At 32.6% G+C, this 57671-nt stretch carries 54 protein-coding genes (1 of these 54 cut by a window edge); 42 read left to right on the top strand and 12 right to left on the bottom strand.

Annotated features, from left to right (window positions below):
* The 6 genes from AC3Y25_RS10610 to purU all read left to right on the top strand — a co-directional run.
* A protein-coding gene (locus AC3Y25_RS10610) for a hypothetical protein (RefSeq protein WP_489902725.1) crosses the window boundary here: on the top strand, window positions 1-526 show its 3' portion. 335 nt of this gene lie to the left of the window's left edge; only the last 526 of its 861 coding nucleotides appear in the window; its start codon lies off the left edge, out of view; it ends in the stop codon at window positions 524-526.
* 178 nt (window positions 527-704) lie between these two features.
* Complete coding sequence (locus tag AC3Y25_RS10605) at window positions 705-1580, top strand: hypothetical protein (RefSeq protein WP_489902724.1); 876 nt, start codon at window positions 705-707, stop codon at window positions 1578-1580.
* Between the two features lie 135 nt (window positions 1581-1715).
* On the top strand, window positions 1716-2138 hold the full coding sequence (locus AC3Y25_RS10600) for a cytochrome c oxidase assembly factor Coa1 family protein (RefSeq protein ID WP_489902723.1): 423 nt from the start codon (window positions 1716-1718) through the stop codon (window positions 2136-2138).
* Window positions 2139-2168: 30 nt separating this feature from the next.
* Window positions 2169-2729, top strand: coding sequence for a hypothetical protein (locus AC3Y25_RS10595; protein WP_489902722.1), 561 nt, complete (start codon window positions 2169-2171; stop codon window positions 2727-2729).
* Window positions 2730-2848: 119 nt separating this feature from the next.
* Entirely contained in the window at window positions 2849-3568 is a 720-nt protein-coding gene (locus AC3Y25_RS10590) for a DUF4197 domain-containing protein (RefSeq protein ID WP_489902721.1), read from the top strand.
* An 84-nt stretch (window positions 3569-3652) separates the two neighbouring features.
* Window positions 3653-4507 carry a formyltetrahydrofolate deformylase gene (purU, locus tag AC3Y25_RS10585; protein ID WP_095929854.1) on the top strand — a complete coding sequence of 285 codons (855 nt, stop codon included), beginning with the start codon at window positions 3653-3655 and terminating at the stop codon, window positions 4505-4507.
* Between the two features lie 148 nt (window positions 4508-4655).
* On the opposite strand, the gene AC3Y25_RS10580 is transcribed toward purU, so the two are convergent.
* Window positions 4656-6149: a catalase gene (locus tag AC3Y25_RS10580; protein ID WP_250835314.1), complete on the bottom strand. Its 1494-nt coding sequence runs from the start codon at window positions 6147-6149 to the stop codon at window positions 4656-4658.
* Window positions 6150-7406: 1257 nt separating this feature from the next.
* Between AC3Y25_RS10580 and AC3Y25_RS10575 the strand changes: the two genes are divergently transcribed.
* Together AC3Y25_RS10575 and AC3Y25_RS10570 are read left to right on the top strand one after the other, a co-directional pair.
* Complete coding sequence (locus AC3Y25_RS10575) at window positions 7407-8417, top strand: aldo/keto reductase (RefSeq protein WP_489902720.1); 1011 nt, start codon at window positions 7407-7409, stop codon at window positions 8415-8417.
* An 84-nt stretch (window positions 8418-8501) separates the two neighbouring features.
* Window positions 8502-9422, top strand: coding sequence for a helix-turn-helix domain-containing protein (locus AC3Y25_RS10570; protein ID WP_489902719.1), 921 nt, complete (start codon window positions 8502-8504; stop codon window positions 9420-9422).
* On the opposite strand, the gene AC3Y25_RS10565 is transcribed toward AC3Y25_RS10570, so the two are convergent.
* The 3 genes from AC3Y25_RS10565 to AC3Y25_RS10555 all read right to left on the bottom strand — a co-directional run bounded on the left by AC3Y25_RS10565 (window position 9419) and on the right by AC3Y25_RS10555 (window position 13708).
* Window positions 9419-10219 carry an ABC transporter substrate-binding protein gene (locus AC3Y25_RS10565; protein WP_489902718.1) on the bottom strand — a complete coding sequence of 267 codons (801 nt, stop codon included), beginning with the start codon at window positions 10217-10219 and terminating at the stop codon, window positions 9419-9421. The two genes, AC3Y25_RS10570 and AC3Y25_RS10565, sit on opposite strands and share 4 nt — an antisense overlap.
* A 365-nt stretch (window positions 10220-10584) precedes the next feature.
* Window positions 10585-11412, bottom strand: coding sequence for an orotidine-5'-phosphate decarboxylase (gene pyrF, locus AC3Y25_RS10560; RefSeq protein ID WP_489902717.1), 828 nt, complete (start codon window positions 11410-11412; stop codon window positions 10585-10587).
* Between the two features lie 112 nt (window positions 11413-11524).
* Window positions 11525-13708: a DUF5723 family protein gene (locus tag AC3Y25_RS10555; RefSeq protein ID WP_489902716.1), complete on the bottom strand. Its 2184-nt coding sequence runs from the start codon at window positions 13706-13708 to the stop codon at window positions 11525-11527.
* 152 nt (window positions 13709-13860) lie between these two features.
* Here AC3Y25_RS10555 and AC3Y25_RS10550 point away from each other — a divergent pair, with 152 nt between their 5' ends.
* The 11 genes from AC3Y25_RS10550 (at window position 13861) to AC3Y25_RS10500 (ending at window position 20463) form a co-directional block, all read left to right on the top strand.
* Window positions 13861-14334, top strand: coding sequence for a Dps family protein (locus AC3Y25_RS10550; RefSeq protein WP_489902715.1), 474 nt, complete (start codon window positions 13861-13863; stop codon window positions 14332-14334).
* 109 nt (window positions 14335-14443) lie between these two features.
* Entirely contained in the window at window positions 14444-14629 is a 186-nt protein-coding gene (locus AC3Y25_RS10545) for a CsbD family protein (protein WP_250835307.1), read from the top strand.
* A gap of 159 nt (window positions 14630-14788) precedes the next feature.
* Entirely contained in the window at window positions 14789-15340 is a 552-nt protein-coding gene (locus AC3Y25_RS10540; RefSeq protein WP_379798091.1) for a helix-turn-helix domain-containing protein, read from the top strand.
* Between the two features lie 21 nt (window positions 15341-15361).
* On the top strand, window positions 15362-15811 hold the full coding sequence (locus AC3Y25_RS10535) for a response regulator (RefSeq protein WP_095929844.1): 450 nt from the start codon (window positions 15362-15364) through the stop codon (window positions 15809-15811).
* 13 nt (window positions 15812-15824) lie between these two features.
* Window positions 15825-17612 carry a sensor histidine kinase gene (locus tag AC3Y25_RS10530; RefSeq protein WP_489902714.1) on the top strand — a complete coding sequence of 596 codons (1788 nt, stop codon included), beginning with the start codon at window positions 15825-15827 and terminating at the stop codon, window positions 17610-17612.
* 249 nt (window positions 17613-17861) lie between these two features.
* A complete protein-coding gene (locus AC3Y25_RS10525) occupies window positions 17862-18431 on the top strand; it encodes a DUF4142 domain-containing protein (protein WP_489902713.1) in 570 nt (189 codons plus the stop codon).
* Between the two features lie 34 nt (window positions 18432-18465).
* The gene (locus AC3Y25_RS10520; protein ID WP_427872681.1) at window positions 18466-19113 is read left to right on the top strand and encodes a porin family protein; all 648 of its coding nucleotides are present in this window, start codon (window positions 18466-18468) and stop codon (window positions 19111-19113) included.
* Between the two features lie 39 nt (window positions 19114-19152).
* Entirely contained in the window at window positions 19153-19305 is a 153-nt protein-coding gene (locus AC3Y25_RS10515) for a lmo0937 family membrane protein (RefSeq protein WP_141248143.1), read from the top strand.
* Window positions 19306-19363: 58 nt separating this feature from the next.
* Window positions 19364-19648 (top strand): YtxH domain-containing protein, encoded by a 285-nt coding sequence (locus tag AC3Y25_RS10510; protein ID WP_198856936.1) that lies wholly within the window; start codon window positions 19364-19366, stop codon window positions 19646-19648.
* 48 nt (window positions 19649-19696) lie between these two features.
* Window positions 19697-20056, top strand: a complete 360-nt coding sequence (locus tag AC3Y25_RS10505) for a hypothetical protein (RefSeq protein ID WP_354590435.1) — start codon at window positions 19697-19699, stop codon at window positions 20054-20056.
* Between the two features lie 29 nt (window positions 20057-20085).
* A complete protein-coding gene (locus AC3Y25_RS10500; RefSeq protein WP_489902712.1) occupies window positions 20086-20463 on the top strand; it encodes a hypothetical protein in 378 nt (125 codons plus the stop codon).
* Between the two features lie 402 nt (window positions 20464-20865).
* Here AC3Y25_RS10500 and AC3Y25_RS10495 read toward each other — a convergent pair whose 3' ends face one another.
* Both AC3Y25_RS10495 and prfA read right to left on the bottom strand, forming a co-directional pair.
* Window positions 20866-22197, bottom strand: a complete 1332-nt coding sequence (locus tag AC3Y25_RS10495; RefSeq protein WP_489902711.1) for a DUF5723 family protein — start codon at window positions 22195-22197, stop codon at window positions 20866-20868.
* Window positions 22198-22894: 697 nt separating this feature from the next.
* Entirely contained in the window at window positions 22895-23971 is a 1077-nt protein-coding gene (prfA, locus tag AC3Y25_RS10490) for a peptide chain release factor 1 (RefSeq protein ID WP_250835301.1), read from the bottom strand.
* A gap of 475 nt (window positions 23972-24446) precedes the next feature.
* Here prfA and AC3Y25_RS10485 point away from each other — a divergent pair, with 475 nt between their 5' ends.
* From AC3Y25_RS10485 to AC3Y25_RS10460, 6 genes are all read left to right on the top strand, one after another.
* The gene (locus AC3Y25_RS10485; protein ID WP_489902710.1) at window positions 24447-26153 is read left to right on the top strand and encodes an AIPR family protein; all 1707 of its coding nucleotides are present in this window, start codon (window positions 24447-24449) and stop codon (window positions 26151-26153) included.
* Window positions 26154-26271: 118 nt separating this feature from the next.
* The gene (locus AC3Y25_RS10480; RefSeq protein WP_489902709.1) at window positions 26272-27285 is read left to right on the top strand and encodes a CBS domain-containing anti-phage protein; all 1014 of its coding nucleotides are present in this window, start codon (window positions 26272-26274) and stop codon (window positions 27283-27285) included.
* A 200-nt stretch (window positions 27286-27485) separates the two neighbouring features.
* Window positions 27486-27965, top strand: coding sequence for a hypothetical protein (locus tag AC3Y25_RS10475; protein ID WP_489902708.1), 480 nt, complete (start codon window positions 27486-27488; stop codon window positions 27963-27965).
* The gene (locus tag AC3Y25_RS10470; RefSeq protein ID WP_489902707.1) at window positions 27955-28458 is read left to right on the top strand and encodes a hypothetical protein; all 504 of its coding nucleotides are present in this window, start codon (window positions 27955-27957) and stop codon (window positions 28456-28458) included. The genes AC3Y25_RS10475 and AC3Y25_RS10470 overlap by 11 nt, the downstream gene beginning before the upstream one ends.
* An 87-nt stretch (window positions 28459-28545) precedes the next feature.
* On the top strand, window positions 28546-28998 hold the full coding sequence (locus AC3Y25_RS10465) for a hypothetical protein (RefSeq protein WP_489902706.1): 453 nt from the start codon (window positions 28546-28548) through the stop codon (window positions 28996-28998).
* Between the two features lie 201 nt (window positions 28999-29199).
* Complete coding sequence (locus AC3Y25_RS10460) at window positions 29200-29784, top strand: hypothetical protein (RefSeq protein WP_489902705.1); 585 nt, start codon at window positions 29200-29202, stop codon at window positions 29782-29784.
* A gap of 200 nt (window positions 29785-29984) precedes the next feature.
* Here the strand turns inward: AC3Y25_RS10460 and AC3Y25_RS10455 are convergent, their stop codons facing one another.
* Window positions 29985-30308, bottom strand: a complete 324-nt coding sequence (locus AC3Y25_RS10455; RefSeq protein WP_489902704.1) for a hypothetical protein — start codon at window positions 30306-30308, stop codon at window positions 29985-29987.
* 139 nt (window positions 30309-30447) lie between these two features.
* Between AC3Y25_RS10455 and AC3Y25_RS10450 the strand changes: the two genes are divergently transcribed.
* From AC3Y25_RS10450 to AC3Y25_RS10425, 6 genes are all read left to right on the top strand, one after another.
* Window positions 30448-30801 carry a hypothetical protein gene (locus AC3Y25_RS10450; protein ID WP_489902703.1) on the top strand — a complete coding sequence of 118 codons (354 nt, stop codon included), beginning with the start codon at window positions 30448-30450 and terminating at the stop codon, window positions 30799-30801.
* A gap of 317 nt (window positions 30802-31118) precedes the next feature.
* On the top strand, window positions 31119-31562 hold the full coding sequence (locus tag AC3Y25_RS10445; RefSeq protein ID WP_427872673.1) for a hypothetical protein: 444 nt from the start codon (window positions 31119-31121) through the stop codon (window positions 31560-31562).
* 81 nt (window positions 31563-31643) lie between these two features.
* Complete coding sequence (locus AC3Y25_RS10440) at window positions 31644-32039, top strand: hypothetical protein (RefSeq protein ID WP_489902702.1); 396 nt, start codon at window positions 31644-31646, stop codon at window positions 32037-32039.
* A 476-nt stretch (window positions 32040-32515) separates the two neighbouring features.
* Window positions 32516-33610 carry a serine hydrolase domain-containing protein gene (locus tag AC3Y25_RS10435; protein WP_489902701.1) on the top strand — a complete coding sequence of 365 codons (1095 nt, stop codon included), beginning with the start codon at window positions 32516-32518 and terminating at the stop codon, window positions 33608-33610.
* A gap of 52 nt (window positions 33611-33662) precedes the next feature.
* Window positions 33663-33902 carry a hypothetical protein gene (locus AC3Y25_RS10430; RefSeq protein ID WP_489902700.1) on the top strand — a complete coding sequence of 80 codons (240 nt, stop codon included), beginning with the start codon at window positions 33663-33665 and terminating at the stop codon, window positions 33900-33902.
* 20 nt (window positions 33903-33922) lie between these two features.
* Entirely contained in the window at window positions 33923-34195 is a 273-nt protein-coding gene (locus tag AC3Y25_RS10425) for a hypothetical protein (RefSeq protein WP_489902699.1), read from the top strand.
* A gap of 88 nt (window positions 34196-34283) precedes the next feature.
* On the opposite strand, the gene AC3Y25_RS10420 is transcribed toward AC3Y25_RS10425, so the two are convergent.
* Entirely contained in the window at window positions 34284-34655 is a 372-nt protein-coding gene (locus tag AC3Y25_RS10420; RefSeq protein ID WP_482500477.1) for a GreA/GreB family elongation factor, read from the bottom strand.
* Between the two features lie 514 nt (window positions 34656-35169).
* On the opposite strand from AC3Y25_RS10420, the gene AC3Y25_RS10415 reads away from it, so the two are divergent.
* The 7 genes from AC3Y25_RS10415 to AC3Y25_RS10385 all read left to right on the top strand — a co-directional run bounded on the left by AC3Y25_RS10415 (window position 35170) and on the right by AC3Y25_RS10385 (window position 42395).
* A complete protein-coding gene (locus AC3Y25_RS10415; protein WP_489902698.1) occupies window positions 35170-37077 on the top strand; it encodes a S9 family peptidase in 1908 nt (635 codons plus the stop codon).
* Between the two features lie 153 nt (window positions 37078-37230).
* Entirely contained in the window at window positions 37231-37725 is a 495-nt protein-coding gene (locus AC3Y25_RS10410; protein ID WP_489902697.1) for an SRPBCC family protein, read from the top strand.
* Window positions 37726-37757: 32 nt separating this feature from the next.
* Complete coding sequence (locus AC3Y25_RS10405) at window positions 37758-38186, top strand: hypothetical protein (RefSeq protein ID WP_489902696.1); 429 nt, start codon at window positions 37758-37760, stop codon at window positions 38184-38186.
* A gap of 7 nt (window positions 38187-38193) precedes the next feature.
* Window positions 38194-38607: a lysozyme inhibitor LprI family protein gene (locus AC3Y25_RS10400; RefSeq protein ID WP_489902695.1), complete on the top strand. Its 414-nt coding sequence runs from the start codon at window positions 38194-38196 to the stop codon at window positions 38605-38607.
* A 98-nt stretch (window positions 38608-38705) separates the two neighbouring features.
* Complete coding sequence (locus tag AC3Y25_RS10395) at window positions 38706-41015, top strand: type IA DNA topoisomerase (RefSeq protein WP_489902694.1); 2310 nt, start codon at window positions 38706-38708, stop codon at window positions 41013-41015.
* 384 nt (window positions 41016-41399) lie between these two features.
* Entirely contained in the window at window positions 41400-41876 is a 477-nt protein-coding gene (locus AC3Y25_RS10390; RefSeq protein WP_489902693.1) for a DUF6265 family protein, read from the top strand.
* 24 nt (window positions 41877-41900) lie between these two features.
* Window positions 41901-42395: a hypothetical protein gene (locus tag AC3Y25_RS10385; RefSeq protein ID WP_489902692.1), complete on the top strand. Its 495-nt coding sequence runs from the start codon at window positions 41901-41903 to the stop codon at window positions 42393-42395.
* A 72-nt stretch (window positions 42396-42467) separates the two neighbouring features.
* Here the strand turns inward: AC3Y25_RS10385 and AC3Y25_RS10380 are convergent, their stop codons facing one another.
* Entirely contained in the window at window positions 42468-43628 is a 1161-nt protein-coding gene (locus tag AC3Y25_RS10380; RefSeq protein ID WP_095929814.1) for an MFS transporter, read from the bottom strand.
* Window positions 43629-43845: 217 nt separating this feature from the next.
* On the opposite strand from AC3Y25_RS10380, the gene AC3Y25_RS10375 reads away from it, so the two are divergent.
* From AC3Y25_RS10375 to AC3Y25_RS10360, 4 genes are all read left to right on the top strand, one after another.
* Complete coding sequence (locus tag AC3Y25_RS10375) at window positions 43846-46164, top strand: TonB-dependent siderophore receptor (RefSeq protein WP_489902691.1); 2319 nt, start codon at window positions 43846-43848, stop codon at window positions 46162-46164.
* Window positions 46165-46307: 143 nt separating this feature from the next.
* Window positions 46308-47033 carry a DUF4198 domain-containing protein gene (locus AC3Y25_RS10370; protein ID WP_427872659.1) on the top strand — a complete coding sequence of 242 codons (726 nt, stop codon included), beginning with the start codon at window positions 46308-46310 and terminating at the stop codon, window positions 47031-47033.
* A 284-nt stretch (window positions 47034-47317) separates the two neighbouring features.
* Entirely contained in the window at window positions 47318-49546 is a 2229-nt protein-coding gene (locus tag AC3Y25_RS10365; protein WP_489902690.1) for a TonB-dependent siderophore receptor, read from the top strand.
* Window positions 49547-49686: 140 nt separating this feature from the next.
* On the top strand, window positions 49687-50997 hold the full coding sequence (locus tag AC3Y25_RS10360; RefSeq protein ID WP_489902689.1) for an APC family permease: 1311 nt from the start codon (window positions 49687-49689) through the stop codon (window positions 50995-50997).
* Window positions 50998-51053: 56 nt separating this feature from the next.
* Here the strand turns inward: AC3Y25_RS10360 and AC3Y25_RS10355 are convergent, their stop codons facing one another.
* The 3 genes from AC3Y25_RS10355 to AC3Y25_RS10345 form a co-directional block, all read right to left on the bottom strand.
* Window positions 51054-53405, bottom strand: coding sequence for a hypothetical protein (locus AC3Y25_RS10355; protein ID WP_489902688.1), 2352 nt, complete (start codon window positions 53403-53405; stop codon window positions 51054-51056).
* Window positions 53365-54390 (bottom strand): hypothetical protein, encoded by a 1026-nt coding sequence (locus AC3Y25_RS10350; protein ID WP_489902687.1) that lies wholly within the window; start codon window positions 54388-54390, stop codon window positions 53365-53367. The genes AC3Y25_RS10355 and AC3Y25_RS10350 overlap by 41 nt, the downstream gene beginning before the upstream one ends.
* A gap of 360 nt (window positions 54391-54750) precedes the next feature.
* Window positions 54751-57384: a valine--tRNA ligase gene (locus tag AC3Y25_RS10345; RefSeq protein ID WP_489902686.1), complete on the bottom strand. Its 2634-nt coding sequence runs from the start codon at window positions 57382-57384 to the stop codon at window positions 54751-54753.
* Window positions 57385-57671: the final 287 nt, after the last annotated feature.

Below are 57671 nucleotides of genomic sequence, written 5' to 3'. Positions count from 1 at the left end.
ATATTATGAATCCACTCCTATAGTATTATCAGATCCAGATAAATTTAAAGCTAATATAAAAATGATTTCGGAAAAAGTACGCAAAAATAGTCCTAATGCTTTAATATATATTTATCAGCCAATATCTCCTGTCTCTATAATTGATCCTAATTATAAAGAATATTATACTGCATTGCGAAAAAACACCATTTCTACAATGAAATCTATAAAAGGTTTGCACTTATTTAAAGTAGGTGATGCTTTTAATGATGCATATCTTAATGAAGAGAAAAAAAACAATTACTGTTGTTACTTCGATAATAAGGATCATCTATTTGACGATCTTCAAAAACAAAAATTAAATGATGGTAAATTTCTACAAGCTGTGTTACTATATTCAACCATCTTTGATAAAACACCTATTATTCCAGAGAAACTTGAATTAAAATTTAGTTTTGATATCCATGAACTTATACAATCTGCATTTGTTAAAGAAGACGTTACAAATCCTTACGCCTTAAATTGTATTGCATTTAATAATCGTTAAATTAAATAATTTCATTTAACGATTATTAATATTTTATCAGGCTGAGCTATTTATATTAAGTGATAGAACTAATTTTTATTGTCTTAAACTGACATTTTAAAAGCTTGCCAAGGCTGATTATTTGTGTAGCTAAAAGTAGATTTGCCGAAATTTTATAATCTATTTTCAATTAATTCCCATGAAAAAACACTTTTTACTTTTTGGTATTGCAGCAGTTCTATTTTCTGCTTGTAACAACAAATCAACTTCTACCGAAAATTTAACTGCAAGTACAGAAACTACAACACACCCTAAAGCTCCAAAAGCGGAAGGCTCTCCAAGAATATTATTCATCGGAAACAGCCATACCGAATTTTTTGTAAGCGCTCCTGTATTGTTTGGAGAAATTTGCAAAGCTAACAACCAGCCAATGAATGTTGATCAATTGGTTACTATGGGTGTTTCTATTGATAAAATTTATGACGATCATAAAACAGAGGCAGAACAAAATTTTGCAAAAACAGATAAAGATGGAAATTATTATGATTATGTAGTTATTCAGGAATCTACTCCCGTAGCTTTGGCTGAACTAGATAAATATCAGGCGAATGTAAAAATGATTGCAGATAAAATACGCAAAAACAGCCCTGATGCAGCATTTTACATCTATGAAGGAATGTCTCCACTACCTATTACCGATTCAGAATACAAAGATTATTTCGACGAAATTCGTAAAAATGCAATTGCTGTTGTGGAAACTACAAAAAACTCAGGTTTGCTAAGAGTTGGCGATGCAATTAACGATGCCTATCATGGCAAAAATGGTTATAAATATTTAGTAGCCAACAAAGATAACCTTCGTTATGGAGAAAACACATTACACCTTTTAAATGATGGAGGTTATTTGCAAGGAGCATTGCTTTTTGCAACAATATTCGATAAGAAACCGATAATGCCAAAAGAACTTACTTTATGCACTGGAACTGGAGATAATGACAATATGAAAAAACAAGATGTCAGCAAAGCAATTAGTAATCCAAAAGCTTTAGAAGAAATTGCTTTTAGTAACAGATAAGTTTTTAAATAATAGTAATTTAAAAAAATCACCTTGTAAAATTTATAAGGTGATTTTTTATTTAATATAAAACTCTGAAAATCAATTAAATTTATTCTTATTTTAGCTTTATCAATTTCACCTAAAACTAAATTTATGGAAGATTCAAACGAGTTAGCACAAAGACAGAGCTGGCTAAACAGAAACTGGAAATGGTTTATTCCCAGCGGATGTTTAACGCTTTTAGTATTAGCGGCTTTATTTATTGGGGGAATTTTCTATGAAGTAACTTCGGTTCTTAAAGATTCGGAAGCCTATAAAGAATCTATGATAGCGGTAGAGAATAATAAACTCGTAGTGGAAAAACTCGGTTCTCCTGTTGAAACAGACGGAATGGTTTCTGGAACCGTCACTTCTCATAATGAGGTTCGAACTTGCGATGTACAGGTTCCGTTGAAAGGCCCAAAAGGCAAAGGAACTTTATTTATCGTAGGCGAAAAAAGAGGTACGTGGAAATATTCTGAAATGTCGGTTTATATTAAAAATACAAATGAGAAAATAGATTTATTGAAGAAATAAAAATAGATTTGACTAATTAAAATTTATAAAATGAAATCTTTTTTTAGTCTATTAGGCTTGTTACTTTGTATCTCTTCTTTTGCACAATCTGCCGATAATTATAGAGTCTACATCGATCAAATCAAACAATTCTCAAAACCTTCGAGAATATTGAATAAGAATATTGATGCACATGGAGATGGGTATGTTGAATTTACAAATGCTAAAAACCAAATACTTCGTTTCCGATTGCATAATAATAAACTTCAACAAGGATCTTGCAGTATCGCTTTTGAAATATACTATTATGAAAACAATTTTCTAAAAAGAATTGAATCGTTTGACAAAAATGGAAATTTAATTGGGTGTCTTTTAAAACTGAACGGTGAAGCCATCATAGAATATACAATTGAAAAACCAGATTTGTATCTAAAAAAGAAAAAACTCATTGATGATGCCGAAGGAAACATTAGCATGAAAGATGACTCTAGCGAAAAAATTATTCGTGTTCGTTACTTTAATGGAAATAATTCACCAATAGAACAGCCTAAACCTACTTACATTTCCAGTAAAACCTATTGGGAGTTTAATATTCGAATGTCTTGGCCGTAATTTTGAGACCTTAATTTCGCTTATGTTAAGTTTGCAACAAAATGTTACTTTGCTTTAAATAAAATTGTGGCGTTGTTTTTGAATAAGTAGTATTTTTGAAACTTAAACAAAAACCCCAAATGAAAAAGATTTTACTATTAGCCGTTACGTTTTCGCTTACTTCTTGTGCACAAGTACAACAGACCATAAATCAACTGCCTCAAATCGCATCTCAGCTTCCAAGTTCAGGAACTGTTGATATTGCTTCAGGTTTAAAAGAAGCGCTAAATAAAGGAATTACGCAACAAGTGAGTAAATTAACCGCAGTAGATGGTTTTTATAAAAATGAAGCTGTAAAAATTTTAATGCCAGAAGAATTACAAAAAGTAGATGCAACCCTGCGTAAAGTAGGCTTAAGCTCTCTTGCAGATGAAGGAATCAAAATGCTGAACCGCGCTGCAGAAGATGCTGTAAAGGAAGCTACTCCAATTTTTGTTACAGCTGTAAAAAATATGAGTTTTACAGATGCTAAAAACATTCTTTTAGGAAGCGACAACGCAGCAACAAATTATTTACAAGGAAGCACAACAACTTCATTATATGCCAAATTTAATCCTGTAATTAAGAGCTCTTTCGAAAAAGTGGGTGCAGATGCTGTCTGGACAAAAATCATAAACAAATACAACACAATTCCATTAGTAAAAAAAGTAAATCCAGATTTGACTGATTACACAACCAATCAAGCTCTTACTGGCGTTTTTAAAATGATTGCTGTTGAAGAAAAAGAAATTAGAAACAATATTTCTGCCAGAACAACACCTTTATTACAAAAGGTTTTTGCTCTGCAAGATGGAAAATAGTTTTCATAAAGATACAAAGAGACAGAGTTACAAGGGTACAAAGCTAAATTTACAACTTTGTCACTAACCAAAAAAAAGACCAAAATGCAAAAAATTACCATACTCATTCATTGTAAAGATCAGAAGAATATTATTGCTTCAGTTACTACTTTCATTGCTAAGGTTGGAGGAAATATTACTTATATCGACCAGCATGTAGACGTAGAGCAAAATGTGTTTTTTATGCGTCTGGAATGTGAATTCGAAAATTCGACTATCACAGTTGAAAGTTTTAAAGAAGACTTTAATAAAACTCTTGCTGTCAAATTTGACATGTCTTGGGATTTGTACAATCAGGAGCAAAAACCTAAAATGGCTTTATTTGTTTCCAAATACGATCATTGCTTGTTTGACATTTTGGGTCGTTATAGCGCCGATGAATTAGGTGTCGAAATCCCTATGATTATTAGCAATCATAACGATTTACGTTCAATTGCAGAGCGTTTTGATATTCCTTTTCACTATGTTCCGTTTACAAAAGACAACAAAGAAGAAGGAGAAGCAAGACAAATAGAACTTTTGAAAAGATATCAGATCAATTTTATTGTTTTGGCCCGTTACATGCAGATCGTGACTCCAAAATTGATTTCGCTTTACGAAAATAAAATCATCAATATCCACCATTCGTTTTTACCTGCTTTTCCAGGTGCAAAACCGTATCATTCGGCTTTTAAACGTGGGGTAAAAATTATTGGCGCAACAAGCCATTACGTAACAGAAGAATTAGACGAAGGTCCGATCATTGAACAAGATATTGCAAGAGTTTCTCATATTCACTCTGTAGAAGATTTTATCATGAAAGGACGTGATTTGGAACGCATCGTTTTAGCAAGAGCAATTAAACTGCATGCTGAAAGAAAAACAATGGTTTACAGTAATAAGACGGTGGTTTTTTCTTAGATTCTAAGATGCTAAGCTACTAAAGTTCTAAGTTTATAATCTTTGTGTAAAATAACAAACCCGACAGGTTTTTACCTGTCGGGTTTTCTTTTATATTAAGCTCAAAAGTTGGCAACTTAGAGACTTAGCATCTTAGTAACTCAGAAACTTACCTAGCTTTAATCGCCAATCTAGGATCATCAAAAGCATTTACCTCATCCATTGTCATTCCTAAAGCGTTTGCTACACCCGCACCATAAGCTGGATCGGCTTGGTAACAATTTCTAATATGACGCACTTGAATAAATTTCTGCGCTCCTCCTACTTGACCTGCTGTATTTTTAAACAAAAGCTGTTTTTTCTCTTCTGTCAGCAAGTTGAATAAAAGTCCTGGCTGAGTAAAATAATCGTTATCGTCTTCTCTAAAATTATGTGCATAAGCATCACCATAAATTGCCAATGGCGGTTCTTTTACTTCTGGCTGGTCTTGCCATTCACCAAAACTATTTGGTTCGTAGTGTTTTCTTCCTCCGTAATTTCCATCAACACGCATTGCTCCGTCTCTGTGGAAACTATTATACGGACATCTAGAAGCGTTTACCGGAATCTGGTAATTGTTTACTCCTAAACGGTAACGGTGCGCATCGCCGTAAGAGAACAAACGTCCTTGAAGCATTTTATCTGGAGAAAAACCAATGCCTGGAACTACGTGAGCTGGATTAAATGCCGCCTGTTCTACTTCTGCAAAATAATTTTCTGGATTTTTATTCAATTCAAACTCTCCAACTGGAATTAATGGAAAATCTCCTTTTAACCAAACTTTAGTCAAATCGAATGGATGAAAACGATACGTTCTCGCCTGTTCTTCTGACATAATCTGAACAAACATTTTCCATTTCGGGAAATTACCTTCTTCAATTGCATTAAACAAATCCCTTTGATGGCTTTCTCTGTCTCCGCCCACCAATTTAGCAGCTTCTTCATCAGAAAGATTTTCGATTCCCTGTTGCGAAACCAAATGAAATTTTACCCAATGTCTCTCGTTTTGTGCATTGATGAAGCTAAAAGTATGGCTTCCAAAACCATGCATTTCTCTATACGATCTCGGAATTCCACGGTCACTCATTACAATCGTAACTTGGTGGAGAGCCTCTGGCAATAAAGTCCAAAAATCCCAATTGTTATCAGCACTTCTTAAATTGGTTTTTGGATCACGTTTTACAGCATGGTTCAAGTCAGGAAATTTCATTGGATCACGAAAAAAGAAAACTGGCGTATTATTTCCTACCAAATCCCAATTTCCTTCGTTGGTGTAAAATTTCATGGCAAAACCACGAATGTCTCTTTCGGCGTCAGCAGCGCCTCTTTCTCCTGCAACAGTTGAAAACCGCACAAACATTTCTGTCTTTTTACCAATTTCAGAAAACAAGTCTGCTTTTGAGTACTTAGTAATATCGTGCGTAACAGTAAAAGTTCCGTAAGCCCCAGATCCTTTGGCATGCATTCTTCTTTCGGGAATCACTTCTCGATCAAAATGAGCCATTTTTTCTAAGAACCAAAAATCTTGTAATAAAACGGGTCCGCGAGGGCCAGCTGTTTGAATGTTTTGATTGTCTGGAACGGGTGTTCCTGTTGCAGTTGTTAATTTTTTGTTTGATTCCATATTGCTGATTTTTAATGTTTTATCAAATATACAAACTTATCTTTACCATATTCATAAACAAAATTGATTGTTATTATATTTTAATAACCAAATGTTATTTAACAGTGCGGAAAGCTCAAAACAGTGGTTTGACAAATCTTAACGTATGGTCAACAAAGTAATAACAAAACCTTAACAGCATAAGATTGATATATGTCGGACATTTGTAATGTAATAAACTGGTTATTTATTATTTTGGTTTTGGTTAGTTAAATGATGCCGGCGTCTTCGAGATGCCGGCATTCTTTTTTTATACTATTTTGTTTCAGGTTTAAGGTTTCAAGTTGTTTACTTTGAACATAATTTTACCGCAAAGAGCGCAAAGTTTTTTTGCTTTAGAGTTTTTGTATAAAACGCAAAATTCGCAAAGCTTTGCCTTAAAAAAACTTTGCGAACTTTGCGCAATTCTTTGCGCTCTTTGCGGTAAAAAAACATTAACTTATCTATTTTGAATATAATTTTAACGCAAAGAACGCAAAGTTTTTTTTTTCTTAAGAGGTTTTGTATAAAACGCAAAGTTCGCAAAGCTTTCTATAAAAAAACTTTGCGAACTTTGCGCAATTCTTTGCGCTCTTTGCGGTAAAAAAAACATTAACTTATCTATTTTGAACATAATTTTAACGCAAAGAACGCAAAGGTTTTTACTCAAGAGGTTTTGTATAAAACGCAAAGTTCGCAAAGCTTTCTATAAAAAAACTTTGTGAACTTTGCGTAATTCTTTGCGCGCTTTGCGGTTAAACTCTCAACAATATGAACATTAACTTATATCCAACAAAGTAATAACAAGATCTTAACAGCATAAGATTGATATATGTCGGACATTTGTAATGTAATAAACTGGTTATTTATTATTTTGGTTTTGGTTAGTTAAATAATGCCGGCGTCTTCTAGATGTCGGCATTCTTTTTTTATAAAAGTTTAGTTTCAGGTTTCATGTTTTCTTTTGTTTCAGGTTGCTTTAATTTGAGCATATTTTAACGCAAAGAGCGCAAAGCTTTTTTACTCAAGAGGTTTAGTATAAAACGCAAAGTTCGCAAAGCTTTGTGTAAAAAACTTTGCGAACTTTGCGTAATTCTTTGTGTGCTTTGCGGTAAAAAACACAATCTTTTAAACATTGGCTCATTTTGGATACAACTACACGAGATTTAGATACTTTATAAAAGCAATACTGATGGATCTTTGCTAAATCAATTTTGATTTAAAATTAAAACAGTAATTATGAGTACTATCAAAAAAGTTAATTTAGGAAATCAGGGACTTGTTGTTCCCAATATTGGTTTAGGCTGTATGGGAATGAGCCAGATTGCAGGAAATGATATTTACGGTAAAGCAGACGAAACTGAATCTATACAAACAATACATCGCTCACTTGAATTAGGGGGTAATTTTTTAGATACGGCCGATTTATATGGTCCGTTGAAAAATGAAAGATTGATTTCAAAAGCTATAAAAGGTAATCGTGACGCTTACATCATTGCTACAAAATTTGGTTTTGAGATTAATGACAACGAAGAACTTACCTGGCAGTTTAATGGCAAAAAAGAATATGTAAAAAAAGCCGTAGAACGTTCTCTAAAAAATCTTGGAACAGATTATATCGATTTATATTATCTGCACCGTGTTGATCCTAATACTCCAATAGAGGAAACAATTCAGGCAATGTCTGATTTGGTAAAAGAAGGAAAGGTTGGCTATATTGGTCTTTCTGAAGTTTCTTCCGAAACTATTAGAAAAGCACACAGCATTCACCCTCTGACGGCAGTTCAAAGTGAATATTCTCTTTTTGAAAGAAGCATTGAAGAAGACGGAATTATAAAAACATTAGAAGAACTTCAAATTGGTGTAGTAGCTTATTCACCTCTAGGAAGAGGTTTTATTTCAGGAGAAATACAACATCCGCAAGACTTAGCCGAAAATGATTTTAGACGAACAATTCCTCGTTTTCAAGGAGAACAATTTTATAAAAACATTGAACTCTTAAATGAAATAAAGCTTATCGCCGACGAAAGAAAAATTACTGCTTCGCAATTGGCTTTGGCATGGATTGCATCTAAAGGTTTTTTAGCCATTCCGGGTACAAAACGAGTAAAATATGTAGAGCAAAATATTGAGGCTTCTCAGCTTATTCTGACTACTGAAGAATTGAACAGATTAGAAAACATTATTCCTTTAGGAACAATTACCGGAAATCGTTATGATGAATCTGGAATGAAATCTGTGAATCTATAAGAAATCAGAAAAAAAATCTACAGGAAAAGTTATCTTTATGAAAGTTATCTTTATGACAGCTTTTCCTGTATTAAACCTAAAGCCATGAAGAAAGAAGATCATATTCCGTATAACATTACCTCTATTTCAGAATTACATCAATTACTAAGAATTCCAAAACCAGATCATCCTTTGGTAAGTTTTGTAAATCTGAAAGATATAAGTTGTCATTTTGATAATAATCTAAAAAGTGTCATTTATAATTTCTACACGATTTCAATTAAAAGAGGATTTAAGGGAAAAATGAGATATGGCCAAAACTATTATGATTTTGATGAAGGTGTCATGACATTTATGGGGCCAGGACAAATTATTTCGACAGAAGTTCCAATGGATTCTTCTGTATATGGCTCGATGTTAGTCATTCATCCTGATTTTATTCAGAATTATGCTTTGTCAAAAAAAATAAAAGAGTACGGATATTTCTCTTATGCTGTTAATGAAGCTTTGCATCTTTCAGAAAAAGAAGAAACAATGATTACTGGAATTATGCAGAATATCGAACAAGAATATCTGTCTTCTATTGATGCTTTCAGCCAAGATGTAATGGTTTCGCATATTGAACTGCTTCTTAATTATTGCAATCGTTTTTATAACCGACAGTTTATTACCCGAAAAAATGCAAACAATACGCTTTTAACTAAGCTGGAAATTCTTCTTTCTGAATATTTTGAAAGTGACAAAGTTGAAAAATTAGGATTACCAACTGTCGCTTACATTTCGGAACAATTAAATGTTACGCCAAATTATCTCAGCGATATGCTGCGCTCGTTGACAGGACAAAGCACACAGCATCATATTCACAATAAAATTATTGAAAAAGCCAAAGAACTTCTTACCACAACTACCTTGAGTGTAAGTGAAACTGCTTATAAATTAGGTTTCGAATATCCTCAATCTTTTAATAAGCTTTTCAAAAGTAAAACTACAGTTTCACCTTTAGAGTTTAGAAATTCATTTAACTAATTTTTTAATCTTTCGTGTAGCAATTTAAAATAAGGGAAAGCTTTTAACAATCGGCTTCCGTGCCAAGAAAACATTTCGCCGTCAACGAAAATGGTTTTGGCGTGATGTGTAAATCTTCCTATTTCGAAAGCATCTTCTTCCTTAAAAGGGTACGGTTCTGACGAAAGAAAAACAATATCGGGATCGCCTTCTAAGCGCATTTTCTTTAATTCGATTTCAGGATAACGGCCTTTGTCTTCGTAGATGTTTTTAAAATGATTTAGTTTTAGCAACTCATTTATATAGGTATCTTTTCCTGCAACCATGTATGGATTTTTCCAAATAAAATAGGCCGCTTTTTTTTCTTTTATATCCTGAATATAATTTTTAAAATCGCTTAAAGCGAAAGCCAATTTGTCGTTCCATTTCTGCGCTTCGGTTCTGCAATTGAACAACTGCCCAAAATCTGAAATCATCTGGAAATTATCTTCTATAGAAACAATATTGGTAACCCAAACTGGACAAATTGTACTTAACTGCTCTACAATCTCCAGTGTGTTTTCTTCTTTATTGCAGATAATAATATCCGGCTCTAAAAGTTTTATTTTTTCGAAGTGAATTTTCTTGGTACCACCAACAATCTTTTTAGTCGATTTAAAATGAAACGGATGAACACAAAACTTCGTTATTCCGATGATTTTCTCTTCTAAACCTAAATCATACAATAATTCAGTTTGCGATGGAACTAGCGAGATGATACGCTTTGGAGCAATTTCAAAAGTATGAACTTTGCCAAGCTGGTCTTTTATTTGTTTCATGTTTGAGGTTTGTTGGAATGTGGAATTTAACGCAAAGCTCGCGAAGTTTTTTCGCAAAGTCGCAGAGGTTTATGCTTAAACGTTGAGTTTATGTTTTTTTTAAGTTCTCAAAGCTTAAAATAAATTTCCTCTTTGAGAACTTAAAAAAACTGTATATAATTTCTTTGTGTACTTTGCGAAAAACCTTAGCGCACTTTGCGTTAAAATTATATTCAAAGTTAACTTTAACAAAAAAGTAAAGCTTACACCCTACTTTGAGAACTTAAGAAACTTTTAAAACACTGTATATAATTTCTTTGTGCACTTTGCGAAAAAACTCAGCGAACTTTGCGTTAAAAAATTATGCTCAAAGTTAACTTGAAACTTTAAACCTGAAACTTTAAACCAATAATCTCAGCCATTTCCTGCTGTACTTTCAAAGCTTCTTCCCTAGCCTTTTCAGCAAAATCGGTTTCTTTTGAAGCGTAGATAATAGCTCTTGCAGAGTTTACCAAAAGACCAACCTTATCATTCATTCCATATTTGCATACTTCAGATAAGCTTCCGCCTTGAGCACCAATTCCTGGAACTAGTAGGAAACTATCAGGAACAATTTTTCTGATTTCCGTAAAATATTCTGCTTTTGTTGCACCCACAACATACATCAGGTTCTCGCTGTTTTTCCAAGTTTTAGAAGTTTCTAGAACTTGTTTGTATAATTCTTTTCCGTTAGTATTTAAAGTCTGAAAATCGAAAGCACCTTCATTAGACGTTAAAGCCAACATAATAGTATGTTTATTTTCGAATGCCAGAAAAGGCTCTACAGAATCTTTTCCCATATATGGGGCAACGGTTACACTATCAAAATTCAGATCTTCAAAAAAAGCTTTCGCATACATGCTAGAAGTGTTTCCGATGTCTCCACGTTTTGCATCTGCAATTGTAAAAATATCAGGATAATTTTCGTTGATATAATTGATCGTTTTCTGCAAAGACATCCATCCTTTTATTCCGTATGCTTCAAAAAAAGCGGTGTTTGGTTTGTATCCAACTGTCAGATCGTGCGTTGCATCGATTATCGCTTTATTAAATTCGAAAATAGGATCTTCGGTTTCTAATAAATGCTGCGGAATTTTAGCCAGATCAGGATCTAAACCAACGCATAAAAATGATTTTTTTTGAAGAATTTGTTCGTGTAGTTGTTGTGTTGTCATATTGTATTTTTAGTTCTTCTATTTCAAAGAATTAATTCTTTTTAAAAAGTATGCAAAAATAAAAAAAGCCACTCAATTAAGAATGGCTTTTTACTTTTATATTCAGAAGCGTTTACAAATTGCCTAAATAAACAATTTCAGTTCTTCTGTTTTCTGCTCTTCCTGCAGCAGTTTTATTTGATTTTACTGGTTTTGTCGAACCGTAACCTTTAGAAGTTAAATTCTCTGGATTTACACCTTTTTCGATTAAAAGATCCATTACTACTTTTGCTCTAGCTTCAGATAATTTTTGATTTGCTTTTGCATTTCCAACATTATCTGTATGTCCGTTAATAGTAAATTTTGCATTTGGATAATTTCTTAAGATTTCTTTTATCGCATCTAATCTTCCAGAAGTCTCTCCTTTTTTAGCATCGTTTAAAGTTGCTTTTCCAGTTGTAAAGAAAATAGATCTTGCTTCTACTTTTAGCTGAGCCAAAGTTTCTTTAGTCACTTTTGGACAACCTTTATTATCTGCTGGACCTGCAACTGTAGGACAAGCATCATCTTTATCCAAAACGCCATCCTTATCTGCGTCTAATTCTGGACAGCCTTTATTTTCTGCTGCACCTGCTTCGTTCGGACATGCATCATCTTTATCTAAAACTCCATCTCCATCAGTATCTGGCCATGGACATCCTTTATTTTCTACAGGACCAGCAATTGTAGGACATGCATCTACATTGTCCAATAAAGTATCTCCGTCACTATCTTTCCAAGGACAACCTTTATTTTCTTTTGGTCCTGCCACATCTATACAAGCATCATCTTTATCAAAAACACCATCTTTATCTGTATCTGGCCAAGGGCAACCACCATTTTCAGCAGGACCAGCAACTTTTCTACAAGCATCTTCTTTATCAATTACACCATCACCGTCTGTATCTTTAAATTGTTTTTCGTAAACCGGAATCTTCATTCCTAAGTGAAAATCAGCTCCTTTAGAGTTGCTAGAAGCTAAATTACTCAAAATAGAACCAGAACCAATAAAGAAAACTCCTGCGCGTAAACCAGCTCCAGCCTGCATACCGCTATATTCCATATATGTCATTGGCAAATAAAAACTAAACCATCTGCTTTCGTAACGAGGCGTTAATGTAACTCGGTCAGCAATTCCGTAACCATTCAATTTACTGCCAGAAACAAGATTAATATCTCCGTTAAGGTTCAAATAGAATTTATTGTACATATTCCAATCTGCATCTGCTCGAATCGCAGTTGGCAAATTTGTTTTTACTCCTTTTGAAGTTGAAGTTTTGGTATAATGCTCATTTAAAAAATCATACAAATCTTCTGCGTCATCAATCATTTGTTGCGTCACTACTCCGTTTACATTATAAGTGTCCACTTTTGAGTTTTTATAATTGATAGATCCGATGTCTGTAACCGATAAACCAAAACGCAACTTGTATTTATTTAAATCTCTAAAATTATTATCTGCTGGTTTTGCTTTTTTAAGATCATATTGATCATAATCAGGTCTCCATTCATAAACCAATCCAAAATCGAAACCAAATCCGCGTGATTTTGAATCAAATTCATAATCGTCATTTGCTTCCCAATCTTGACTTCCTCCAACCGTAACTTCACCATTTGAAATTAAAGAACCTTCTTTTGGATCTGCTGAGTTTTCAATATAAGCCACATTCACATTTTTTCCGTGAACATAGGCATTTACACCACCTTGAAGATATTTAGCCGTTAAACCTCCTTTTAAAAAGTGCTGGTCTTTTTGAAATAAAACTGCAGCATAAGAAATTCCAAGTTCGCCCCAAGAATGAGAGGCAGCATTTGGACTTCCTAAATTATAATTGAAGCTATCAGACTGATCTAATCCGTCTTTTACCTGATCGATAAGATAGCCGTTAATTTTTCTGATATTAGAAACAGATCTTGCTCTTGTAAAAACAGCCAAAGAATGTTTTGGCGCGATATTAAACATAAAAGAGGGTCCCATGATATCAAAATTTGCCAATCCGTTGTTGGCATTTTTTGCAGAAACTTTTGACTGGCTTTCAAAATCGTATCCGTCTTTGTAAACATCAAATAATTTAACGCCATATAAGTCATTTTCTACAGCACCACTAATTGAGAATAAATTAATGTCTGTTTTAAAACGTGAATCTGCAATTGAAGCTGGATTGAACAAAACACTTTGAACTCCCGCATAGTTGTCATGAAAATAGCCTAGGTAGGATTGTGATTTTGCTGTAAAAGAAATAATTAAAAAAAATAAAATAGGTAAATGTTTTCTCATTAAATTTAGTTTTAGATGGGCGCAAAACTACAACAATTAAAGCCTATAAAGGTTAAAAAAACATTGAATTCATGTAATTTCTCTGATAAATTATATAAGAAAAAATGAGGTTGTAAAAGTATCTTTGAGAATAACCTAATAGACAGACAATTATGAGCCCAAATATTGGAATTACACCCAAAAACCTAAAGAAGAGCGCTTCTATTTTAGCAACAATTTTATCAAATGAGATGACATTATATGTAAAAACAAGAAAATTTCATTGGAATATTTCGGGAAATAGCTTCATGGAACTGCATAAATTGTTTGAAGAACAATATAGAATTCTGGAAGCAAATATTGATGAAGTTGCAGAACGCATTAATCAGTTGGGCGAAAAAACAATCGGGACAATGAAAGAGTTTATCGACAATTCTACTCTAAAGGAATCTCCAAAAGAATATGCTTCGCAAAAAAATATGTTATCTGAACTTTTAGAAAACCACGAACAGCTGGTTACCGAATTTAGAGACTATATTCCGGTTTTCGAGAATGAAACTAATGATATAGGTTCTGCCGATTTTGTAACAGGATTGTTGCAGCAACACGAAAAAATGGCGTGGATTCTGAGAAGATATCAGGAGTAAAAAAGAAAGAAAAATGAAAATTATGCAAAAGTCAGAAAAATAAATGTAACACAAAGCCGACTTGCAATTTGCAATTTTACAATACAATAAAAATTAAAAAATAGAAATTATGAATACTACTGAAATAAAAGGAAACTGGAATGAGCTGAAAGGTAAACTGAAACAAAAGTATGCAACTCTAACAGATGATGATTTGATGTTCGCTGAAGGAAAAGAAGACGAAATGTACGGAAGACTTCAGCAAAAACTGGGAAAAACAAAAGAAGAATTTCATCAGATCCTGTCAGAATTGTAAATCCTTGCAACTCAATCAGGGAAATACCGTCTAGTAAGAAAATATTAGACGGTATTTTTTTGAAAAATTTATTTTAAAATCACATTTCCGTGTAATTCTATACCATTTAAAAGCAAAAACACCAAAAAAAATAAGTATCTTTAACCAAATTTCTATAAAATGAAACTATTTATAAAGTTCGACATCAATACTATTTGCTCTCTTTATTTAAAACAAAATCTGGAACAAAACAACATAAATTTTACAACTCTGGGTTTTGGTGAAATTGAGATTGAAGACAATCTTGATGCTGAAGCATTGGATAATTTAAAAACTAAATTGGCTCCGTGTGGTTTTGAAGTAGTTGAAAATCAAAAAAGTGTCTTAGTCCAAAAAATAAAAGATGCAATTATTGAACTTGTTTTTATGGATGACAGCAATAATTATAAAAGTTCTGTATTTTTGGCAGAAAAATTAAACCACAGTTACGGTTATTTATCTAATGTTTTCTCAGAAGTTACATATTCTTCTATTGAAAACTTTATTATTTTACAGAAAATTGAAAGAGCAAAACAGTTGATTATTATCAACGAAATGAGTTTGACCGAAATAGCTTTTTTACTAAATTATTCGAGTGTTGCACATTTGAGTACGCAGTTTAAAAACACAACCGGAATTACTCCGTCTGCTTTTCAGAGAATTATTAAGAAACGAAGAGAAAATTTAAAATAAAAACCCAAATACCATATTAAAATGCAAAAAAACGCATTACACATTTTATTGGCCGATGATGATGAAGATGACCGTCTTTTCTTTAAAGATGCATTTGAAGAAATAAAGATACAAACGAATGTAAATTTTGTTCATGACGGGATGCAGCTTATGGATCATTTAATGAATAAAGACAATAAACTTCCAGATATTTTGTTTCTAGATTTAAACATGCCTAAGAAAACAGGTAAAGAATGTTTGATTGAAATCAAAAAAACGGACCATTTAAAAGATATAATCATTGCGATTTATTCTACTTCTTCTTCCGAAGAAGATATTGAAGATACCTTTATTCAAGGCGCCAATATTTACATCAAAAAGCCAAGCGATTTCAATACGCTGAAAAAAATAATTAATGAAGTCGTGACCGTAAACTGGCATTATCATACTTCTGGTTTAAACCGTGATAATTTCTTGCTGCGACTAAAATAAAAGCATTCCAATAATGAAGTGGATACCAAATTTTAATTCTTCAAACTCTTTGAGAGTTATTTTTGTAATCGCAGTTTTCATTCTGTTATTTCTTTCTTCAATTGCTTACAAACATAATCAGGACTTGAATGAATCAAGCAAACTGGTTATGCATACTTACGAAATCAACATTCAGCTCGAACGATTAATGTCGGCTATAAAAGATGCAGAAACGGGCCAGCGAGGGTACATCATCACTCGCAATGCCCGTTTTCTGACTCCGTACATTTATTCCCGAGACAAGGTCAATACTTCTTTTATTACCTTAAAAAAACTCACTGCCGATAATCCGAGACAGCAGGAAAATCTTCAGAAACTTTTCAAACTCATTACCCAGCGTTTTGTTTCTTTTGAAAATTGTCTAAAATATAGCGATCCAAAAACGTACGATAAAAGAAAATTGGACAATCATATGTTTGGCGGCCGTATTTTAATGGAAAACATCCGTTTTAAGGTGGACGAAATGAACGACATCGAGAAGGATTTCTTAAAGAAAAGACTTAAAATTTACGATTCGGAGATTTCTTTAAGTCCGCTGTTTTCTATTTCTTTATTTCTAGTCGCTTTAAGTTTTATTTTACTGGCTTATCGCCAAATTAGCCGTGATTTTGAACGCCTAAAAGTATTCAATAAAAAGCTTCTTATTTCGACAGGTTTAATTTCTGAATCTGAAAATATTGGAAAATTCAGCACTTGGCAATGGGATCTGGATTCTGATAAAATAGATTTTTCAGACAACCAGTTTCGATTATTAGGCCTTGAGCCAAAATCTTTTGCTCCTAACAAAGCAACACTTTTAAAATATGTTCATCCAGATGATAAGGAAGCTGTAGCAAAAGCTATTGACGGAATTATAGAAAAGAAACATCTTCCGTTTGTATATTACAAAATTACACGTCCAGATTTTGAAGTGCGTTACTTTAAAACAACAGGTAAATTAGTAACCGATCAGCAAGGCAGTAAAATCTTGCTCGGAATTAACTTTGACATTACAGACGAACATCTTCTTAATATCGAATTGCAGGAACGAAATAAAGAATTGGAAAAAAGCAATAAAGAATTGGCTTCTTTCAACCATGTTGCTAGTCACGATTTGCAAGAACCGCTTCGAAAAATACAAACCTTTATTTCTAGAGTTTCAAGTGCCGACAAAGAAGTTATGTCTGAAAGCGGCAAAAATTACATTACCAAAATAGAAAGTTCGGCAAAAAGAATGCGTGTATTAATAGACGACCTTCTTTTATTCTCCAGAACCAATACAACCAAAAAGGAATTCATCAAAATGAATCTGAATGAACTTCTGGACAATGCCGAATCTGAACTGGCTGAAACTATTGAAGAAAAGAAAGCCGTAATCCAGCGCATTGGTAAACTTCCGAAGCTTGCGGTAATTCCGTATCAGATCGAACAGCTGTTTATCAATTTAATTGGAAATTCATTAAAATACAGCCAGCCCGATGTTGAACCTGAAATTTCCATTTCTAGCGAAAAAGTCAATTCTTGCGATTATCCAGAAATATTAGAACAGTCGGTAAAGAAATTTCATAAAATCACTTTTACAGACAACGGAATGGGATTTGACCCACAGTTTAAAGAAACCATTTTTATTCTCTTTCAGCGTCTCCATTCTAAAACAGATTATCCAGGAACCGGAATCGGATTAGCGATCTGCAAGAAGATTGTCGAGAACCATAAGGGTCACATTACAGCAGATAGCACTTTAGGAAAAGGTTCGATATTTACGGTCTTTCTACCAGATTAAAATTTTATTTCTATTTGTAAGAAAAAAAATCTATCACATTATACCGAAAACAGAAAAAGAAATTATAGAAAAATCTATAATTTCTTTTTTTTTTACACCAAACTCAAACTTCACAAACCATTGATTTTAAAAGGATAAACCCTTAAAAAAAATCTGTTATGGGAATTATATAACGATTCATTTTTATGCTGTAAAGCAAAATCTTTCATTCGTTAGCATCTTTGTAATGTAATACTTTAAGAAGTAATAATGAAAGTAATTTCCCCCATGAAGGCGACATATTTTAAAGTCTTTTTCTTAATCTTATTGGTACTATGCATCACATCTTGCAGAAAAATTAATCCGATTGAAAATACTTTGAAGAATCAAGCTTTTGCAAAAAATGAAAGAGAAGAAACAGAAGTCTACTTTTTTATTTCTACGGCGAATATTAGCAAATCTATTATTTCAAAAAGTCAAATTGCACAACAAAAAAGTTCAGATGTTATTGTTCAAGAATTAAGTAAAAGAATTGAACTCCAAGAGAATCAATTGTTAGATCAAATATCCAAATTGGCCACATCAAAGCTCATTGTTATTACTGAAATAAACGCCACGCACAAACGAGACCTGTACAATCTCATAGACGCAAGCAATAATGATTTTAACAATATCTATTTAAACGCCATGACAGAAGCCATATGTGACCAGATTGAGTTATTTGAGACTATTTCTAGAGAAACAAATGATAAACAAATTTTGGAACTCGTTCTTAGATTTTTGCCCGAACAATATAAACTCTTACGAGAGACTGAAAGAATAAAAAAACAAAAAGAATAAAAGCCTATTATCTATTAACTAATTATTTTTTACTATGAAATTACAAGCCAATTTTTTATGCGCCTTAACACTTTTTTTATCAGCATCATTTGGAATGCTGCACGCTCAGGACACTAATGTAAATACCGAATTCGGTGTAAAAGGAGGATTCAACATGTCTAACTTATATGGAAGCGGAGACAATGTAGACGACAATAATATCTTATACGGATTTAATGCCGGGGTTTATGCTACACTTCCTATTTCAGACTTTGTAGCGATTCAGCCAGAGATTTTATTTACAACAAAAGGTTCAGAATTAGAATACAACAATGCTTTTGCATCTGGGAACACAAAATTTAGATTGAACTATATAGAAGTGCCACTTTTGGTTAGAGTAAATGTTACTAAAAATTTCAACATTCATGCCGGTGGTTACGCTTCTTATTTAGTAAGCTCTAAAGTAAGCGGAGACGGAAGTTTTGATTTTGACCAAGACATTGACACAGATGATCTAGCGAAATTTGATGCAGGTCTTTCTGCTGGTGTTGGAGTCGACTTTAACCCAATTAGCGTTGGATTACGTTACAATTACGGTTTAACCACTGTAGGTAAAGAAAGAACGGTTGCAGGAACTACATACACATTTCCTGATGCAAAAAACAGCAACTTGACTTTATATCTTTCTTATAAGTTAAACTAAGCGAATAAAACTGATTATTAACCACTAAAATAAAAAACCATGTCAAACTTATTATATACACTGGCAGTGATTCTGGTAATACTTTGGGCTCTTGGGTTCTTTGTTTACAGTTTCGGAAGCATAATCCATATTCTGTTAGTAATTGCCATTATCGCAGTATTGCTTCGACTAATTAAGGGTCGAGAAATTTAAAAATCACAATTTATTAAATCAACAAATTATTAAATATTAATCCATTAAATTATTTATTATGAAAACTAGTAGCACAATTTTAGGAATTTTAGGAGCCGCAGCGGCGGGAGCATTCATAGGTGTTTTATTTGCACCAGACAAAGGATCAAACACAAGAAAAAAAATCAAAGATAAATCAAAAGATTACGGTGATAATCTAAAAACAAAATTTGATGGCATTGTAAACACGATTACTTCAAACGGTAAAGAAATTATCGAAGAAGGAAAATCTAAACTTAACCAAGTTAAAGAAGATTACAACACGCTAAAAGACGATGTTAAAACAGTAAAATCAAACTATTAATTAGTTAGAATTAATTAGTGAAATTTTCAAACCATAAAACCCTATATCATGGAACCAAATGCAACAACAAACGAGAATTTAAATCTTTATGAAAAAGCAGAAAACTATGCTAAAACAAGTTTAGAATTACTTAAACTAAAAACAGTATGTTCTGTTGCTGATGGTGCTTCATCATTGGCTTCAAAGATAGCGATTGGTATTGTTGTTGCATTTTTTACTTTGTTCCTAAATATCGGGATTAGTTTATGGATTGGTAAAGAACTTGGAGAGTATTACTATGGCTTTTTTATCATGGCATTATTTTATCTTATTTTGGTAATTGTGGTTGTAAAATCGCATCATAGACTGATAAAAACTCCTATTGGAAATACTATCATTTCAAGTATTCTAAAAGAAACAAAAAACTGATTTAATTAACCTAAAAAACCGAAAAAACTATGGAGGCTATTTACAATATTGATCAGTTAAATCAAAAAATTGAGGAACTAGAAATTCGCCAGGACACAGAATGGTGTGCTATAAAGGACGAGATTAATGAAATTAAAGACAATTTAAAGCCCATTAACCTCATTCGAAACACGGTGGAAGAAATCAACCAAACGGTTGGTTTTAAAAGCCACATCGCTCAATCTGCCATCAGTATCGGAATTGGCTATTTAGCCAAAAGATTTATTGTCGGTAAAGGCGACTCCATGTTTAAAGGTGTTTTAGGCTCGATTGTTCAGCTTATTGTAACCAATCTGGTTTCGAAACCTCATCATGATTCTTCTGAAGAAGAAGAAGAATCATCACAATACGAATCATCTAGAGAGTAATTTGTCTAACTTAATTTAAATTATTATGGAAAAGTTTAGCGAAATAATGATAAAAAATGGAGTATACGTTTACTCGAATCTATATAAATGTTTTGAATATACGAGAGTATTTTTAGGCGTCTAACTCCATCATACGTGTTTGGGGAAACGGTTGATGGAGTGAAGACCTTCTATATATTTTTTTTAAGATACTAAGTTGCTAAGATTCTAAGGTTCTAAGTTTTATATTTAGATTTTTTAATTCTATCTTACTAATCTTAAATAAAAAAAACAGCATCTACAAAGTAGATGCTGTTTTTTTATGTCTTCATTTTCATAAACTAAGCAACTTAGAATCTCAGAATCTTAGCATCTCAGAATCTTAGCAACTTAGTATCTTAGTATCTCAGCATCTTAGAAACTCTACCTATAATCCTGATAAATAGGCAATTTTAAACCAGCGTAAATATTACAGCCTTTTGAATTGTTTGAAAACATATTGGAGAAAAGAGTTCCAGAACCAATAAATATTGGACCCGCTCTAAAACCCGCTCCTATTTGCGTTCCGCTGTATTGCATATAGGTCACCGGAACATAGAAACTAAACTGTCTGGTTTCATATCTCGGCGTAAAAGTAACCGAATTGGCAATTGCGGTTCCGTTTACTTTTTTGGCATCTACTAAATTGAAATCACCGCTTAAATTCACATAAAACCTTTGGTCGATGTTCCAGTCCAAATTGGTGTGCAAAGCCGTTGGAAGATTTGCTTTTACTCCTTTTCTTGAAGATATTTTAGTATAGTTAGAATCAAAAAACTCAAAAATATCATCTGCATCTTCGATATCTTGTTGCGTTACCCTTCCTGTAATATTATAAGTATTCTCGACAATGTTATTATAGTTTAGTTTTCCAATATCGGTTATAGAAGCTGCAGCTTTAAACTTGTAACGATTTCCTGCGCAAGAATGGCAGTTTGTACGATATTCGTAGGTAAAACCTAAATCTACTCCTACTCCAGCCGAAGCCGCATCAAACTTAGGATCATCTCCGTTAGCATAATCATAACTTGCAGCTGTTCTTATGTTTCCTGTCGAATAATATTCGCTTAACAAAGGATTGGCTTCGTTTTTATTAAAAGCCACACTTAAATCATTTCCGTTAACGTAGCCGTTTACTCCCGCCATTAAATACTTTAAAGTAATACCACCTTTTACAAAATGATCGTCACGATCAAACAGGACAGTAGCATAACTCGCTCCTATCTCGGCCCAAGAATTCGAAACAGCGTTCGGATTCCCACCCGTAATTAAAAAACTATTCGAAGCATCTACCTCTTTGTTCGCCTCATCAATAAGCTGTCCATTTATACCAACAAGACTTGTAACACTTCGCAAACGCGTAAAAAGCGCAACACTATGCACAGGCGTAATATTGAGCATTACAGAAGGCCCCATAATGTCTATATTGAAATTTCCTCTATTGTTCGATTTGAAATTTTTGCTTGCATCGGTTTCCAGATTGTAACCTCCGTCTAAGACATCCATTATATTAACTCCGTACAAATCATTTTGGCCAGTTCCGCTGCCAGATCCAAACGTAACGTCGGCCTTGTATTTTGAATCTACAATATTGGACGGATTAAACAATGCCGACTGAATTCCGGCATAATTATCATCCCTAAATCCGAAATACGATTGCGATCGCCCATAAAAAAAGCTCCCAAAGAAGCAAAATAAAAGTAAAGTTCTCTTCATAAATTAATGTTAGTTGGTTGGTTGATAAGGCAAATATGAGGTAAAAAAAAGTTATAAAAAAACAAGTTTTCATTAAGGTTGTAAGACGCTAAAGTTTTAATAGACTAAGCTTTACCAACTATATTATAAATCTTACTTCACAAAATTGCGTTATAGTATTTATCTTAATTTAGAATGCCTTTTTTGAAATTACAGGCCTTAATTATCCACATTAAATTATCATTAGAAATTAAGATGCGAAGTTGCTGAGACATTAAAATGCAAAGTTTTCATTCTCTCTTTAAGTTCTAGCCATAAAAAAAGCCGAACAAAGTTCGGCTTTAAATATATTTTATGTTCAAAGAGAAAAACTTAGAACCTTAGTACCTTAGAATCTTAGCAACTCAAAAAATATGTTCAAAAAGAAAAACTTAGAACCTTAGAATCTCAGTAACTTAGCAACTCAAAAAAATTATCTTCAAAGAGAAAAAACTTAGAACCTTAGCATTAACAACTTTAACCAATTCTTTGCGTTCCAGCGGTTGAAACCGCTGGCTATATTCTTTTTAGGTGCTAAGATGTTAAGATTCTAAGGCCTTGCCAATCTTTGGTATTTTTTCCACAAAAAAAAGCCGAACAAAGTTCGGCTTAAATTATTAAAAAGTCCTAAGAGAAAACTTAGAACCTTAGTATCTTAGAATCTTAGCATCTCAGAAATTTAGTAAACCTCCGAAGCTTCCTTCAATTTCTCCATATTATTAACTAACTGAAGCTCAGAAACGATTTTATGAATATCACCATTCATGATATTTCCTAAATCGTAAAGCGTTAAACCAATACGGTGATCAGTTACACGACCTTGCGCATAGTTATACGTACGGATTTTTGCCGAACGGTCTCCAGAACTTACCTGAGAACTACGTTTTTTAGCATCTTCTTCCTGCTTTTTGGCCAATTCCATTTCGTACAAACGAGAACGCAATACCATCAAAGCTTTATCTTTATTCTTGTGTTGCGATTTTTCATCCTGACATTGTGCTACCAATCCTGTTGGAATGTGCGTTAAACGTACAGCCGATTTTGTTGTATTTACCGATTGTCCTCCAGGTCCAGACGAACAGAAGAAATCTACACGAACATCGTTCATATCTACCTGAACATCAAACTCCTCAGCTTCTGGCAAAACCATAACCGTTGCAGCCGATGTATGCACACGTCCTTGAGTTTCTGTCTGCGGAACACGCTGTACACGGTGAACACCCGCTTCAAACTTCAAAGTTCCGTATACATCTTCTCCAGTAACCTCAAAAATAACCTCTTTGAAACCTCCAGAAGTACCCTCGTTCATATCTACAACAGATGATCTCCATCCCATAGATTCGCAATATTTTGTGTACATTCTAAACAAGTCACCAGCAAAAATACTCGCTTCGTCCCCACCCGTTCCGGCGCGGATCTCCACCATAACGTTTTTCGCATCTTCAGGATCTTTAGGAATAAGCATAAATTTGATTTCCTCCTCCAATTCTGGCAGACGTTCTTTTGCTTCATCCAATTGCATTTTGGCCATTTCCACCATTTCAGCATCACTTCCGTCAGCAATAATTTCGTTTGCTTCGTCAATATTTGCCAAAATTACAATGTACTCTTCTCTCTTTTCAACAAGCGCTTTAATCCCTTTATATTCTTGATTAAGTTGCTTATAACGTTTTTGATCAGAAATAACATCCGGCTGAATAATCAAATCCGAAATCTCATCGAAACGCTGCTTTACATATTGAAGTCTATCTAACATTTTCTAATTCCTTTTATTGGACGGCAAAATTACAAAATTTTTATCGAAAATTCTAGTGTTCCTTTTTTGGGGAATTTAAGTTGAACATTTAGTGGAATTGTAATGATTTTCAGGAGCTGTTTCCTGCTATCCGCTATATCTTTTTAGGCAGAAAGTTTACGGTTTAATAAGCTCTTTTTCGTTTGCCTAAAAAGGATGCCGCTTCTATCAGGGCTAGGGCTTTGGTTTTCATAATTATGTTTACGGTTTTCCGTAATGTATTTAGATTTTTAGAATTTACTTTTAACTAAAAAATTAAGTGCTGAAAATAAAGCTTTCTAAAATCAGGTGTTTTTACGTATTAATTGATCTAAAATAAAAGCGATGTTTGTTTTTTTTAAATAAATCAATTATTGAAAATAATAGAATTAAAATAACTAAATAAAGTTTCCTTATATAAAATTGATCAAACCTATTACTAAATTATATTAAAATTATGGATAGAATTACACAAAGTTTTATTAGTGAATTACTAGAAACAGAAGAACTAAATTCGTTAGGTGAATCCAAAGATTTTGAGCGTCTATCTAATTATTCAATAATATCAAATGAATATAACAAAACATTCGACTTAGATTTTGTAACTATTGGAGATGGAGATGATACAGGAATTGACGGTATTGCAATTATAGTTAATGGTCTATTAATAGAGTCTATCGAAGAAGTAAATGATTTGATAGAAAAAAATGGCTCAATTGAAGTGGAGTTTTTATTTATTCAGTCAAAGACTTCATCAAATTTTTCAACTTCTGAATTAAATACATTTATTTTTGGTGTAAAGGATTTTTTCGCAACTAACCCAAAACTGCGAAGAAATGATTCTCTTCAGAAGTTTTGTGATATATCCAATCATATATACGATAGTGCTCCAAAACTTAAATACAATCCAACGTGTAAGTTATTTTATGTTACTACTGGAAAATGGGTAAATGATTTAAATTTAGTTGCAGTAATTGACTCTGGTAAAGAAGATTTAGAAAGCACTAATCTCTTTGATATTGTAGACATTCATCCTATTGGAGCAAAAGAACTTGCTAAACATTATAGAAAAACTAAGGAAAGTGTAAGTACAACCATAAATTTTTCGAATAGAATTACAATTCCTGAAATCAATGGTATTTCTGAAGCATATATAGGTTTAATTCCTTACGAAGAATTTATTAAAATTGTTTCATCAGAAGAACAAAACTTATTAAATGTTTTTGAAGATAATGTTAGAGATTTTCAAGGTGAAAGTAATGATGTTAATAGTGGGATAGCTTCTACAATTACAAATCCAGGTTCAGAGATTTTTAGCGTTTTAAATAATGGAATTACAATTGTTGCAAGTAAAATTTCACCAACTGGAAATCAATTTACAATTACAGACTATCAAATAGTTAATGGATGTCAAACAAGTAATGTTTTGTATAACAATAGAGAGAATAAAAACATTTCGAATGTAGTTATCCCAATTAAATTGATTGCAACAGAAGATGATGAAATAAAGACTAGAATCACATTAGCAACTAACAATCAAACTCCAATTAAAAAAGAACAGCTAGCTTCTCTAACCCAATTCCAGAGAAGTTTAGAGCAATATTATAATTCTTATCAAGGAGAACAAAAACTTTATTACGAGCGTAGAGCTAAACAATATAATTCTGACCCAAGTGTAATCAAGTCCCGAGTTATTACTCTACCATATCAGATTAAATCTTTCGCAGCCATGTTTTTAAATGAGCCTCATAATGTTACAAGTTTTTTTGGGATGATTGTAAAAAAACTAAACGATGGCAAAATACAAATATTTGACTCCGAACATCTCTACATAACGTACTATACAGCGTCATATGCGTACTATAAACTAGAAGCTTTATTCAAGAAAGGCCAAATAGATTCTTCTTACAAAAAGGTTAAATTTCATTTATTACTATTATTTAGATTATTAAATGAAAATGAGGAAATGCCAAGATTAAATGCAAAAAAAATTGAAAATTACTGTAATAATCTTTTAAACATTCTATATGATGATGAGAAAGTTTTGAGAGCTTTTAAAAAATGTTGTAAAATAATTGATGAAGCTGATTTCGATAAAATGGATAAGCAAGATGTGAAATTAGTTTCAAAGACAAAAGCTTTAATTGACTTTATAAAAAAATAATCTTTTACAAATTAATTGTCTTCAGCCAGAGCAAGAACTCTCTACTAGAATAATATATTAATTTTCTAAAAAGAAATTATCAACCAATTTCTATACAAGTTAAAAAACAGTAAGATCCATGATGAACAAATTAGAAGCTTTCTTTTTAGAAATAAAAAAAAACAAGCAATCAAAAAGAATTCCTACCGCTACAATAACACAACTTTATGGAGTTTCCAGAAGAGGACCTAGAGTAATTTACACTGTAAATCTATGGTTGGAAAAATATGAACTTATTATGGAACCTAGTTATGCAAGCGCAAATGCATATCATAGTGTAGAAATAAAACTAAAACCAACTATCGGTATTAATTCTGAGCTCAAAAAACCTAAGTACTCGGATGCTATTCCTAGAGTTAGTATTATTAAATCTTCTGATCTAAACGATTCAGAAACTGGAGATTTTAAACTTGTTACTGTAAGAAAAGAAATGCCAATAGAGGAAGTTGTTTCCTTAATGCTATATCATAATTTTTCCCAAATCCCAATATTATCAAGTAAAAAGGATATTTATGGACTAGTAAGCTGGAAAAGTATTGGTAGAGCTCTAGCACTTGGCAAAACATGCAAAACTGTTGCTGACTGTTTTGAACCAATTGAATCTATCAATTATGACGAACCTTTATTCAAAGCAGTAAAAATAGTACTAGAAAAGGAAGTCATATTAGTTAGAGATTTTAAAAATGAAATATCAGGTATAGTAACTGCCACTGATATTGGTCAGCAATTTTTAATTCTTTCTGAGCCATTCCTTCTCATTGAGCAAATAGAAAACTCAATTAGAACTATATTGAATGATAAATTAACTTATGAGGACATTAATAAAGTTTTAGATCTAACAAAAATCGAAAAAGAAATAAAACATCTATCAGATTTGACTTTTGGGCATTATGTTAGAATATTTGAAAATGAAGATTTATTTAAAAAAATTGATGTCAAAATTGACAGGGTTTTACTTAGAAAAATGCTAACCGATGTAAACAAAATTAGAAATGAAGTAATGCATTTTAGTCCAGAAGAAATGAATGAAGATGATTTAGCAGAATTAAGGCGAATTCAACGTTTTATACAGCAAATAATGGAAAATATTTAAAACATTGCATCTCAAAAAAACTATAGTTTGAATTTGAAATCCATATCTATACCAATAGTACATAATATAATTTAGTAAAACAAAGCTATGAAAAATCATTTATCTTTTGTTTTGCGACTAAACGAACAATCTTTCTGGACACAGATTGCAAATCCGTGTTATCTAGGTATTTCCGCAACGGAATTAAAATATATTTACAAATGCCAAGGAATTTTACAATAAAAAGAAACAAGAAAAAACATATACGCATCTACAAACAAATTTTACGACTAAGATGCAAACCCAATCGAGTAACATTAGAAAAAGAAATGATAACTAGATGCAAATCAATCCGTAATATTGCAAAAAAAATAAAAATCCCTAACAATGATTTGCCTGCAACTATAATAGCCGCTGTATATAATCGGTGTTACAAAATAGATGAATGTAGAGATCTTGTTGAACCAATCGCTGAATCACTTAAAACAAGACTTTTACATTTAGGTCCTATAGGTTCCTATAATGGTATAAACAATATAGGGAGATGTGCTGAAAATATCACTGCGAACTATCTAATGCTTTTTAAAAAAGCTAAGAATATTCATGATATTGAATTTACTAAAGCATATAGACCGCGTACCGCAAGAGTAATAAAAAGATGTAATAATTGTATAAGTATTTTTGGAAATCATGGCATATAGTCTAGAATATCAATTAAATCATGATATTGATATTTTTCTTAAACTCTCTAACTTTTTAATTCATATTGCGACAGCAGGGGCAAAACTTCCACATGAATTAGCTGCGTTAGATGAAATGAACATTACTAATAAGTCTATAATTTTCAATTTAGAAAATGAAGTAGAAATTACAATTAATCCATATTTAGATGAGCTTTTACAATTTAAAGATACAAGAGAGCGAGATTTATATCTGACTGATTTTAAAAGAATTTCATCAAAAGGAATTATAACTTTTGATAAAACTATTATTGAAGATAGTACTGATCCTTTTTATCACGTCGTCGCATGGCCAACTTTTGGATATGGATTGGATAATTTTAAAATTGAGCCGCCAATTGAAACACCTGATTTTATATCTAGTAAAATTGATCAAAATATTCAAACTAATATTATAGATTCATGGAAGAATGATATAATTTACGACAAATTCGAATTATTAAAAAACATATAATAATGTAAAAATAAGTTTTCAAGGTGTATTTAGAATCATAACAAAGAAAACATCTTATTATTCCAAACATATTTAATTAAGTAAAAAATGACATTCAAAGAAAATTTAGAAAAATCTAAGATTATAATAAGTATTAGTGACAATAACCATTTAACTTTTAGCTTTGACGATTTTAAAAAGTTAAGAGATGAACCTTATTTTGAGAATTGTTGTGATATATTCTTGCATTTGAAAACACAATATTTAGATAAACTTTTAAATGCGGATTTTTACCCTTTGGCTCGACTTATTAATGAGCAAATATTTAATCACAAAATAAATTGGATAAATACATTTTCAATATTAGAAAAAGAAAATTTTGCTGAAGTTTATCGAGAAAGAATAGAGAAAAATGATGAAATAGATGTATTTGATAATATTCTAGAGGCAATAAACTTGGATGAAGAAATTAATTCAGAAATTGATAATATAAATTTCAGAAATGGTTTAATAGAAGGAGTGCGAGAACAATTAATTAAAGAAAATGTAATAAAAAAATAATTAAAAAAGACGTCTATCAATAGCCAACTTAAACCCGATAGCGCGGATTTGCAATCCGTGCCCACAACAGCAAGACACAATACAAATAATTTAAAAAAGTCAATCTTTTTTGTGCACGGATTGCAAATCCGCGCTATCGGGTAAAGTATATATTTGGTCTTTCATAAAAGAATAAATCCCACATATTTAAATTAAAAGAGTATGAAAATTGAAAAAACCGTTGGAATATGTATTACTATAATTATCTTATTTGTTTTATTTCACGTATCTCTATCTTTCATGGATTTTAAGCTAGATACAGATATCACGCCAATATATATTGACATAATTAATGCATTAGTTATTACCATACTGACAATCCAAGTCTACCATTACAACAAAAAAAAGGATGAATTAGATTTTAAAACAAAAACTCCATTAATATCAATTAGTCAAGAAGAATACAGTTCTGAATATATAATTCAAAATATAGGAGGAGGTCCCGCTTTGAATATTAGAATTTTGAGTGATTTAGATAGCGAAACCAAATTTTGGAAAAAAAATCTTATCGGATATGATTTATTCGGGAATAATTCTTTAAAATTAGACAATGAAAACAAAGAACAATATTTGATTACTTATAATGACATATATGGTAATTTATATTATTCATATATGAAGAATAACCATCTTCAATTTGGCTTTCTAACCTCTAGTGAAAAGAAATCGGCGAATGAAATTCAAAAAATGTGGAAATATGATAAGCAAGTAGAAGATTTTTCAAGTGGAAATACACCTTCTGTCTAACTTATCAAATTACCTCGCTGGTGCGCAAGATCAAACCAAAATCAAAAATTAATTCGTAATAAAATCAAAAATGAACGAGACTAAACCAAAAAAGAAAAATTGGCTCAAAATATTTATAGATAACTTACTTGATTTTATTCTAAAATAAAAAATATGCGCAAAAGTCTAAAAAACTTATTGCGCTTTTTTATTTCAAAAAATCACAACTGCGCCTTACACAAATCATCCAACAACTCCATTTCATCCTCAGGCAATAACTGCAAGGCAATTTCAAGCAAAGTCATTACATTGACATTATTGTCTTTTGTAAAACTCGACAAACCGTTTGCATCAGGATTGAGCAAAATAATACTTGCTTTTAGTAAATCTGAAACCATTAGATTTAATTCGTTGTATGAAGATACTTTTAGCGGTATTGTAAACGAGTTGGTTTCTTTTGGAACTGGTTTTAGTTTGCTGAAGTAGCTTCTTTTATTTATTAATTCTAACAATTCTTCGGTTCTTTCTTTATTTTGTGTTTCCATTGTTTTTAGTTGTTTTTCTTTGAAACGAAATTAGAAAGAATAGATTATTTTTAAGTGATTGTAAACAATCGAGTGTATACAACCGAATTTTAAACTTACACGAAATATCTTATATTTGAAAAAACTAAACCTATCCAAAATGAATAAGCTAATCAAACTAAATCTTGTTGGAGTGATTTTATTTCTTACTTCTTGTACTTCAATGTCTCCACTTCAAGTACATAACACACTTCCGACTTTAACCAAATCAAAATATATTACACGATCAGAAATAGAAACAAGTTATTGCAAACCTTTAACCAAAAATAGAAGCTACGTCGCTCCTATTGGAATAACACCAAAAAACGATTTGACAAATGCCGCTAAAGGAATAGATGAATGGGTTCAAATTGATGGAGGAAACGCGTACATTTTAAAAAGTTTTAATTGGGTTAATGTTGACCAAGAAACAACTCAACTTCATGTTGATTTTGATACTTTGCTGTGTGAATAAAATTGCACAAGCTTTAAAAATTCATCCAAGTGAATTCATTAAGGATTTGTAATCACGAAAAAGACTCAAATTGCAAATTAATCTTTGCGGAGCTACTTGCGAAGATTTCTCCTTACGTCGAAATGACAAAACTGTGTGGTTACAATGTGGAAAACCTTTGCGGAGCTTCTTGTGGAGATTTGCTTCGCCAGTTCGCTAACGCTCGGATCTCCTTGCGTCGAAATAAGTAACTTTTACAGAAATGACAAAATTATGAGAATAAGTAAAAAACCAGCTCATTATAACAGAAACACTAAAATTCCAAATCTTGAATCCAAATGATTAAATCTAAACTCAAGTCATTAATAGCCATCTTAATAATTCTCTTTGTTGTCTATCATATTGTTTCTTTTTTCTCTACTTTTCACTTTTATGCAGCAGGAAAATATCCGTATGCCGAAACGTATTATTTAAAATATCCCGAAAAGAAAGTCATTGAAACACTTGAAAAATTACATCTTCAAAATCCTGATTTTAAGGATAGATATCCCGAAGACTATTGGCATGATATTTATTTTGATCTAAATGGTAAAAGAATAGAAGCTTGGACAAGACCTTCTGCTGATAACGGAACAGATCTAGCTTTCGTGTCTGTATATAGAAATAGAGAAAACGGATGGCAATTAGTTAATCAGGATTTAGGCTTATTTTGGAATATAATGCTAAAACGAGAATTCGAAAAGAAAATAGTCAAAAGACTTGAAGCTGAGTTAGAGAAATAAAAACTTAAAAAATGACATTATTTCCCCCGCTAGTGCCAGCGTCTCGCTCGTGCACACAATCTTCACAAATTGAATACACTCATGAATAATGAACTAATGAAAATAGAAATTAACAAAAAGTATCAGTCAAGTTTAATCGCAGATACTGATCTTCATGCAGGTGGTTTGTTTTTTTGCATAATCTACCAAAATCAACTGGAGTTCTTTAAGAATGGTAAAGTTGAGCTAACAAAAAAGGTCGTTGATGCCTTTCGTCCTATGGATGAGCATGACATTAAACGTTTACAAAATTATAAGATTGTTGGAGATTACTCATTTAATGATAGAGGATATTTGGTTTGTAAGTTTGAGGATTTGTTTTGGACATTTACCGGATTGTCTACCGAAAAAGATAGTTCAATTATTCCCTTTAACATTTATGATAGCCGCTCACTAAATAAATGGGGAGAAGTTTATAAACTTGAAGAAATTATTTAGTGACAACCCTGAGGTGGCGCGAGCGTCCCGCTCGTGAACACAATCTACGTAGGAAGTCCATTTTCTCATTCTGTTTCCTTCTAGTTTTGTCATTTCGACGTGAGGAGAAATCTTCGCGAGTAACTCTACAAAGATTGGCAAGTATACTTTACGGAATTTCTAGTGTGATTTGCTTCGCCAGTTCGCTATCGCTCGAGTCTCGTTCCTCGAAATGACAAAACTTTGTGGAAAATCACTGCGGAGCTACTTACTGAGATTTCTCCTTACGTCGAAATGACAAAACTGTACGGATAGACAAAAACCAACCCTCATTAAATCAGCATTTTATCAAGAAATTTATAAATTAGAAAATACCAAAAACAAATTTACTAACTCGCTGCAGAATTCTCTTATATTTCGAAAAATATACCTACTTTACAAGTTCAAAAATAACCTTTGTACAATCTTAAAAAATAAAACTAATCTCAAGAAAACTAATGAAAGTAACCACCAGTATTTTTACGCTATTACTTATTTCCCAAATTACTTTTGCACAAACAGCTGCAAAAAAAATTGATTCGATTTTTCGTTCGATTGCTACTTATAATCCAGAAATAGCGATGAGCGTGGGATTTGTCGAAAATGGTAATACTACTTTTTTCAACTACGGAAAAATCAGCAAAGAAAGTACACAGGCCGTAAACGAAAATACTATTTATGAGATTGGCTCGATTACCAAACTTCTTACAGGAAATTTAATAGCGCAAGCCCACAACGAAGGCAAACTTAAAATTGATGATTTTATAGACGATTATCTGCCAAAAGAATATGTTTTATCAAACGAAATAAAAGGCAAGATCAAAATCTCAGATTTGGCTTCGCATCAATCTGGTCTGCCTAATTTTGATTTTAGAAAACTAATGGAAATTAATCCAAAACAGCCATTAGACATTACCAAAGAGAGTGTTCATGCTCTTATAAACGAAAATACAAAACTAATAGATTACGGAAGTTATCGTTATTCTAATATCAGTTATACGTTAATGGGAATGATATTAGAGAAAGTCTATTCAAAGAGCTTTGAAGATATATTGAAAGAAAAAATGCTTCTGCCTCTTAAAATGGAAAATACGCTGACTAGCAATTTTAATGTAAAAAATAAAGTTACAGGTTATGAATTTAATGGAATTCCGCAAGATTTTTTTAACTGGAATTATTTAATCGCTCCCGCAGGTCTTGTAAAATCGAATACTTCAGATTTAACAAAATTGCTAAAAGCTATTTTGTCGAATACTGGTGAAATCTCAAAAGCAACAGCAATTGCCGAAACCACGTTTTTTAAAAATACAGAAAGAGAAATAGGTTTTGGACAGCAGATGGAACGAGTTGCCGACGATGTTTATTTTTATAAAACAGGAAATACAATGGGATGTGCTACCATATTTGCCTACGATAAAAAAACGAACTGGGGAATGGTAATTTTGCTCAACCACAACAGTCCTCAATTAATTGGAGAGTTAATGGATGCCAATTACGAGCAGGTCTTTAAGAAAAAGGCTGTATCAAACAACACTAAAAAAATGCAGCTTTAAGTGTTGGATTAATAAAAATAAATCATGGAAAACTTCGACTGAACCGCTTAAAATGGATTTTGAACAAATAATAGCAGGACGAATTATTCTGGAGCTTTTAGGAGCTTCAGCAAGATTTCTTGGTTATAATTTATGGACTCTTTCTAACGACAATGATTTTAGAACATTTTCAAGTTTCTGGTCACCAAGCGGAAGTAGCCAAAAAAAAGATGATAATAGTAATCGAAATCATATGATTGGGGTTCTATTTTTGGGAGGTTTTATAATGCTGCTCATTATCTTTAATACCTAATTCAAAAACCATTCATTAAAATGGGATATCATTTTTATAATGCTGAAACAGAGATTTTATATCTCACTAATTCTAGCGAATACGATACTTTGTCGGTTTTTAAATTCTGCGCAAATAATCTTTACAGAATAAACGAAAGGGTTAAAAACGGAGAAACGATCAAAATCATTGAAAATATTGGCAAAGAATATACTAAAACGTATGTAATTGAAAATACGGTAGATTTTAAAAAATGGGTCGAAAAAATATACAACGGAGGTTTTGAAGATTATCTCGAAACTGGAATGAAATAGATTATTCTAAAATAGTATTCATAAAAAAAATCCCAAAAGAAATACTCTTTTGGGATTTTACTAAACTTAAAACGAAACGATAGTAAACCTACTCCTCTACTTTTAAAATCTCTAATTTGAGATTTCCTTTTTTAGCAGGCCATTCAACAATATCGCCTTCTTTGTAACCTACCATTGCAATTCCTTCGTCTGAAAGAACCGAAATTTTGTTTTTACTTGCTTTTGCTTTATCTGGACCAACTATGAGAATTGTTTTTTCTTCGTTATTGATATGATCTTTGTAAGTAACTTTTCGATCTATCGAAACTACATCTTCAGGCAGATTTTTTCGCAATACTTGCGTAGCATGTTTTAGCTGGCCTAATAAAAGTTCTTCTTCTTGTATGGTTACTTTTTTTCTTCTTACGTGATCTTTAATTAAATCGTATGTTCCTGTTGTTAAAATTATATTTTGCGACATGACTTTCTTGTTGGTTTCATTTTCTCTAAAATAGGACACAACTCTTCAGTGAATAGCACGCAATACGAACTACTCAGTGATATCCTATCCTGAATAAAAATGAGATTAAATAATAAAAATTAATAGTGAAAATATCCCCTGTCTAGAGTTGTGACAGGGCTAAAGAAATAAACTCTTTTGAGCTTTTTAAGAAAGTATCGTCATGCAAATACAATAACGTGCACATTAAGCACATTAAAGAACTGTTTATTAAATAAAAATTTGCAGTGACCATTATAATATCAAATTATCTCGGCAATATACGCCTTTTTTATCTTACAAAAAAATGAAGCGTCAAGAGAACTCGCTTTAATTTTCTAGTGTAATCCAAATAAAGCAGCAAAATAATTTAACTCCATTTATATTGCAAACTTTTTCCTATTTTTGATTTGATAAAAAACAGATTATCAATACCATTAGAATATATTCCCCAGAGTAGTTTTATAATTCATCAATCACCAAAAACAAACCAAACATGATTAAAAAATCCATTTTATCCATTTTAGTTCTTTTGGCAATCACTTTAAATTCCTGCAAACAGGAGCCAAAAGAAACACCTGCCCCATTAATTGATGTCAAGACTTTCTTCAAGAATGGAGAAAAAAGCTCTTTCAAAATTTCGCCCGACGGAAATTATTTTAGCTATCGTGCCGATTATAAAGGAAAAACCAACGTTTTTGTTCAGAAAGTAAATGACACTAAAGCAGTTCGTGTAACCAACGACACTTTGCGAAGCATTTTCAATTATTTCTGGAAAGGTGACCGAATTATATACGCACAAGACGTAGGCGGAGACGAGAATTTCCAACTCTTTTCGGTAAAAACGGATGGAACCGATTTAAAAGCATTAACGCCTTTTCCGGGTGTTAGAAGTGACATTATAGACGCACTAATTGACGTTCCAGGCAAAGAGAAAGAACTAATTGTACAAATCAACAAAAGGGTAAAAGAGTATTTTGATCCTTATCTTTTAAATGTCGAAACTGGAACTTTGACACTGCTTTACAACAACAAAGAAAATTTTGACGGATGGGTTACAGATAATAATGGCGTAATTCGTCTTGCTTCAAAAACGGACGGTGTAAACATTACTTGGAATTATCGAAATTCTGACAAAGAATCTTTTACGCCTCTTATTACGACAACTTTCAAAGATTTCTTTTCTCCTGCTTCTTTTGACAAAGACAATAAAAACATTTATGCGCTGAGTAATATTGGCAAGGATAAAGTGGTTTTGGTTGAATACGACCCGATTGGCAAAAAAAATGTAAAAGAATTATTTGCCGATCCTAAATATGATTTAGATGCGGTTAATTACGATCGAAAAAAACAAGCCTTGACTTCTGTAACTTGGGAAGCCGAAAAACAAGAAGAACATTTTTTTGATAAAGAATGGGAGGCAATCAAAAACAATCTGAAAAAGCAGATTGAAGGTTACGAAACTGAAATTGTAAACTACGACGATGCCAGAACCAAAGCTATTGTTTGGGCTGGAAACGATAGAACTCCAGGAAAATACTATATATACGATTTCAAAACTACAAAAGTTAAAGAAGTTGCGAATCCGTTTCCTTGGATCGAAGAGAAACACATGAGCCATATTAAACCTATTACGTATAAATCGAGAGATGGCCTTGAAATTCACGGCTATTTAACGCTTCCGTTGGGAGTGGAGCCTAAAAATCTGCCTGTCATTATCAATCCTCATGGCGGTCCTTGGGCAAGAGATGGCTGGTATTATAATCCAGAAGTTCAGTTCTTGGCAAATCGCGGTTATGCTGTCTTACAGATGAATTATAGAGGAAGTACCGGTTATGGAAAGGAATTTTGGCAATCTAGTTTTAAACAATGGGGTAAAAAAATGCAAGATGACATTACCGATGGTGTCGAATGGCTGAAAAAAGAAGGCATTGCAGACCCGAATAGAATTGCTATTTATGGCGGTAGTTATGGTGGTTATGCAACGCTTGCCGGAATCACTTTTACACCAGATTTATATGCAGCTGCAGTAGATTATGTGGGCGTGAGCAATTTGTTTACTTTCATGAATACGATTCCGCCTTATTGGACACCTTATCTGGATCAGTTTCACGAAATGGTTGGCGATCCTAAAAAAGATAGTTTGCTGTTGGCCTCTGCATCGCCTGCATTACATGCAGACAAAATAAAAACGCCTTTGTTTATCGCACAAGGAGCAAACGATCCAAGAGTAAATAAAGCCGAAAGCGACCAAATGGTTGAAGCGCTGAAAAAACGCGGTGTCGTTGTAGAATACATGGTTAAAAATGACGAAGGACATGGTTTTAGAAATCAAGATAATCGTTTTGATTTTTATGGTGCCATGGAAAAATTCCTAGACAAACATTTGAAACAAAAGAAATAAACAATAGCAAACCTAAACTTAAAAGCTGCAGAGAAACATTTTCTGCAGCTTTTTTTCTGAAATAAAAAGTAAGAAGAAATAGCTTACATTTGTTTTAATCAATGTTTTAATTTTAGATCTCTTTCCTCTAACCTCAAAATACTATAAACCATAATGAAAAACTTCGATTGGACTTCTTTCACCAAAAAAATAGCCGTTAAAGCTCAACTTTCAGATATTTACGATGCTTGGACAAAAGCGAATGAGTTAGAAAAATGGTTTCTCGAAAAAGTATCTTTTTTTGGAGCTAATCAGGAATCTATAAGCAAAGACAAAAACGCAGAAAAAGATAATACATACGAATGGCTTTGGTATTTGTATGATGATGCTATGTCAGGAAAAATCGTTTCTGCCAATGGAATTGATCAACTGCAATTTACTTTTGAAGGAAACTGTCTTGTAGATATTAATCTAAGCCAGAAAGACGATTATACGATTGTAGAGCTTCGTCATTATAACATTCCGACAGATGATCATGCGAAACAATACATTAGATTGGGTTGTTCCAACGGTTGGCATTTTTATCTCACAAATCTAAAATCGGTTTACGAAGGTGGATTAGATTTGAGAAATAAGGATCTTAATTTGGATCCGATGATTAATAATTGAAAAAATGCATAACAACCAATAAAACCAAACCAATGAAATTACTAATCACCTCTTTTCTTTTAATTCTTACCTTGACTTTATCCGCACAATCCAATCCGATTGCGGGTGAATATTCCCATTCACTTTCTGAAAAAGAAAAACACACAATCGAATATAAACTGACTTTAAACCCAGACGGAACTTTTCTGTTTCATTCGTATTCGAAAATACAAGGCGGAAATTCAGCGGAAGACAATAAATACGGAAAAGGAAAATGGAGTGCAATAGACAATCTGATTACTTTTTCAGCAAACAAAAAAGAAGATTTTGACTCAAAATATACTTTAGATTTCAATAATTCAACCGCTAGATTTATTGCTAAAAATCCGAGAGATAAAAGCGATAAAGTTGTTAAGACCAAACTTCAATTTTTAGAATCGGAAATTTTCTGGATGAAGAGTGTAGATGTTTTTAAATTATAAATGAAAAATGAAAAAAGTACTTCTTTTAACTTGTCTGATTTTATCAGTCGTAGCATTTTCACAAACCAAAAAAGAGTATCCAATCGATCTTTTAGAATCAAAATGCATAAATCAAAAAGACATCTCTAACGCAGACAAATGCAATTGTATCATACAAGCCCAAGAATCTTGGGACAAAGAATTGAACAAAAGTTACAATTTACTAAAAACAAAACTCCCAAAAGAAACTTTTGAAACTTTAAAAGAATCTCAAAAACAATGGCTTCTTTATCGCGATAAAGAATATGAGTTTATGTCGAAATATCTTTACGAAGTCAAGCAAGGAACTTTGTGGTATGCCGTTTCAGAAAGCTTAAAAAGAGACATCGTAAAAAGAAGAGCGCTTGAATTGGAGGCGTATTACAAAATATTTGATTATTAAACTTTCTTTTTAGAAAGCCTTTGCCCCTTTGGACCTAATAATCTTTGCCCCTTTCCCATAAAATCCGTACTTTCGCATGTCCAACTAGAAAAGAAAAAATGAAGGTCTGTATTGCTGAGAAACCAAGTGTAGCGCGTGAAATTGCATCTGTTTTGGGTGCCAATACCAAACACGATGGCTATTACGAAGGCAATGGTTATGCTGTAACCTACACTTTTGGACATTTATGCACTTTAAAAGAACCCAACGATTATAAACCGCATTGGAAAAGCTGGGATTTGAACAATTTACCCATGCTTCCTGAAAAGTTCGAAACCAAAGTGGTTCAAAACTCAGGAATTCAAAAACAGTTTAAAATCATTAAAAGTCTTTTTGAGAAAGCCGACGTGGTTATCAACTGTGGGGATGCTGGACAAGAAGGAGAACTGATTCAGCGCTGGGTGATGAACGAAGCGCATTACAAAGGCGAAATTCAGCGATTATGGATTTCATCTCTTACCACAGAAGCTATTAAAGAAGGTTTTGAAAACTTAAAACCCTCTGCCAACTACGATAATTTATTCTACGCCGGATTTTCTAGAGCTATCGGAGATTGGCTTTTAGGAATGAATGCCACGCGTTTGTACACTGTAAAACATGGCGGCTACAAACAAGTTTTGTCTATCGGACGCGTACAAACGCCAACTTTGGCCATGGTTGTAGAACGTTTTAGAGAAATTGAAAACTTTAAACCGCAGCCGTATTGGGAATTGCAGACTTTATATAGAGAAACGCTTTTTAGTTATGAAGAAGGTCGTTTTCTAAACCAAGAAGACGGACAAGTTATCGCGGCCAAAGTCAAAGAAAGTGATTTCGAAATCGTTTCTGTTGATAAGAAGAACGGAAATGAATATGCCCCAAAACTTTTCGACTTAACGGGTCTGCAAGTTTATTGCAATCAAAAATTTGGATTTTCTGCCGAAGAAACATTGAAAATTGCACAGACTTTGTACGAACAGAAAGTTATTACCTATCCCAGAGTTGATACTACTTTTTTACCAGGTGATATATATCCGAAAGTGCCTGGAATTCTACAGAAATTAACCAATTATGCCGAATTGACTGAGCCCCTTTTAGGAAAAAAAATCAAAAAATCGCCAAAGGTTTTCAACGATAAAAAAGTAACCGATCACCACGCGATTATTCCAACGGGAGTTCAAAATAATCTGCCTCATAATCAGCAGCAGGTTTATGATATTATTACTAGACGTTTTATTGCTGTTTTTTATGATGACTGTTTGGTTGCCAATACCACGGTTATTGGAAAAGCTGCCGATGTGACTTTTAAAGCGACTGGAAAAGAAATCTTAAAGAAAGGTTTCCGTGTTGTTTTTGAAGATCCGAATGCAAAGGAAAAAGAACCCGATTTACTGCCGAGTTTTGTTGTGGGCGAAAAAGGTCCGCATGAACCTTCATTTCTTCAAAAAGAAACCAAGCCGCCCAATCAGTTTACAGAGGCAACTTTACTGCGTGCCATGGAAACCGCAGGAAAACAGGTTGATGACGAAGATTTACGCGAATTGATGAAAGAAAACGGAATCGGTCGTCCGTCAACACGTGCCAATATTATCGAAACGCTTTTCAAACGCCAATATATTGTTCGAAACAAAAAACAAGTTTTACCCACTTTGACTGGAATTCAATTGATTGATACGATTCAGAACGAATTAGTAAAATCGGCCGAACTTACAGGAACTTGGGAAAAACAATTGAAAGATATTGAAAAAGGGACTTTCACCGCAGCGGCCTTCATTAGAAACATGAAACGCATGGTTGAAGCTTTGGTTTATGAAGTTCGAAGCGAAACCAAGCACGCCAATATTTCACATGCGGCCACGATTCAGAAACCAGTTGTAAAAGCGGAAAAAGAGAAAAAGAAAGCCTCTGGAATTTCAGCAGAAACTTGTCCGAAATGCCAAAAGGGAAAGATCCTGAAAGGAAAATCGGCCTTTGGCTGCAGCGAGTACAAATCGGGTTGCGATTTTGTATTGCCTTTTGTTTTTCATGATAAAAAAATAACAGAAAGCCAGTATTTACGATTGGTTCAAAAGGGTTCTACAGTAAACATAAAAGGCTTTAAAACCGATTCTGGAACTGTTGAAGGCTTAATTCGTTTTGAAGAAAATTACAAACTGAAATTGGAACCAAAGAAAACCGATAAAAAAGCCGAACCTAAAGAAAATTCAGATGCATTGGTTTGTCCGAAATGTAAAAAAGGAACAATTCTAAAAGGCAAAACGGCTTATGGTTGCGCCGAATATAAATCGGGTTGTGATTTTAAAGTGACTTTCGACGAAGTACGCGAAAAACTAAAAGATCAAAAACCAACTAAGGAATTAGTTTACTCTATTTTGAGTGCAAGCGTTTGATTTTTTTTAGCCACGAATGCACGAATTTCCACTAATTATTTTTTTAAAATTACTGTGTCTATATTATTTGCCACAGATTAAAAGGATTAAAATGATTCTTTGCTCTGTGTGTTTTATCAATAATTGCACGAATTTTTTCTCGCAGATTTAGCAGATTTGACAGATTTTTATAATGCAGAGTACAAATAAATCTGCTGAATTTGCTAAATCTGCGAGAGACAAAATCATTTTAATCCTTTTAATCTGTGGCTAAAAATAATTTTACTCTTCAATAATAATTCGAAAAATTCACAGAAAACTTTCCATTACGTTTATCAAGAAAAATTCGTGAATTCGTGGCTAAAAAAAAATTCATACATTAGTGCTATCAAAAACCTTATAAATATGTTTCAGAAAATTACTCTTTTAGCTCTTGTATTAGCCGCAGTTTCATGCCAGAAAAAAGAAACGGTAGAAAAAGATAAAATCAAAAAAGCCGACTGGTTAATAGGAAACTGGGAAAATAAAACTCCTGAAGGCATTTTATCTGAAAATTGGCAAAAACTAAACGACAGTACTTTCAGTGCTTCTTCTTATTTTATAAAAGGGAAAGACACTTTGCATTTTGAAACTATTGTTTTGGCTCAGCTAGGGGAAACGCTTACTTACAAAGCAACTGTAAAAGGTCAAAACGATGATAAACCCGTTTTCTTTCCTTCTACTTCTGAAACAGATCAGCAATTGGTTTTTGAGAATCCAAAACACGATTATCCTCAAAAAATCACGTATACAAAAGGTACAAATAATACTTTAACTGCAGAAATTTCTGGGAACATGAATGGAAAACCAAGTTCTGAGAAGTTTGTTATGACGAAGAAGTAATTGTTTCTTATTTGTAAAAGAAAAATGCCTAATTACATTTATATTGAAAAAGTTCCTTTATACAAAACTACAATTGGAAGCTTATTATTTGTCCCAGGTTTTCTTGCTGCGATTTTTATAAATAAGCAGAATGGATTTAGTTATTTCTTTATTTATCTGTTGCTAGCATATTGGGGAATCTTTTTCATTTCAACTGAAGGTTTAGAAATTGATTTTCAAAAGAATAAATTCAGGAAATTATATTCTTTTTATGGAATCAAAATTAGATTGAAATGGAAATTATTTCCAGAAATAAAATGCATTTCTTTAGTCGAAACTATTGTTAAACACGCCATAGAAAAAGGTGGTGCAGGAAATAGAATTAGATCCACTATCAATGAAAAAACAATTAAAATAAATATTGTAGATAATGAAGATAACTATTTAACAATCTACTTTGCAAATGATCAAAAGGAAGCTTATAAAATCGCATCAAAAATTAAAGAAGCTTATAAAATTGAAATTACAACAAATTTTTAAAACAAAGTATACTTCGGAATTTCCATAGATTAATAGAAACTTCTGTACCTTTTAAGCATCAGCATCTTTAAACTACTCATTCTCCCCAATCTTATTCACCATAAAAATCATCAGAATTCCGAGAAGCGCCATAACAAGAAACGCCCATTTCATACTTAAATATTCAGAGATAAAACCAACCATTGGCGGAACTAATAAAAATCCGAGGTAACCAATTGTTGATATAGAAGTTAAGGCAGAACCACTGCTTAATTTTGAAGATCTTCCGGCAATACTAAATACTAACGGAACAACGCAAGAAACCCCAAATCCGATTAAAACGTAACCGAAAATAGTTGGGTATGCATACGGTAAAATAAAACAAACACCGAAACCAGCTGTAATTAAGATTCCGCTATAAAGCAAGATTTTTTTAGTTCCAAATTTCATTACGCCATAATCACCAAAAATACGTCCTAACGTTACTGCCGAAGCAAAAAACACGAATGCCGCACTGGTTAATTTTGGAGAAGCTTTTAATATATTTTCGAAATAAATTCCGCTCCAGTCGTACATGGTATTTTCACAAGCCATAGAAACGAAACAAATTAGAGAGAATTTTACCAGATTTTTTTCTGGCATCGAAAAGAACTTCTTTTTAACTGGAACAGGTTCGTTGTGAATACTCATCGGATAAAAACAAGCCGTTAGCGCCAGCATAAAAATACTTACTCCCAATAAATGATGCGATGGTGCAATTTTCTGCGTTACCATTACATAACCTAATCCCGCACCCGAGAAAACGGCAATACTCCAAACGGCATGAAAACGCGTAATAATAGATTTCGGATATAGTTTCTGCACTTCCAGAGATTGTGCATTTATAGATAAATTGAAAATATTACGAGAAGCTCCAAAGAATAAAAGTATAATAACCAACTGCCAAACAAATGCCGCCAAACCAGGCAGAGACAACGCAATATTGAACATAACAGCGCCAAGAAGCATAATATAACGGCTGCTGTATTTATTTAATAGTTTTCCTGTAAAAGGCATTGTTAGCATTAAACCTATCGGAAAAGCAAATAAAACTGCACCAAATTCGGCTTCAGACAATTTTAATTGGGCTTGTATATGTGGAATTCTTGAAACCCACGAAGAGTATCCAAAGCCAGAAAGGAAGAAAAAAACAGTATTGGCAATACGATATCCTCTAGGCGTATTTTGAATCTTTTTAAAGAATGGTAAAATCATGAAGTCATTTTTCAGACTGCAAAATTAAGGCTTTAAAACTTTATCTCGCTAAAACATCAACTAAGAATTTCATTTAATTATCTCAATAATCAACATTTAACAATTTCAAAAATAAATGACAAAAAATAAAATTGTTAAAGTTACTTTAATTTTTACATTTGCATTGTTTTTATTTATTCTAAATAAATATTATTTACAAACCAATTAATAAATAGCAATGAATTACCTCAGTTTGAAAACTACACGTTTTCTATTTTCTATCAGTTTTTTATTTTCGTTTTTATCTGCCTTTGCACAAAACCACGGAAAAATTAAAGGAACCATAACCACCTCAGACGGCGATGCTGCAGCGGGAGTAAATATTATTCTTAAAAACTCTAAATATGGTACCGTTTCTAATGACGATGGTACTTTTGATTTTAATAAAGTAAGATCCAATTCTTATACACTTCAAGTATCTTTGGCAGGTTACGAAACCGCAGAAACTGAAGTTACAGTTACAGAAAATGAAACCTCAACAATTAATTTACAGCTTAAGGTTTCTAATAAGGAATTGAATGAAGTTATCGTAAATGGCAAGAAAAGCAACTTATCAAAAAAAACCGATTATGTAGCCAGAATGCCACTAAAGAACCTGGAAAATCCGCAGGTTTATAATGTTATTCACAAAGAACTATTACAAGAACAAATCGCGGTAGACATACGAAGCGCGGTTCAAAATGCTACGGGCGCAATCTCAAAAATATATCCTTCTGGCGGACTTGAAATTAGTTTTAGAGGATTCAGCACGGGTGTAAACGCACGAAACGGCATGGAGACTCTTTCTGGGCGAAGCTCAATCTCAATTGATAATGCCGAGCGAATTGAGGTGCTAAAAGGGCCTTCTGGAACTTTGTTTGGTTCTTCTGTTTCTTCATTTGGAGGAGTTGTAAACTTGGTTACCAAAAAGCCTTTTGAAACTAGCAAAACAGAGATATCTTATACAGGAGGAAGCTTTGGACTGCAGCGTGTCGCGGTAGATTTTAATATGCCTTTGACTCAGGACAAAAAAGTTTTGTTTAGAATAAACGCTTCGGCAAATACAGAAAACAGTTTCTTAAATTATGGTTTTAATAAAACAGTTTTATTTGCACCGAGCATTATTTATAAAGCAACCGACAGATTAACGCTGAGTTTAGACACAGAAATTTTCAATACCAACAACACACGCCCTACTTACGGACGTTCGTATGCGGCAGGACTTACCAACCCAACAGACCTGAAAGTAGATTACAGAACAAGCTTATTTGCAGATGATCTTGATGCTAAAACAAGTTCTCCTAAAATATTTGCTCAGGCAGAATATAAACTTTCTGACAATTGGAAATCTACCACACTATTCTCATTGGTAGACGAACGTGTTGATCATAGTTATCAGTACTACACTGCATGGAAATCGCCGACAGAAGTTCAAAGAATGGTATCCCGTTTTGGACCAATTCATAATAATTTTACCAATTTTCAGGAAAATATTAATGGCGAATTTTCAACAGGAAGCATCAAACATAAATTATTAGCAGGTATTAATTACCGATTTACAAAAGGAACATTTAAATATGCTACCACACAAGTATTGGATTTAATAGATGTAACAAAAGATTTTGAACCAATTCGAAAAAGCGATGTAGATCCAAAATTGAAAGAAATGCAATTTGGCGTTCCAAATGAACAGACTTTTAGCGTTTATGCTTCAGATGTAGTTAGTTTTACAGATCGCTTATCTGTAATGCTTAGTCTTCGTTTGGATAACTTTGTTCAGAAAAAAATCGAAGATACAGAGGGCTACAACCAAACTGCTTTGTCTCCAAAATTAGGTTTGGTTTATGAAGTAGTTAAAGATCAGGTTTCTTTATTTGGAAATTACATGAATGGTTTTCAAAATTCAGGTCCAGTAAATCAGCCAGATGGATCAATATTAATCTTAAAACCAGTTTATGCTAATCAATATGAAGGCGGTGTAAAAGTAGAAGCTTTCAATAAAAAATTAAGCACAACACTAAGCTATTACAACATTACAATTGATAATGCTACAAGAACAAAACCGGACGGATATAATGTTCAGGATGGAAAACAAGTAAGTAAAGGAATTGATTTTGAATTCATTGCCAATCCTATAAACGGTTTAAACGTGACGGCTGGTTATGCTTATAATGACAATCGTATCGTTAAATCGTCTGACCCTTTAATTGAAGGCAACAAGGCTAGCGGAGCACCAGAAAATGTGCTGAATTTTTGGGTTTCTTACAAACTTCAAAACACACTAAAAAATTTAGGCTTTGGTTTTGGAGGAAATTATGTAGACAAACAGTATAAATTTGAAGATGAAAGCTTTTATGCTCCTTCTTATTCTATTTATAGTGCAACAGTATTTTACGACAGACCCGTTTGGAGACTTGGAGTTAAATTCAACAACCTGACCAACACAAAATATTGGGATTCTTACGGAATGGCTCAAACTCCAGCAAACTTCTTAGTAAACCTAACCGTAAGACTTTAGTTTTCTTACTCAAATATTCCACAACCTCGAAATACTTTCCATATGAAATGAATTTCGAGGTTTTTTAGTGTTTTATTTTTAATTATTCTAAATAAGACTTATGTTTGTAAAAAATATCATTCTAATAATTTAAACTTGATCTTATGAAATCAAATACTTTAAAAACACTAAGCTTTTTATTTCTAATGCTTTTTGCTGCACCTCAGCTTTTTGCCCATGCTTTATGGATTGAAACCAAAGCAACAGGAACAAAAGGAAAAGCTCAGGAAATTTCTGTTTATTTTGGAGAATTCTCTGATAATGATATTACAAAAGCTGATAAATGGTTTTCTGATTTGAAGGATTTCTCTTTAGTTGTAATTTCTCCTTCAAAAAAAGAAACTAAACTAACTTCTAAAGCTCTAGATAATAAATACCAAGCTTTCTTTACACCAGACGAAGACGGAGTTTATACCATTGTAATGCATCATACCGTTGGAGATGTTTACGGAACAATGAAATTAGACTACAATTCAAGTGCAACCGTTGTTGTTGGAAACAAATCGGCTGGAAATGTAGCTGCGGCTAACAATAATAAAATTAGCGTTTTTTCTGAAAATGCCGATATCGCGAAAAAAAATACTGTAATTAATGTTTCTGCTTTATACGAAGGCGCTATTGCAAAATCTCAAAAAATCAAAGTAATTGCTCCAAACGGATGGGAAAAAGAATTGTGGACAAATGATAAAGGAGAAATCTCTTTTACTCCTATCTGGTCAGGAAATTATATGGTTGAGTTTGCTTATACAGAGAAATCTGCAGGTGAACATAACGGAAAAAAATACGATGAAATCTGGAAAATGGCAACTTATCAAATTGCTGTAAAATAATTTCAGAAAATCTCATTCTTAGGTTTTAATTTCAATTGAAACAGGGCTGACTCAAAAATGAGCCAGCCCTGTTTTTTTTTGTAAAAATGCCTTCTAGAATATTCTATAAGGTATTTTAATTGGTTTTAAATACAAAATTAAAATAACATTAGAAAACTCTTAAGCAAATCTTAAGAAAAGACTAAGAAAGGCTTAAGTAAGAAATCCACTTCATAATTTCCTGTTAAAGAATATGTCTATTTATATTTGCACTCGATAATTTTTATTGAATCTAAATAAATACCATGAAATATAATTTACTACTAGCATTAGGATTATTTAGTTTTGTCTCTTACGGTCAAGATTACTCAAGCAACGAAACTACTTATTCAGTTACTGATACTGTAAAAAATAAAAAAGGTGAAATTCTTAATGAGGTTGTGGTTACCAAAACCAAAGAACCAAAACCCGTAACAGCAGTTCGCTCTGGATTAAAACCAATGGATAATCCACAAAGCATACAAGTTATTGGTTCTGAAATTATCGAACAGCAGCAAGCAATCAGATTAAGCGAAGTTCTTAAAAACGCTAACGGTGTTTACGTTGGTTCTGCTCGTGGTGGCGCTCAGGAATCTTTCTTCTCTAGAGGTTATGACATGTCTGCAAACAATATGTTTAAAAACGGATTCCGTTATAATGCAGGATCAATTCCTGATGTTTCTGGTTTAGATAAAGTAGAATTCTTAAAAGGTGGTTCAGCGTTATTATTTGGAAACGTAGCGCCAGGTGGAATTCTTAATTTAGTAACCAAAACACCTCAATTTAAAAGTGGCGGAGAAGTTTCAATGCAAATTGGAAGCTACTCTTATTACAAACCAGCATTTGATTTTTACGGAGGTCTTACTAAATCAATCGCATTTAGAATTAACGGTTCTTACGAGAACTCAGAAAGCTTTAGAGATGTTGTAAAAAACAAACGTGTATATGTAAATCCATCGTTGCTTTTTGTCATTAATCCTAAAACTCAAATTACACTACAAGGAGATTATTTAAGTGCAGATTGGACACCTGATTTTGGAACTGGAATTATTGGCACACAAATTCTTGATTTGCCTAGAAATACTTTTTACGGAGCACTTTGGTCTAATGGTAACACAAAATCGGCTAGTGCATCGGTATTATTAAATCATGATTTCAACAAAAACTGGAAATTAAACTTTAATTCTTCTTTCCAGAATTATGATAGAGCTTCAAAATCTACAGCACAATTATCGACTGTAAAAGAAAATGGAGACTGGACAAGACCTTTGGTTCAAAACGACAACTCAGAACAAATTTTAGGAGATCAATTAAGTCTTCAAGGAAACTTTAATACAGGATCTGTAAAACATCAAATTTTTACAGGTGCAGACTGGGAAAACTCATTTGCAACAGCGTATACTTTTGCATTTAATCCTGCAAATTATGATACTATCAATCTTTTCAACTTTGATCCGTCAACACAAAGAAATGATATTCCAGATGCTAGAGCAACTCAAATTGCAAAAACAGAAACAAACCGTTTTGGCGTTTATTTTCAAGATTTAATTTCGATTACAGAGAAGTTTAAAGTATTAGCAGGTGTACGTTGGTCTTGGCAAGAAGCCGAAGTTACAACTTACAAAGAAACTTTTGCTGGAGGAAAACAAACTGTTAAGCCTGAAAATGCAGTTCCTACAGTAGGCGCTAAAAAATTAGACAATGCATTTTCTCCAAAATTTGGATTAATTTATCAGCCTAGAAAAGAGGTTTCTATCTTTGGTAGCTACTCTACTTCGTTTACTCCAAACACAGGAACTACAGCAGATTTAAAACCAATTGAGCCATCTATTATTGATCAATATGAAGCTGGTATTAAAACTGACTTTTTGCAAGGATTATTAAGCACAAACGTTACGGTTTATCAAATCACAAACAGCAACTTGGCTCAAACCGCAGAATTTAAAGCTGATGGAAGTTTAAACACTGACACAAACGTAAAAGTTTTAAGCGGTGAAACTAAAAGTAAAGGTGTTGAAGTTGACGTTACTGCAAGACCAATTGACGGACTTAGCATTATTGCAGGTTACAGCTACAACGATATGCGTTATACTAAAACATCTGGTTTAAACGGAAGTTTTATCGAAGGCGATCGTCTTGTTAGAACTCCAGCAAATACAGCCAACTTAAGTTTCTTTTATACGGTACAAGAAGGTTTATTTAAAAATTTATCTGTTGGAGCTGTTGGAAACTACATCGGTGATCGTTTAGGAGGCTGGAATGACCAACACAGTACAGATCTAACTAAATATCCTGATGGAATCTACCATAGAGAAATTCCGTTAGAAGGTTATGTTACAATTGATGCATCTGTTGGATATACTTGGAGAAAATTCTCGATTCTTTGCAAATTATCAAACATTACAAACGAATTAAATTACACCGTTCACGAAAATTATAGTGTGAACCCGATCGCGCCTCGTCAAGTTATGACAAGCTTGCGTTACAAGTTCTAAAATATTGAATTAGAGTTTTGATTTTATCCCAAGATTTTCAGTTTCACTCGAAAATCTTGGGATTTTTATTTTAAGCTCAAAACTAATTCAATTAACACTATTTTTGCTTGAAATTATAATCCTTAAAACCCAATTCAAGAATGTCGGATTCAACAAAAAACCAATTACAAAAAAGTTTAGGACTTAGTTTCAATATTGCCGTTTTAATTGGCGGAACTATTGGTGTTGGAATTTTAAGAACGCCAGGAACTATTGCAGAAATGTTGAATAATTACTGGCTTATTCTTGCTTCTTGGCTCTTTGGAGGTTTGTATGTTTTATTAGGAGCAAATTCGTATTCAGAATTGGCTACAATGCTGCCAAAAGCAGGTGGGTCGTACAATTATATTAAAAGAGCTTTGGGCGAATATGCCGGTTTTCTTTCTGGTTGGTACGATTATATTGTAAATGCTATTCCGCCCGCGTTTTATTGCATCGTAATTAGCGAATACACGATTATTTTATTTCCGCAATTGGCCAATTATTCAACCATATTGTCTATTTCTTTATTGGTTGCATTTGTTTTGCTGCACTTAAGCGGAGTCAAAAACGGAAGTGTAATTCAGCAGATTACCAGTTTCTTAAAAGTTATTTGTTTTGTGGCTTTGGTTGTGGCTTGTTTTATGTATTCTGGAGTTGAAGTTCCAGCGATAAAAACGGATAGTTCTATTTTTCAAATCGGACTTATCTTTGGATTTTTTAAATCATTACAGTTAATTATAGGAACTTATAATGGTTGGAATGCCGTTTGCTTTTTTGCAGAAGAAAATGATGATCCAAGTAAAAACATTCCGAAGTCTTTATATAGTGGTGTTTTGCTCGTTGTTGCAATCTACATTTTAGTGAATGCCGCTTTTTTTCATGTATTGCCAATCGAAACTTTAGCCAAATCCAATCTCGCCGCTGCCGATGTTGCTAAGATTCTTTTTGGAGAAAGTGGGGCAAAAATTGTAACCGTAATTTCGATCTTCTCTTTAATTAGTATTTTGAATGCCTTTATGATGATTCCGCCAAGAATCCTTTACGGATTAAGCCGTGACGGTTTTTTTATCCAAAAAGGAACAACTGTAAACAAAGGCGGAACTCCGATTGTTGCGCTATTGGTCTCTTCTCTTTTCAGTTTGTTTTTAATTTGCATTGGCTCTTTTGAAGTATTATTTTCTTTCGCAGCTTTCATCTCTATAATCGTTTGGGGATTGGCTTATTATTCGCTTTTAAAACTAAGAACTTCTGAACCCGATTTGCCAAGACCTTACCGTTCTTTCTGGTATCCTTGGACAACTATAATTGCGATTATATTTTCTATTGCATTACTTGGAGGATTTATTTACAGTGACCCTAAAAGTTTTATTATTATCGTTGGGATTGCAATTGTTTCTTATCCTTTGTTTTTGGTTTTGAAGAAGAAGTAAAATATTATAACAAAACAAAATCCCAATACTGAAATTCAATATTGGGATTTTGTTTTTTACCTTCTCGCCTTAAAATATTCTTCAAAAGAACTGCAGTCAGACATTAGATCAACATAATCATCTGCATATTTCGATTTTAAATCCTGATAGTATTTATTTTTACTTAAAAGAAAATCATCATAATTTTCAATTTGGCTATAGTAATCATCAGGGTATTGATATTGTAGTTTGTTTTTTTCGCACCTTCCTATCATTCTCAAGCATAAAGCTTTAAACTTATCTGTTTTAGCATGCTTTAACGCTAAAAGATAATATTGCTGTGCTAAATTGCCTTGAAAATATTCTTTCTCATCTTCAAAAGGAGTATCATCAACATAATGATGCCAATTGTAACGGCGCATCATCCATGAATTTCCATTTTGCGTCATGTTATAATAAGCATTCGCTGCTAAAAAATAATAATAGTCCTTATTGACTTCTTTCGGATTAGAAGCCTTTTTAAGATATAATATCAAATGTTCCGTAATGCTTCTTTTATTTAATCTAAAGGGCTTTTCTTGCTTAATAAACTCGGGGGTATACTTAAGGACAAAAAACGGATTTACATCAAACATATCTGATTCTTTGCAATTTGGTTTTTCCCAAAGACAATCTGCGTAACTGGCAATTTCGTCAATATCCAATTTTCCAAAATATTCAGAGGCTAGTTTGAGATTGTTTTGACGAATGTATTTTGTTCCAATCAAATCGTATAATCTTGGAATTTCTTTTTTAAGATAATTTTGTTTCCATTCTGAAAACGAATCTAGCTTCTCTCTTTTATTTTCAATCCTTTCTACTATTTCCCGCACTTGTTCTGGCGAATAAATCACATCAATGTATTCAAAGTAATTAGAATAAAAATCCCTGTATGAATTGCTTTTGTTTTTTAAAGTTTTCCAAACTGCTGTATTATTTTCAGAATAATCAGCAGGCTCTGTCACAACTTCATTAAGCTTTGAATATAAAAAAGCGGCATCCAATGTATTCTGTTTGTATTCTAATTCCCTTCCAATAGCAAATAAAAATTTTCTATTTTTTTCATTTTCAAGAAGAATTGGTTTTACTGCATCCAAAATAACAGCTTTTCCTTTTTCCTGATTAGCAGTTAAGGCTAATGCTTTTATAATTTTTATTTGATTATAAAGGGGACCTGTTTTAGAAATTTTCTTTTCTATAGCAGCAATTTCATTCAAACAGCCCTGGTTGTCTTTAGTTACAAATGATAAATAAGACTTCCCTAACTTCCATAAAATTGGGTCATTAATTTTTTTAAGTTTTACGTTGCTTACAAATTGCAACACTTTGCCAGCGTAAATCCTATCATTTTCTACCCTATTTAAAACATCTTTTATCGAATTATTTGCATCGTCTGACCAATAGTCATATTTTGAAACCGCTGGATTAAATAAAGAATAATAAGGAGTAAAAACCCAATCCTCAATTTTATTAATTTCTCTAAGAAGCAAAAAAGAAAGGCCTTCAAATTTTGGATTGTACTGATAGACTTTTTCTAAACAAAACAAGGCTTGATTGCTCTTTTTTACACCTGCTAAAAAATAAACATTGGCTCTTTCTTCATCATTTTTAGCATACTTTAAAACATCTTCCAATGAAATTTTAGAGTTAAATACCTGAGAAATTATAAAGCGCTTATCTGGAGCTTTTACAAAAACTTGAGCAGCATAAAAATTCGCTAAGGCTTTATCGGTTTCGGCAAATGTCCTAAAATATAAACTCCAGTAATTAAGTATATCTTTCTTTTTTTGGTTTTTAAAAATAGTATCATACAATGATTTGATTTGTTCCAAATCATTATTATAATAGGCTAGTCTAATAGCCAAAAACGCATATCGTAATTTGATTTCATTATCTTTAACCTTATTAGAAATTTTTATGGCTTTATCTATAAGATTTTTTCTCTTTGGCATTGTAGCTCCTTCCTTTTTTTCCCATGGATCGCCATACATTCCGTTAAGAGGTTCGCAGGTTTTAGCAAATTTTAAATAATTTATGGCTTCTATATTTTTAGTTTTATAAAAATACAAAAGCATTTCATTCGAAGATTTTTCATTAATATCCTCTTCATTAAAATCATATAAAATGCTTCGTATAGCTTCGATAGAAACTTTACTTCGACAATATTTCATCCAAAGTTTTTCATTCTCATCGATTGAACCTTGCGGGTACACACCGTCTATATTTGGATAGAATGAATTATAAGAATAATTAAATTCTGAATAAGGATAGTAATTAAAATTCGAAGGGTTAAAAAATGAATATCGGATTTCTTCTCCAAACGGATAAAAACCACAAGCAAAAATGCTATTACTTACTAAAATTGCTATAAAAACCAGAAAGTTCTTCATTGCTATAATTACTTAATTGTTCTTCGTCTAAATGAAATAATGTTACTGTTGTATTGGCGTCAAAGTCGACATTCTTTTTGATGACTTCAATTGCCTCATTAATTTTCTTTGAGGTTAAATTTTCGTATTTAATCTTGTCTCCAATTCTTAAATAAAAATTATCGACGACCGTATCTTTTGTCACCTCATACCACAAAGGTTTAATTTCTTTTAAAGATTTTAAAACCTCTTTCTGTCCCTCATAAATCACTTTGTAGAAATGATCATTTTTATAGACCTGCATCCAAGAATAAGTGGGCAGCGCAATATCTAAGTGGAGTGGATATTTTCTTTTCTTATTGAGATAAAGTTTTAATTCTTCTATATCTAAAATGGAGTTTTTAGAATGATTCCCTAAAGGATTTATCAAATTATAACACATTAAAGTTGCTTTGTCTACAAGAGGAATACCCATTTTTTCAGGATATTTATAAGGATATAATCTCAATGTGCAGCTAATTTCTTTTTTTGAAACTGCCTTTAATTTCTTCAAAAAATAAAAATAATTATCCTTTGTTGTCAAAGTCCAATCACAATCCATTTGAAATTCTTTTGTCGCAATAGCACCTTCAAATCTTTCATTTGTATATTTATTAATCAAAAAAGCAACATTATTGGCAAGTGTATCTATCCTTTCTCTATTCGTGTTTTTAAAAACCTCGTTTTTAATATATACCGTTGGAACAATTAAAAAATCTTCCTTTTGATAAAAACGCAAAGACGTTTTGGAAACAGGAAAATCTCCATAAGCTTCATTATGATCAATCTCAAAAAACTTAACATACAATTTCCTGACTTCTAAATCTTTTAAAACCTTACTTTCCTTTGAATTCAAACTCCAGTTGTTACTTTTCCAGTAATAAAAAGATTTCTCAACATTCTCAATTTTGTTGGAACAAGAGGAAAAAAGAGTCAAAATGGATACAAAAAATAATATTTTTTTCATTTGAAAAAGAAAATTTAGATAGTGAAAAATCGTATTAAATTTATATCATTTTAAAACACAAAATCATAAAAGTCCAATTTATTTTTTATAAAAAAAGTGACATGTAAAAACAATAAATCTGATTGATTTTAGAAAAGAAATACCATAATATTGTCATTCCGAGGAACGAGGAATCTCCGTAAGTGGCTCGACAAAGATTGGCGATTTTTATTGCGGAGCTTCTAGCGTGGTCTTCGACTTCGCTCAGACTGACAATGCGTATAGTTACAGGAATGACAAACTGTATGTATAAAACAACAAACCCGACAGATTTTTGAACCTGTCGGGTTTAATTATATAATTAAAACAGAGATTTGACTCTTACTTCAAACCAGCCAAACTCTGCTCAATTGTAGCAATTTTTGCTAAAGCATCAACTTGTTTTTGTTTTTCTAAATTAAGGACTTTCTCTGGAGCTCCGTTTACGAATTTCTCGTTTGAAAGTTTTGCTTCAACAGATTTCAAGAATCCTTTTGTATAATTTAATTCTTCTGTCAGTTTTGCAATTTCAGCTTCAACGTCGATGTTTCCTGTAATCGGAATGAAATATTCATTTGATTTTACACGGAAAGACAATGCTCCATCTACTTTTTCTGAAACATATTCAAAAGCAGAAACGTTTCCTAATTTCGTTATGATCGAATCAAAGTAAGTAGAAACATTTTCGCTGTTGATTCCTTTTAATTCGATGGCATCTTTAAACGGAATATTTTTGTCTTTACGAATCGTTCTTATTCCAGAAATTACTTCAATTGAGTTTTCAAAATCAGCAATTAATTTTGCGTCAAACGGTTTTACTTCTGGCCAAGTCGAAACAATTAAAGCTTCTTCTGGAGTTCTTTCTGCAATTAACTGCCAAATTTCCTCTGTCAAGAAAGGCATAAACGGATGCAATAACTTCAAGTTGTTTTCTAACATTTCGATCGCTTTCGCGAAAGTTACGCTGTCAATTGGCTGTTGGTATGCCGGTTTGATCATTTCTAAGAACCAAGAACAGAAATCATCCCAAACCAATTTATAAATTGCCATAAGAGAATCTGAAATTCTGTATTTCTCGAAATTATCTTCAATGTCAACTAAAGTCTGCTGCAATTTTGCTTCGTACCATTCAATAGCCACTTTTGATGATTCTGGCTGTGCGATAGTTTCTGAAACTTCCCAACCTTTAATCAATTTAAAAGCATTCCAAATCTTGTTTGAAAACGCTTTTCCTTGACTGCACAATTCCTCATCAAACATAATATCGTTTCCAGCAGAAGCACTTAAAAGCAATCCTACACGAACTCCGTCTGCACTAAATTTATCGATCAAATCTAAAGGATCAGGAGAATTCCCTAATGATTTAGACATTTTACGACGTTGTTTATCACGAACTAAACCTGTTAAATATACGTTTGTAAATGGTTTTTCTCCAGCATATTCATAACCTGCAATAATCATTCTCGCAACCCAGAAAAATAAAATATCCGGACCTGTAACCAAGTCGTTTGTTGGATAATAATATTTAAAGTCTGCACTTTCCGGATCCATAATTCCACCAAAAACTGACATTGGCCATAACCAAGATGAAAACCAGGTATCTAAAGCGTCAACATCTTGTTTTAAGTCAGATGTTGTAAGTGAGTTGTTAGATGTTTTTTCTTTTGCTAAAGCTAAAGCATCTTCGATATTTTCTGCAACTACAAAATCTTCTTTACCGTCTCCGTAATAATAAGCAGGAATTTGTTGTCCCCACCATAATTGACGAGAAATATTCCAATCACGAATATTATTTAACCAATGCGCATACGTATTTTCGAAACGTTTTGGGTGTAATTTAATTTCTCCTGTTTCTAAAACCGACTTAATTGCTGGTTTTACCAATTCTTCCATTTTCAAGAACCATTGGTCAGATAATCTTGGTTCGATTACCGCTTTGGTTCTTTCAGAAGTTCCTACTTTATTTAAGTGTGTTTCTGTTTTTGCTAAAGCCGCAATTTCTTCTAGTTCTTTTGCAATTTCAGTACGAACCACAAAACGGTCTTTTCCTTGATAATGTAATCCGAAGCTGTTTAATGTCGCATCTTCATTAAAAATATCAACGATTTCTAGGTTATGTTTTTCACCAAGAGTTTTGTCATTCATATCGTGCGCAGGCGTTACTTTCAAACATCCTGTTCCGAATTCAACATCAACATATTCGTCTTCAATAATTGGAATTACTCTTCCGCAGATTGGAACAATCGCTTTTTTACCTTTTAAATGTGTAAAACGCTCATCGTTTGGATTGATACAGATGGCAGTGTCCCCGAAGATAGTCTCAGGACGTGTTGTAGCAATCGTCAAGAAATCTTCTGAACCTTCAATTTTATATTTTAAGAAAAATAATTTTCCTTGCTGTTCTTCATAAATTACTTCTTCGTCAGAAAGAGTAGTTTTTGCTTCTGGATCCCAGTTAACCATACGGTATCCTCTGTAGATCAAACCTTTGTTGTATAAATCTACAAACGATTTAATTACAGATGCAGACATATCTGGATCCATTGTAAATTTAGTGCGTTCCCAATCGCAAGAAGCCCCTAATTTCTTAAGCTGTTCTAAGATTGTTCCTCCGTATTTATCGGTCCATTCCCAAGCATGTTTTAGGAATTCTTCGCGGGTCAAATCGTTTTTATTGATTCCTTCTGCTTTTAATTTCGCTACCACTTTTGCTTCAGTTGCAATAGAGGCGTGATCTGTACCTGGAACCCAACAAGCGTTGAATCCTTTTAGACGTGCACGGCGAATTAAAACATCCTGAATCGTATTATTCAACATATGTCCCATGTGAAGGACTCCAGTGACGTTTGGCGGCGGAATTACAATGGTGTACGGTGTTCTATGATCTGGTTCTGAATGAAAATAATTATTTTTCATCCAGTAATCATACCATTTACTCTCAATCGTCTTAGCGTCAAATTGTGCTGGAATTGTCATTTACTAGGGTTGTTTAATCGTTAATTTGTTTAACCGTTTAATCGGTTTTGATCATCGAATTTCAAATTGATTTGTTTTCATTATTTTCTGTTAAAAAAAGTCTTTTATAAATCAATCTCAACGATTAAACAAATAAACGACTAAACAGTCAAACAAAAAACTGGTTCAATTTTTGTATTTATAACTGACAGCAAAAGTAAATAATTAAGTAGACTATAAAAAGAGAAATAATAATTTGTGTGTTAATTAAAAGAATGTATATTTACTTACAATTAAAAAAAAGATTT

This window comes from Flavobacterium sp. LK-23 (assembly GCF_058135255.1).
Note: the sequence above shows the minus strand (reverse complement) of the source record. Positions and strands in the feature narration are given on the sequence as shown.

Coding starts and splice junctions, on each gene's coding strand:
- AC3Y25_RS10510 (WP_198856936.1), top strand. CDS start 19,364: ATGAAAACTAGTAGCACAATTTTAGGAATTTTAGGAGCCGCAGCGGCG.
- AC3Y25_RS10420 (WP_482500477.1), bottom strand. CDS start 34,655: ATGTCGCAAAATATAATTTTAACAACAGGAACATACGATTTAATTAAA.
- AC3Y25_RS10445 (WP_427872673.1), top strand. CDS start 31,119: ATGATTAAATCTAAACTCAAGTCATTAATAGCCATCTTAATAATTCTC.
- AC3Y25_RS10555 (WP_489902716.1), bottom strand. CDS start 13,708: ATGAGAAAACATTTACCTATTTTATTTTTTTTAATTATTTCTTTTACA.
- AC3Y25_RS10400 (WP_489902695.1), top strand. CDS start 38,194: ATGAAAAAAGTACTTCTTTTAACTTGTCTGATTTTATCAGTCGTAGCA.
- AC3Y25_RS10460 (WP_489902705.1), top strand. CDS start 29,200: ATGAAAATTGAAAAAACCGTTGGAATATGTATTACTATAATTATCTTA.
- AC3Y25_RS10380 (WP_095929814.1), bottom strand. CDS start 43,628: ATGATTTTACCATTCTTTAAAAAGATTCAAAATACGCCTAGAGGATAT.
- AC3Y25_RS10415 (WP_489902698.1), top strand. CDS start 35,170: ATGATTAAAAAATCCATTTTATCCATTTTAGTTCTTTTGGCAATCACT.
- AC3Y25_RS10525 (WP_489902713.1), top strand. CDS start 17,862: ATGAAAGTAATTTCCCCCATGAAGGCGACATATTTTAAAGTCTTTTTC.
- AC3Y25_RS10530 (WP_489902714.1), top strand. CDS start 15,825: ATGAAGTGGATACCAAATTTTAATTCTTCAAACTCTTTGAGAGTTATT.
- AC3Y25_RS10500 (WP_489902712.1), top strand. CDS start 20,086: ATGGAGGCTATTTACAATATTGATCAGTTAAATCAAAAAATTGAGGAA.
- AC3Y25_RS10540 (WP_379798091.1), top strand. CDS start 14,789: ATGAAACTATTTATAAAGTTCGACATCAATACTATTTGCTCTCTTTAT.
- AC3Y25_RS10505 (WP_354590435.1), top strand. CDS start 19,697: ATGGAACCAAATGCAACAACAAACGAGAATTTAAATCTTTATGAAAAA.
- AC3Y25_RS10470 (WP_489902707.1), top strand. CDS start 27,955: ATGGCATATAGTCTAGAATATCAATTAAATCATGATATTGATATTTTT.
- AC3Y25_RS10535 (WP_095929844.1), top strand. CDS start 15,362: ATGCAAAAAAACGCATTACACATTTTATTGGCCGATGATGATGAAGAT.
- AC3Y25_RS10485 (WP_489902710.1), top strand. CDS start 24,447: ATGGATAGAATTACACAAAGTTTTATTAGTGAATTACTAGAAACAGAA.
- AC3Y25_RS10365 (WP_489902690.1), top strand. CDS start 47,318: ATGAAATATAATTTACTACTAGCATTAGGATTATTTAGTTTTGTCTCT.
- AC3Y25_RS10375 (WP_489902691.1), top strand. CDS start 43,846: ATGAATTACCTCAGTTTGAAAACTACACGTTTTCTATTTTCTATCAGT.
- AC3Y25_RS10475 (WP_489902708.1), top strand. CDS start 27,486: ATGCCAAGGAATTTTACAATAAAAAGAAACAAGAAAAAACATATACGC.
- AC3Y25_RS10545 (WP_250835307.1), top strand. CDS start 14,444: ATGAATACTACTGAAATAAAAGGAAACTGGAATGAGCTGAAAGGTAAA.
- AC3Y25_RS10520 (WP_427872681.1), top strand. CDS start 18,466: ATGAAATTACAAGCCAATTTTTTATGCGCCTTAACACTTTTTTTATCA.
- AC3Y25_RS10370 (WP_427872659.1), top strand. CDS start 46,308: ATGAAATCAAATACTTTAAAAACACTAAGCTTTTTATTTCTAATGCTT.
- AC3Y25_RS10345 (WP_489902686.1), bottom strand. CDS start 57,384: ATGACAATTCCAGCACAATTTGACGCTAAGACGATTGAGAGTAAATGG.
- AC3Y25_RS10565 (WP_489902718.1), bottom strand. CDS start 10,219: ATGAAACAAATAAAAGACCAGCTTGGCAAAGTTCATACTTTTGAAATT.
- AC3Y25_RS10605 (WP_489902724.1), top strand. CDS start 705: ATGAAAAAACACTTTTTACTTTTTGGTATTGCAGCAGTTCTATTTTCT.
- AC3Y25_RS10440 (WP_489902702.1), top strand. CDS start 31,644: ATGAATAATGAACTAATGAAAATAGAAATTAACAAAAAGTATCAGTCA.
- AC3Y25_RS10590 (WP_489902721.1), top strand. CDS start 2,849: ATGAAAAAGATTTTACTATTAGCCGTTACGTTTTCGCTTACTTCTTGT.
- AC3Y25_RS10550 (WP_489902715.1), top strand. CDS start 13,861: ATGAGCCCAAATATTGGAATTACACCCAAAAACCTAAAGAAGAGCGCT.
- AC3Y25_RS10355 (WP_489902688.1), bottom strand. CDS start 53,405: ATGAAGAACTTTCTGGTTTTTATAGCAATTTTAGTAAGTAATAGCATT.
- AC3Y25_RS10450 (WP_489902703.1), top strand. CDS start 30,448: ATGAATAAGCTAATCAAACTAAATCTTGTTGGAGTGATTTTATTTCTT.
- AC3Y25_RS10350 (WP_489902687.1), bottom strand. CDS start 54,390: ATGAAAAAAATATTATTTTTTGTATCCATTTTGACTCTTTTTTCCTCT.
- AC3Y25_RS10570 (WP_489902719.1), top strand. CDS start 8,502: ATGAAGAAAGAAGATCATATTCCGTATAACATTACCTCTATTTCAGAA.
- AC3Y25_RS10455 (WP_489902704.1), bottom strand. CDS start 30,308: ATGGAAACACAAAATAAAGAAAGAACCGAAGAATTGTTAGAATTAATA.
- AC3Y25_RS10595 (WP_489902722.1), top strand. CDS start 2,169: ATGAAATCTTTTTTTAGTCTATTAGGCTTGTTACTTTGTATCTCTTCT.
- AC3Y25_RS10430 (WP_489902700.1), top strand. CDS start 33,663: ATGGATTTTGAACAAATAATAGCAGGACGAATTATTCTGGAGCTTTTA.
- AC3Y25_RS10385 (WP_489902692.1), top strand. CDS start 41,901: ATGCCTAATTACATTTATATTGAAAAAGTTCCTTTATACAAAACTACA.
- AC3Y25_RS10390 (WP_489902693.1), top strand. CDS start 41,400: ATGTTTCAGAAAATTACTCTTTTAGCTCTTGTATTAGCCGCAGTTTCA.
- AC3Y25_RS10435 (WP_489902701.1), top strand. CDS start 32,516: ATGAAAGTAACCACCAGTATTTTTACGCTATTACTTATTTCCCAAATT.
- AC3Y25_RS10480 (WP_489902709.1), top strand. CDS start 26,272: ATGATGAACAAATTAGAAGCTTTCTTTTTAGAAATAAAAAAAAACAAG.
- AC3Y25_RS10395 (WP_489902694.1), top strand. CDS start 38,706: ATGAAGGTCTGTATTGCTGAGAAACCAAGTGTAGCGCGTGAAATTGCA.
- pyrF (WP_489902717.1), bottom strand. CDS start 11,412: ATGACAACACAACAACTACACGAACAAATTCTTCAAAAAAAATCATTT.
- AC3Y25_RS10410 (WP_489902697.1), top strand. CDS start 37,231: ATGAAAAACTTCGATTGGACTTCTTTCACCAAAAAAATAGCCGTTAAA.
- AC3Y25_RS10580 (WP_250835314.1), bottom strand. CDS start 6,149: ATGGAATCAAACAAAAAATTAACAACTGCAACAGGAACACCCGTTCCA.
- AC3Y25_RS10600 (WP_489902723.1), top strand. CDS start 1,716: ATGGAAGATTCAAACGAGTTAGCACAAAGACAGAGCTGGCTAAACAGA.
- AC3Y25_RS10405 (WP_489902696.1), top strand. CDS start 37,758: ATGAAATTACTAATCACCTCTTTTCTTTTAATTCTTACCTTGACTTTA.
- AC3Y25_RS10425 (WP_489902699.1), top strand. CDS start 33,923: ATGGGATATCATTTTTATAATGCTGAAACAGAGATTTTATATCTCACT.
- AC3Y25_RS10465 (WP_489902706.1), top strand. CDS start 28,546: ATGACATTCAAAGAAAATTTAGAAAAATCTAAGATTATAATAAGTATT.
- AC3Y25_RS10515 (WP_141248143.1), top strand. CDS start 19,153: ATGTCAAACTTATTATATACACTGGCAGTGATTCTGGTAATACTTTGG.
- AC3Y25_RS10360 (WP_489902689.1), top strand. CDS start 49,687: ATGTCGGATTCAACAAAAAACCAATTACAAAAAAGTTTAGGACTTAGT.
- AC3Y25_RS10495 (WP_489902711.1), bottom strand. CDS start 22,197: ATGAAGAGAACTTTACTTTTATTTTGCTTCTTTGGGAGCTTTTTTTAT.
- purU (WP_095929854.1), top strand. CDS start 3,653: ATGCAAAAAATTACCATACTCATTCATTGTAAAGATCAGAAGAATATT.
- prfA (WP_250835301.1), bottom strand. CDS start 23,971: ATGTTAGATAGACTTCAATATGTAAAGCAGCGTTTCGATGAGATTTCG.
- AC3Y25_RS10575 (WP_489902720.1), top strand. CDS start 7,407: ATGAGTACTATCAAAAAAGTTAATTTAGGAAATCAGGGACTTGTTGTT.